This is a genomic window from Bacillota bacterium, from assembly GCA_036504675.1.
Taxonomy (GTDB): Bacteria; Bacillota; Sulfobacillia; order JAJYWN01; family JAJZPE01; genus DASXUT01.
Map to the genome: position 1 here is coordinate 1 of DASXUT010000154.1, position 52,366 is coordinate 52,366.

The 52,366-nt window shown below is 65.8% G+C and carries 49 protein-coding genes, 1 tRNA gene and 1 pseudogene; 6 read left to right on the forward strand and 45 right to left on the reverse strand.

What is annotated here, in order from left to right; genetic code table 11:
• Positions 1–294: 294 nt before the first annotated feature.
• From VGL40_11750 to VGL40_11790, 9 genes are all read right to left on the reverse strand, one after another.
• Positions 295–1,059 carry a creatininase family protein gene (locus tag VGL40_11750; GenBank protein HEY3315936.1) on the reverse strand — a complete coding sequence of 255 codons (765 nt, stop codon included), beginning with the start codon at positions 1,057–1,059 and terminating at the stop codon, positions 295–297.
• A 74-nt stretch (positions 1,060–1,133) separates the two neighbouring features.
• Positions 1,134–1,748 (reverse strand): DinB family protein, encoded by a 615-nt coding sequence (locus VGL40_11755; GenBank protein HEY3315937.1) that lies wholly within the window; start codon positions 1,746–1,748, stop codon positions 1,134–1,136.
• An 87-nt stretch (positions 1,749–1,835) separates the two neighbouring features.
• Positions 1,836–1,907, reverse strand: a tRNA-Asn gene (locus VGL40_11760).
• Between the two features lie 26 nt (positions 1,908–1,933).
• A complete protein-coding gene (locus VGL40_11765; protein HEY3315938.1) occupies positions 1,934–2,623 on the reverse strand; it encodes an ABC transporter ATP-binding protein in 690 nt (229 codons plus the stop codon).
• Between the two features lie 72 nt (positions 2,624–2,695).
• Positions 2,696–4,579 (reverse strand): FtsX-like permease family protein, encoded by a 1,884-nt coding sequence (locus VGL40_11770; GenBank protein HEY3315939.1) that lies wholly within the window; start codon positions 4,577–4,579, stop codon positions 2,696–2,698.
• 203 nt (positions 4,580–4,782) lie between these two features.
• On the reverse strand, positions 4,783–5,256 hold the full coding sequence (locus VGL40_11775; GenBank protein ID HEY3315940.1) for a hypothetical protein: 474 nt from the start codon (positions 5,254–5,256) through the stop codon (positions 4,783–4,785).
• A gap of 271 nt (positions 5,257–5,527) precedes the next feature.
• The gene (locus VGL40_11780; GenBank protein HEY3315941.1) at positions 5,528–6,238 is read right to left on the reverse strand and encodes a (Fe-S)-binding protein; all 711 of its coding nucleotides are present in this window, start codon (positions 6,236–6,238) and stop codon (positions 5,528–5,530) included.
• 1 nt (position 6,239) lies between these two features.
• Positions 6,240–6,950: a GTP-binding protein gene (locus tag VGL40_11785; GenBank protein HEY3315942.1), complete on the reverse strand. Its 711-nt coding sequence runs from the start codon at positions 6,948–6,950 to the stop codon at positions 6,240–6,242.
• 115 nt (positions 6,951–7,065) lie between these two features.
• Positions 7,066–7,830, reverse strand: coding sequence for an ATP-binding cassette domain-containing protein (locus tag VGL40_11790; protein HEY3315943.1), 765 nt, complete (start codon positions 7,828–7,830; stop codon positions 7,066–7,068).
• A 294-nt stretch (positions 7,831–8,124) separates the two neighbouring features.
• Between VGL40_11790 and asnB the strand changes: the two genes are divergently transcribed.
• The 3 genes from asnB to VGL40_11805 all read left to right on the forward strand — a co-directional run bounded on the left by asnB (position 8,125) and on the right by VGL40_11805 (position 13,152).
• Positions 8,125–10,875 (forward strand): asparagine synthase (glutamine-hydrolyzing), encoded by a 2,751-nt coding sequence (gene asnB / locus VGL40_11795; protein HEY3315944.1) that lies wholly within the window; start codon positions 8,125–8,127, stop codon positions 10,873–10,875.
• A gap of 256 nt (positions 10,876–11,131) precedes the next feature.
• Entirely contained in the window at positions 11,132–11,683 is a 552-nt protein-coding gene (locus tag VGL40_11800) for a sigma-70 family RNA polymerase sigma factor (protein HEY3315945.1), read from the forward strand.
• A complete protein-coding gene (locus tag VGL40_11805; GenBank protein HEY3315946.1) occupies positions 11,680–13,152 on the forward strand; it encodes a sigma-E factor regulatory protein RseB domain-containing protein in 1,473 nt (490 codons plus the stop codon). Before VGL40_11800 ends, VGL40_11805 begins: the two co-directional genes overlap by 4 nt.
• Positions 13,153–13,257: 105 nt before the next feature.
• On the opposite strand, the gene VGL40_11810 is transcribed toward VGL40_11805, so the two are convergent.
• Both VGL40_11810 and VGL40_11815 read right to left on the reverse strand, forming a co-directional pair.
• Complete coding sequence (locus VGL40_11810) at positions 13,258–13,701, reverse strand: hypothetical protein (GenBank protein ID HEY3315947.1); 444 nt, start codon at positions 13,699–13,701, stop codon at positions 13,258–13,260.
• A 176-nt stretch (positions 13,702–13,877) separates the two neighbouring features.
• Complete coding sequence (locus VGL40_11815; protein ID HEY3315948.1) at positions 13,878–14,138, reverse strand: hypothetical protein; 261 nt, start codon at positions 14,136–14,138, stop codon at positions 13,878–13,880.
• Positions 14,139–14,178: 40 nt separating this feature from the next.
• Between VGL40_11815 and VGL40_11820 the strand changes: the two genes are divergently transcribed.
• Positions 14,179–14,838 carry a transglycosylase SLT domain-containing protein gene (locus VGL40_11820; GenBank protein HEY3315949.1) on the forward strand — a complete coding sequence of 220 codons (660 nt, stop codon included), beginning with the start codon at positions 14,179–14,181 and terminating at the stop codon, positions 14,836–14,838.
• A 99-nt stretch (positions 14,839–14,937) separates the two neighbouring features.
• On the opposite strand, the gene VGL40_11825 is transcribed toward VGL40_11820, so the two are convergent.
• From VGL40_11825 to VGL40_11855, 7 genes are all read right to left on the reverse strand, one after another.
• The gene (locus VGL40_11825) at positions 14,938–16,635 is read right to left on the reverse strand and encodes a long-chain fatty acid--CoA ligase (protein HEY3315950.1); all 1,698 of its coding nucleotides are present in this window, start codon (positions 16,633–16,635) and stop codon (positions 14,938–14,940) included.
• Positions 16,636–16,979: 344 nt separating this feature from the next.
• Positions 16,980–17,717, reverse strand: coding sequence for a hypothetical protein (locus VGL40_11830; protein HEY3315951.1), 738 nt, complete (start codon positions 17,715–17,717; stop codon positions 16,980–16,982).
• Positions 17,710–18,174 (reverse strand): protein-export chaperone SecB, encoded by a 465-nt coding sequence (locus tag VGL40_11835; GenBank protein ID HEY3315952.1) that lies wholly within the window; start codon positions 18,172–18,174, stop codon positions 17,710–17,712. The genes VGL40_11830 and VGL40_11835 overlap by 8 nt, the downstream gene beginning before the upstream one ends.
• Complete coding sequence (locus tag VGL40_11840) at positions 18,164–18,748, reverse strand: hypothetical protein (protein ID HEY3315953.1); 585 nt, start codon at positions 18,746–18,748, stop codon at positions 18,164–18,166. The genes VGL40_11835 and VGL40_11840 overlap by 11 nt, the downstream gene beginning before the upstream one ends.
• 156 nt (positions 18,749–18,904) lie before the next feature.
• Entirely contained in the window at positions 18,905–20,044 is a 1,140-nt protein-coding gene (rpoD, locus tag VGL40_11845) for an RNA polymerase sigma factor RpoD (protein ID HEY3315954.1), read from the reverse strand.
• Positions 20,041–21,945 carry a DNA primase gene (dnaG, locus tag VGL40_11850; protein HEY3315955.1) on the reverse strand — a complete coding sequence of 635 codons (1,905 nt, stop codon included), beginning with the start codon at positions 21,943–21,945 and terminating at the stop codon, positions 20,041–20,043. The genes rpoD and dnaG overlap by 4 nt, the downstream gene beginning before the upstream one ends.
• Before the next feature lie 89 nt (positions 21,946–22,034).
• Positions 22,035–23,111: a deoxyguanosinetriphosphate triphosphohydrolase gene (locus tag VGL40_11855; GenBank protein HEY3315956.1), complete on the reverse strand. Its 1,077-nt coding sequence runs from the start codon at positions 23,109–23,111 to the stop codon at positions 22,035–22,037.
• Positions 23,112–23,373: 262 nt separating this feature from the next.
• Between VGL40_11855 and VGL40_11860 the strand changes: the two genes are divergently transcribed.
• Positions 23,374–25,632, forward strand: a complete 2,259-nt coding sequence (locus VGL40_11860) for a diguanylate cyclase (GenBank protein HEY3315957.1) — start codon at positions 23,374–23,376, stop codon at positions 25,630–25,632.
• 87 nt (positions 25,633–25,719) lie between these two features.
• On the opposite strand, the gene VGL40_11865 is transcribed toward VGL40_11860, so the two are convergent.
• The 22 genes from VGL40_11865 to VGL40_11970 form a co-directional block, all read right to left on the reverse strand.
• Positions 25,720–26,484, reverse strand: a complete 765-nt coding sequence (locus tag VGL40_11865) for an HAD family hydrolase (protein HEY3315958.1) — start codon at positions 26,482–26,484, stop codon at positions 25,720–25,722.
• Between the two features lie 5 nt (positions 26,485–26,489).
• A complete protein-coding gene (gene ppdK / locus VGL40_11870; GenBank protein ID HEY3315959.1) occupies positions 26,490–29,174 on the reverse strand; it encodes a pyruvate, phosphate dikinase in 2,685 nt (894 codons plus the stop codon).
• Positions 29,174–29,989, reverse strand: coding sequence for a pyruvate, water dikinase regulatory protein (locus VGL40_11875; GenBank protein ID HEY3315960.1), 816 nt, complete (start codon positions 29,987–29,989; stop codon positions 29,174–29,176). Before VGL40_11875 ends, ppdK begins: the two co-directional genes overlap by 1 nt.
• 71 nt (positions 29,990–30,060) lie before the next feature.
• On the reverse strand, positions 30,061–32,172 hold the full coding sequence (gene glyS / locus VGL40_11880; GenBank protein HEY3315961.1) for a glycine--tRNA ligase subunit beta: 2,112 nt from the start codon (positions 32,170–32,172) through the stop codon (positions 30,061–30,063).
• Positions 32,162–33,115: a glycine--tRNA ligase subunit alpha gene (gene glyQ, locus VGL40_11885; GenBank protein HEY3315962.1), complete on the reverse strand. Its 954-nt coding sequence runs from the start codon at positions 33,113–33,115 to the stop codon at positions 32,162–32,164. The genes glyS and glyQ overlap by 11 nt, the downstream gene beginning before the upstream one ends.
• 362 nt (positions 33,116–33,477) lie before the next feature.
• Complete coding sequence (locus VGL40_11890; protein ID HEY3315963.1) at positions 33,478–34,878, reverse strand: MurT ligase domain-containing protein; 1,401 nt, start codon at positions 34,876–34,878, stop codon at positions 33,478–33,480.
• Between the two features lie 219 nt (positions 34,879–35,097).
• Positions 35,098–35,865: a DNA repair protein RecO gene (recO, locus tag VGL40_11895; GenBank protein HEY3315964.1), complete on the reverse strand. Its 768-nt coding sequence runs from the start codon at positions 35,863–35,865 to the stop codon at positions 35,098–35,100.
• Positions 35,866–35,867: 2 nt separating this feature from the next.
• On the reverse strand, positions 35,868–36,602 hold the full coding sequence (gene deoC / locus VGL40_11900; GenBank protein HEY3315965.1) for a deoxyribose-phosphate aldolase: 735 nt from the start codon (positions 36,600–36,602) through the stop codon (positions 35,868–35,870).
• A gap of 55 nt (positions 36,603–36,657) precedes the next feature.
• Entirely contained in the window at positions 36,658–37,596 is a 939-nt protein-coding gene (gene era, locus VGL40_11905; protein HEY3315966.1) for a GTPase Era, read from the reverse strand.
• Between the two features lie 3 nt (positions 37,597–37,599).
• A complete protein-coding gene (locus tag VGL40_11910; protein HEY3315967.1) occupies positions 37,600–38,028 on the reverse strand; it encodes a cytidine deaminase in 429 nt (142 codons plus the stop codon).
• Positions 38,025–39,077, reverse strand: a complete 1,053-nt coding sequence (locus VGL40_11915; protein ID HEY3315968.1) for a DUF3048 domain-containing protein — start codon at positions 39,075–39,077, stop codon at positions 38,025–38,027. Before VGL40_11915 ends, VGL40_11910 begins: the two co-directional genes overlap by 4 nt.
• A gap of 43 nt (positions 39,078–39,120) precedes the next feature.
• Positions 39,121–39,729, reverse strand: coding sequence for a DUF502 domain-containing protein (locus VGL40_11920; protein HEY3315969.1), 609 nt, complete (start codon positions 39,727–39,729; stop codon positions 39,121–39,123).
• A 32-nt stretch (positions 39,730–39,761) separates the two neighbouring features.
• Positions 39,762–40,271, reverse strand: a complete 510-nt coding sequence (locus tag VGL40_11925; GenBank protein ID HEY3315970.1) for a diacylglycerol kinase family protein — start codon at positions 40,269–40,271, stop codon at positions 39,762–39,764.
• The gene (ybeY, locus tag VGL40_11930; protein HEY3315971.1) at positions 40,225–40,683 is read right to left on the reverse strand and encodes an rRNA maturation RNase YbeY; all 459 of its coding nucleotides are present in this window, start codon (positions 40,681–40,683) and stop codon (positions 40,225–40,227) included. Before ybeY ends, VGL40_11925 begins: the two co-directional genes overlap by 47 nt.
• Entirely contained in the window at positions 40,652–42,862 is a 2,211-nt protein-coding gene (locus VGL40_11935) for an HDIG domain-containing protein (GenBank protein ID HEY3315972.1), read from the reverse strand. The genes ybeY and VGL40_11935 overlap by 32 nt, the downstream gene beginning before the upstream one ends.
• A 36-nt stretch (positions 42,863–42,898) precedes the next feature.
• Positions 42,899–43,897: a PhoH family protein gene (locus VGL40_11940; protein ID HEY3315973.1), complete on the reverse strand. Its 999-nt coding sequence runs from the start codon at positions 43,895–43,897 to the stop codon at positions 42,899–42,901.
• 78 nt (positions 43,898–43,975) lie between these two features.
• Positions 43,976–45,211, reverse strand: a complete 1,236-nt coding sequence (gene yqfD / locus VGL40_11945) for a sporulation protein YqfD (protein HEY3315974.1) — start codon at positions 45,209–45,211, stop codon at positions 43,976–43,978.
• Positions 45,212–45,234: 23 nt separating this feature from the next.
• The gene (gene yqfC / locus VGL40_11950) at positions 45,235–45,573 is read right to left on the reverse strand and encodes a sporulation protein YqfC (GenBank protein ID HEY3315975.1); all 339 of its coding nucleotides are present in this window, start codon (positions 45,571–45,573) and stop codon (positions 45,235–45,237) included.
• A gap of 206 nt (positions 45,574–45,779) precedes the next feature.
• Entirely contained in the window at positions 45,780–46,229 is a 450-nt protein-coding gene (locus VGL40_11955; protein HEY3315976.1) for a GatB/YqeY domain-containing protein, read from the reverse strand.
• Positions 46,230–46,306: 77 nt separating this feature from the next.
• Positions 46,307–46,480 carry a 30S ribosomal protein S21 gene (gene rpsU, locus VGL40_11960; GenBank protein ID HEY3315977.1) on the reverse strand — a complete coding sequence of 58 codons (174 nt, stop codon included), beginning with the start codon at positions 46,478–46,480 and terminating at the stop codon, positions 46,307–46,309.
• Positions 46,481–46,642: 162 nt separating this feature from the next.
• Positions 46,643–46,987 (reverse strand): histidine triad nucleotide-binding protein, encoded by a 345-nt coding sequence (locus VGL40_11965; GenBank protein ID HEY3315978.1) that lies wholly within the window; start codon positions 46,985–46,987, stop codon positions 46,643–46,645.
• 171 nt (positions 46,988–47,158) lie between these two features.
• Entirely contained in the window at positions 47,159–48,268 is a 1,110-nt protein-coding gene (locus VGL40_11970) for a hypothetical protein (protein HEY3315979.1), read from the reverse strand.
• Between the two features lie 223 nt (positions 48,269–48,491).
• Between VGL40_11970 and VGL40_11975 the strand changes: the two genes are divergently transcribed.
• Positions 48,492–48,941, forward strand: coding sequence for an OsmC family protein (locus VGL40_11975; GenBank protein ID HEY3315980.1), 450 nt, complete (start codon positions 48,492–48,494; stop codon positions 48,939–48,941).
• Here VGL40_11975 and VGL40_11980 read toward each other — a convergent pair.
• The 5 genes and pseudogenes from VGL40_11980 to VGL40_12000 form a co-directional block, all read right to left on the reverse strand.
• Positions 48,878–49,078 (reverse strand): annotated as a pseudogene (locus tag VGL40_11980) (hypothetical protein). The gene VGL40_11975 and the pseudogene VGL40_11980 overlap by 64 nt on opposite strands.
• Positions 49,079–49,093: 15 nt before the next feature.
• Complete coding sequence (locus VGL40_11985; GenBank protein HEY3315981.1) at positions 49,094–50,224, reverse strand: D-alanine--D-alanine ligase family protein; 1,131 nt, start codon at positions 50,222–50,224, stop codon at positions 49,094–49,096.
• 334 nt (positions 50,225–50,558) lie between these two features.
• Positions 50,559–50,765: a methyl-accepting chemotaxis protein gene (locus VGL40_11990; GenBank protein HEY3315982.1), complete on the reverse strand. Its 207-nt coding sequence runs from the start codon at positions 50,763–50,765 to the stop codon at positions 50,559–50,561.
• Between the two features lie 27 nt (positions 50,766–50,792).
• On the reverse strand, positions 50,793–52,175 hold the full coding sequence (mtaB, locus tag VGL40_11995; protein ID HEY3315983.1) for a tRNA (N(6)-L-threonylcarbamoyladenosine(37)-C(2))-methylthiotransferase MtaB: 1,383 nt from the start codon (positions 52,173–52,175) through the stop codon (positions 50,793–50,795).
• Positions 52,175–52,366 (reverse strand): 16S rRNA (uracil(1498)-N(3))-methyltransferase (locus VGL40_12000; protein HEY3315984.1); only part of this gene is annotated, 192 nt, incomplete at its 5' end. The genes VGL40_12000 and mtaB, both read right to left, overlap by 1 nt.

Here is a 52,366-nt window from a genome sequence, read left to right on the forward strand (position 1 = left end):
TCTCCGCCTTGAGCCGCGCCTCTTCACTCCGCATCCGGCCGTAGCTCATCGCCTTGTGCTTGGAGGCGTTGGCCTTGATCTTGGTGCCGTCGATGGCCACATGGCCCAACGTCACCATCCCCGCTGCGGTGGTCATCAGCAGAGTCATGATTGGTTGGGGAAGCAGCGGGTATAGGGCCTATCGCGGCGGAGGTCCGTGGTCGGTTGATCGGGCGGAAATCATCAAGGGCAGGCTCAGAAGAGCCTGCCCTTATGCGTCCAGGGGTTGGGCTGAGAGGCCGGGGCATAGGTCCGCTACCGCTCCATGAAGTCCCTGAGGTAGTCCGTGATCCGATCCAAACCGGCCTCGACGAGCAGCTTCCCTATCTCGGGAGTGGCCTTGGTCGCGTCGCCGAGGGCCCCGTTCTCGGTTTCCTCGTCGAAGAACCGGGGTTCAGCGGCCCATGGCCACTTGTCGATCTTCTCCTGCACCGGCTGGACGATCTTGCCGGGTGTCAGGGCCTCCCGCCTTATCGCCCGCGGATAGAGGTGCAGCATCACGGACACCTCTCCGTCGCAGGAGTGCCCGTTGACCGGGGATTTGACGTGCTCTTTGTAGAGGTCGTCGACCGCGTCGTACGGTACGGTCGCCCAGGCCGCCGGGCAGCTCATCTCGTGCCTAATCTTCTGGGTCACGATGCTGAGGACGGGGCAATTCCCGCCGTGCCCGTTGGCGAAGAAGAAACGCCTGAGCCCGTGGGCATGCAGCGCTCTGACCATGTCCATCAGCACGGCGATGAGCGTCTCGGGCTGAAGGGTGATGGTCCCGGGGAAGTGCATGTGGTGGCCGGAGACGCCCATGGGGACCACGGGGGCAACGAGGGCGTTGGGGTACAACCGCTCGCCCAGCAGCCTCGAGAACTCCCTCGACCCGACCGTGTCCATCTCGAACGTCGCGTGCGGCCCATGTTGCTCGGTCGAACCCACCGGGATGATGGCCAGTTTTATCTGCGGGAGAGCGGCCTTGACTTCGGGCCAGGTCATGTCGTGCAGGTAGAGGCACGGTCTTTGATCGGTCAAGCCGGTCGCTCCCTTCGATTATCCAATTCGCGGATAGTGGGGGTCTTCGACAGCGGCCCCGGAACCGCCTCTCGCTATTCCGCCGGCGGGCTCGACTTCAGCAGATCGCGAACGACGTCCGCCCGGCTCAAGTGCATCACGCTGTGCTCGGCGCAAACCCAGTAGAGGAACCAAGACATCGACTTGCCGGTCCAGAACTTATCCATCCGCTCCATCCCCGGCATGATGGCTCCGGAATCCAGGACGCGCCTCGATTCGGGCAGTCCGTAGGTCTCTTCCCATCGCTCCGTGGCCATGGTCGTCGCCACTTCCCGCGTCCGTAAGCCGACGGCGTCGCGGTATTCCAGGAGGGCGGGAAGAACCACGTCGCGACTGAGCCGACGCATGTCGTCTTTGGACATGCCGGTGCCCACGTCCCGCCGGGGCACGCTCATCCGCTCGGCCCAACCGCCCTCGTCGAGCACCTGCGGGCGCCCGGCGATGATGACGTTGGCGGCGACGTCCTCGATGCGGGCGATGTGCCAGAGGGCCCAGACGATCGAGGTCATCCCCAGCGGCGTGGCACGCAGCTCTTCCTCGGTCGCGTCGCGGAGGACGCTCTCCAGGGCCGACCAGCCGCCCTCGGCCGTCGCCACGCGCTTCGAGTGGACCACGGCGTGCAAACGAAGGAAGAAGTCGACAGCGTTCATGATCGTCAGCCTCCCGGGGGACGGATTGGTGTCACCCACGTGACAAAACGCCCGGCGTTCGCAGGTACCGACCGCCGGGCTTATCCGCTCCTCGGGTAGGGCTCGAACCTACAACCCTCCGGTTAACAGCCGGATGCTCTACCATTGAGCTACCAAGGAATTCACAGAAGCCATTATAGCACGATTCAGCTGGCTATGCAGGCGAGCCGGCCGTCTCTCATCCTGAGCCGTGTGCTGGCCAATCCGGCCAATTCGGTATCGTGCGTAGCGATTATGAGGGTCACCCCCTGGCCGGCGACGAGGTCGAGGAGGAGCTTGACGACCTGCTCGCCCGAGGCTGAGTCGAGGTTCCCGGTGGGTTCGTCGGCCAGAATCAGCCGGGGCTCGGCGATGAGGGCCCTGGCGATGGCCACCCGTTGTTGCTCGCCCCCGGAGAGCTGGCTTGGCAGGTGGTGGGCCCGGCCCTCAAGCCCGACGGCAGCGAGTAGAGATGAAGCCCGTTCCCTCAACGGCCGGCGCTTGGCGTAGGGAGCCAGCGGGACCATCACGTGGTCGAGGGCGGTCAGGGTCGGGATGAGGTGGAACTGCTGAAAGACGAAGCCGATCAGCCGGCGGCGCAATTCGGCCAGGGACTTGGGTTTGAGCCCGGCCACATCGCGGCCATCCAGGGATAGCGAGCCGGCGTCGGGCTTCTCCAGGGTCCCGATGAGGTACAGGAGGGTCGACTTGCCGGACCCGGAGGGCCCCATCAGGCTGACGAAATCCCCCTGCCCGATGTCCAGGTCGACGGCATCGACGGCGAGCACCTGGCCCTCACCACTCGGGTAGGCTTTGCGCAATCCGCGGGCTGAGACAACCGCAGGTTGGACGGCCATCATGGACCACTCCCTTCTGAACGGGGCCGATGAGTCGCGCCGCGGGGCTGGGGCGTACTTGGGTCGGGGGCGTCATTCGTCCCGCAGGGCCGGGCCGGGCGCAAGCCTTGATGCTCGCCAAGCCGCGCCGAGGGCGGCCAGCGGAACGATGATCAGAGGCACGGCGGCCGACGGCCCGCCGGACGCCAGGGCCTTCGACAGGGTCAGGCGGCCCTGGGTCACGGCGAGGGTCGAGGCGGTTCCGAGGAGCAGCCCGCCAAAAGCGCCCATTACTCCAAGGATGATGCCCTCAGCCAAGACCAGCCGAAAGCGGTGAGGGGGGGTCCATCCGGTGGCCGCCAGCAGACCCAGCTGCGCCCGACGTCGGATGACGCCCAGGAGGGCCGAATCGGCCGCGGCGACCGCCGCGACCATCAGGGCGACGACGGCCATAGCCAGGTGATAGGTCTCGACGTGGAGCAGGATGTACCGGCCGAGGAGCGTCCCCCTGAGGTAGCCCCTGGTCGAGGTGAGAAGGGAGACCAACAGGATCAGGAACCCATCGGCCACGGCGGTGACGATGACGTTCACCGTGGTCGTCCCGGGGCGCCCGGCCAGCCCGCTCCAGGCCAAGCCCCAGAGGCCGAGGCTGCCTTTTGCGGCCCGCCCACGGCGACGGGCGGTAACACGGACATCGCCTCTTCTCAGGGCGAGGATAGGGGTCGCCCGACGGGCCACACCAAGGCCGGCCGCAATCCCGAAGAGAGCCACAAGGAGGCTGGCCGGCAGGACCATCGCCGCCTCGAGGAAGGACAAACGCAGGTGTCCGGCCCAGGCGACGCCTTGGGATAGTAGCACTCCCAGCAGCCCAGCCAGCAAGGCCGGTCCGAAGAATTGCATTAGGACGCGCCCTGCGACGCTCCCATCGGTCCACCCCAGGGCCTTCAGCAGCCCGAGTTCGCCCTGCTTCTGAAGGGTTGTCACCATGGCCGTGTTGCCAACGTAGAGGCCGGCCACCGCCAAGACGATCAGGAAGAAGACCAGGTTCTCCCACTGGATCCGCTGCCTGACCTCGACGTTGACCCCGGCCTTCGTCCACCACTCCTCAATGTAGCCAGCCGCGGGCACGCTGCCGAAGCCGGGTAGGAAGACGAGGGTCTTCTCGGCCGAGGCCCCGGCGGTGATGGTCACGTGAAGGCCCGTCCGCCGGACGATCTCAGCAGCCACTCGTTCTAGCTTCTGCTGGGCTTCGGGGGAGTACTGATCGATGCCGGCGACGCGCACGCGGACGGACGAGATGCTTGTGTCTCCGGCGATGAGGCGGGCCGCCTGCATCGTCGTCAGCATCAAGGGTGGCTCCTGGATGTAGCTATATGGGTCGCCGTTGGGGCGCAACGTCCTCGGTTTCGCCAGTGGACGGCCCGCAGCATCGTGGGTCATGGTGAGGAGGGGTGGAACGTAGTTGTCCGCCGGTACGGCCAGGCCTCCGGGACTCTCCGGGCCGAGTTTCTCGATATCGAAAGTCCCGGTGAGCTTAAAGAGGATGTTGGCTTCCGTGGGCTTGTCCGGTGGCTTCCTGAAGACAGGCTCGTGGACGGTGATGTTTATGCCTACCGGCACAGCGGCGAGAACCTTCTGGCCAAGCAGGTCCGGAGCCGGCTGATAGGCTACCGATCCGGGGGGTGCAAACAGGAGAGCCGTGTAACGCCCCGGGCCAAAGGCCGTGTTGAGACCTTGGTAGAACGCCTCCTGGTAGTCGCTGGGGTCTAGGGACAATGAGAGCACCTGGGATCCAGGCAAAGAGTCAAGGTACTTCACCCCGCCCTTTTGCCCGATGATCTCAGCCACCGCCGATGGGTTGGAGTAGTCTGCCCCCTTGAGGTTCAGGCGTTGAACGGTGGAGTCCGTTTCTATCTGGACGTACCCGTGCAGGTTGAGAGCGACGGGTATCTCAAAGGCCTGGCCCTTCTGCGTCACAAAGTACTTGGAGGCATCGACAATTCCCGGGACGAGCCGGAGTCAAGCCAGCCGGTTTGGAACGCGCGCTTTAGCCCCAGCAGGCCGTCCTCCATGTCGGGGTCGATCGCCGCCAGCAAACGCTCAAATGAGGGCCAAACATAATCCCACTTCGAAAAGGGCATTGATCTCGGAGCGAGGCTTCCACCGCTAAGGATTCCGACCTATTGGGACAGGTCGAGGTCCCGTTGCGGATCGCCGAGGCTACGGAACATGAGCGTATAGGAGGTATAGGAGCCCACATTGGACCAGATTGAACCGAGGGTTTCGCCGCTCTGAGTGACCCGGTACAGGCCGGGCTCGCTCACGACTGGGCTGTCTGTCGAGGGTAGGCGCGGCAACGACCCCCACACCCTCCCCAAAACCGCTATCGGCGCGGCAATCTCCACGCCGGGGATGTCCTTGATGGCTTCCCACTGGGTGAAGGTGATCCCGCCGCACCAACCGGTCAGGGCGTTGGGCCTGACCTTCCCCTGAGCCACCGGCATCTGCGCCTCGGTCGGCAGGATCAGGAGGTCATAGCTGGTCCGCCACTGTTGATCCAGGTCGGCCACGGCGGTGGCCGTCAGGCTCCTCGAGCTGGAAAGGAAGAGCCCGAAGGCCACACTGACCAGAAGCAGACCCAGGAACAGAAGCATTTGGCGGCTGTCCACCCGGAGGCGGGGCCATCGGCTCCGAGGCTCCATAACCAGCCCTCCCCGTTCGCGCCACACTCCGCTCCGACCGGCCAGACGCAAAAGGGAGACCGGCCATTCGGCTGTCTCCCCTGGTTCGTTTCAACTACATCACCCGGTCGTCAGACCGGTGCGGACTTGACCATTGCCATTGTCTTCCACAAGGCTGGCCCTTTTCCTTCTGGCCGGGGTGAAACGCCGTCAGCCAACCGTGACCGCCGACGCCCGCCATCCCCTACCCCGGCACCCCGGCCAGGATCCGGATGTCCTCCAGCCGGACCTGCAGCCCCGCCTCTTTCCGCAACATCATGTTGACGAGCCCGGTGTGGTTCAGGTGCATCATGCAGAAGCCGGGCAGGAAGGTGTGCCGGACGCCGAACATGGGCGCCCGTCGCTGCCTTGTCGCCATGCCGACGAAGCCCAGCATGTGGTAACCGCCGACATCCTTGACCGGGCGGCCGCGGGCGAAGGCCGGTCCGACGCACCAGGTCTCGAGGACGCCGGTGACCGGGTCGGCCTCGATGACCTTAAGCACATGCTGGACGGGGCAACCGGCCCCGAAGGGCCGCCCAAGGACGATGTCGCCTCGGGTGATCCCCCACTTCTCGACCAGGTCCCCGCGGAACGGCAGGACGACCTTCCGGGCCGACGGCTCCCCGGGCAGCGGTCCCAGGACAAAGTCCCAGGCGTTGCCGAGGACGTCGGTGGTGTCGGTGGCGCAGACGGTGGAGATGTCGGCCACGGGTGCCTGAGCCTCGTAGAAGGCGCAATCATCGACGGCCCGCTCGCCCGTGGCCAGCAGGCCGCGGAACTCCTCGCAGTTGCGGGCGCCGCAGAGGCCGCAGTCCTTTCCGGGCGGGGTCCAGTGGGCGTCGAGGGCGCGGTCCCTTTCGCGGACCCCGTCGCGATCCTTTTGGTCCTTTTCGCGGCCCTTTTCGACTTCCATCTCATTCGCCCCTGAAGAGGTACTCGGCGGCCGCGCCGTCGAGCCGGCGGACCACGCCGAAGTGGTGTTGCCAGCCGATCTCTTTCTTGCCGACGCAGAGGGTGCAGGTGCCGAGGGGCGGCACGCCTCGCAACAACAGGCCCTTGGGGTCAATGTCCGGCGACTGGGCGATGAGATCGTAGAGCTTTTGGAGGGACGTGCCCTGGAGGGCGTTGGTCTCGAAGATGCGGATGCTCGGGTGAACCTCGCGGATCTTCTGCAGAAAGACTTCCCGCTCGGCTTGGCCGACGAGATCGATCTTGGTGACCACGGCGATGTCGGCCAGGCTGACCATGGACCCCATCTTCAGCGGGCTCTGGATGCCGGAGATGGCCGACAGGATGATGATTCCGAGCCCCTGGTTCAGGTATGGCGTGCAGCGTAGGCAGAGCCCCGCGCTCTCGACCATGAGCAGGTCGGCCTGATTCCTCTGGGCCCATTCGATCGCATCACCCAGGACCATCACCCCGGCGTGGTCTGGACAGAGGTCGCCGGAGTAGATCTTGGAGGTCAGGATGCCGAACTCCGCCGCCAGCTCTTCATCTTCAAAGGCCTTGACCACGTCGATCTTGAGGAAAGCCAGGCGGCGCTGCTTGTGGAAGCGGGCGGTGACCTGCTTCAAGAGGGCCGTCTTGCCGGCCGACGGCGGCCCGGCGACGATCAGCAATTGCACGTCGACACCTTCCTTACTCGGGGATTGAGTTCAATCGGCCGGTGAGAACGGTCGGACCCCGGGGGCCGGGGGTCCGACCTGGCTCGCACCGGACCGGCTGGGTCGCTATTCAGTTCTAGATGACCTCGTTGCAGAGCGATAGGCCGGCGCGCAGTTTCTCGCGGGCGGCAATCAGCCGCCGGTCCAAGGATATCAGCGTCTCGGCGGCCGGTCGCTCGGCGTCGTCACGTTCAAGGATCTTGACCACACCTCCGTTGGCGAAGACGATTCGCTTATGGGTCAGGATGGCGATGACCGGGTCGTGGGTGACGAAGACGATCATCTTGTTGGCCCGACGGACCGTGTCGACGACCTCTTGCTTGAAGATCCCGGCGTTCTCGATCTCGTCGAGGAGGATGACCGGGGCCGCGCAGATGTGAAGGGCGTCGGCGATCATCAGGGACCGGGTCTGCCCGCCGGACAGGGTGGTGATCCGCATCATCGGCCCGATCTTCTCGCCGGTGAACTGGTTGGCCAGGTCGATCGTCTCATCGATGAGGCCATCCAATGGCAATCTGCGGGCCCGAGCGTGGGTCGCCAGGAAGTCCTTGACCGTGAGGTCGGTGAAGCACTTGGTGTTCTGGGTGATCATCGCCACGGGCTTGCGGGCCGGGTCCTGCCGCCAATCCTCGTCGGGGACCCCCCCGTCGATGAGGACCTGACGGCCGGTGGCCGTATCCTTCTGGGCCAGGAGCTCGATGTCGGTGATGAAGGCCGTCTTGCCGCTGCCGGTCGGCCCGACGATGGAGACGATCTCGCCAACTCGCAGGTCCAGACGCGAAAAATTTTCCCGGCGACCATCCTTGGTGGTCCCGGGAAGAATGCTGAGCTCCTGAAGCATTGGAATCACTCCCGTTATGTCATTTTTTAGTTCCAACTTATGAAGCCTTAGTCCCGGGGGTGCGAAAAACGGGACGGATGCCTAGGGATCGGGGCCCGCGGAACCTTCGAGTCGGCAGGGAACGTCGCCTCAACCTCGAACGTCAATATGACTGCAGATGCCTCGCCGGCCAAGGCGGTCGGAACGCGGCGGCAGCCTGGGTTAGTTCTGACGTTTGTTATGTAAAGGCCGATGTGATAAAGTAATTTGGTTGAGGCTCATCTTTTTCTTTGCATTGTTTCGGAGGTGTCAGCGATGTGTGGAATCTACGGCTTTCTTGGTCAGCCAAATAGTGGCCTATTGAACCGAATGGGCAAGGTCCTCGTCCACCGCGGGCCGGACGACGTCGGTTCGCTCGAGCTGCCCTGGATCAGCCTGGGTCATCGCCGGCTGTCCATCATCGACCTGGCCACCGGCCATCAGCCGCTGGCCAACGAGGATGAGACGGTTTGGTTGGTCTATAACGGCGAGGTCTACAATTACCGCGAATTGCGGGCCGAGCTGGTCGAGCGTGGTCATGTCTTCAAGACCAACAGCGACAGCGAGGTCATCGTCCACGCCTATGAAGAATACGGCCCCGACTGCTTCAAGGGCTTCAACGGCATGTGGGCGGTGGTCCTGGCCGACCTCCGCCGGAACCGGCTGATCCTGGCCCGCGACCACTTCGGGATCAAACCCCTGTACTACACCATCGCCGGCGGCCGGCTCCTCTTCGCCTCGGAGATCAAGGCCCTTCTTCAGGATCCCTCGGCGCCATCCCGACCGAACGACCAGATGGTCTACGAGTACCTTGTCCACGGTCTCCACGACCACAAGCCAGAGACCTTCTTCGAGGGCATCTATCACCTGATGCCGGCGACCTACGCCGAGATCGACGGGGCGGCCATGGCCGCTCTGTCGGACGGAGAGGGCCTGGCTGCGCGGGCCGTCACCTATTGGACGCCAGAGCTCAGCGAGGACGGCTCGGCCGACCCCGACGAGTTCCGCCGGCTCTTCGAGAAGACCGTGGAGCGCCGCTTGGTGGCCGAAGTGCCGGTCGGCTCGTGCCTGTCCGGCGGCCTCGACTCGACGTCCATCGTCAGCTTCATGAGCGGCCTTTTGAAGTCCCAGACGCCCGACGCGGCCTCGTTGCGCGGGCAGCTGAAGACGTTCTCCGCCGTCTTCGACAACGATCCCATTGATGAGCGGGACTACATCGCCGAAGCCGTCAAGGCCACCGGCGCCGACACCACCTACATCCGTCCGACCTCGGAGGACTTCGTCGAGGAGCTCCGCGACTTCATCTGGCATCAGGAGGAGCCCCTCATCAGCACCGGGCCTTACGCCCAGTGGTGCGTCATGCGCGAGGCACGGAAGCAGGTCACCGTCCTCCTCGACGGGCAGGGCGGCGACGAACTGCTCGCCGGATACGTCCCCTATCAGTACGTCTACCTGGCTCAGCTTTGGAAGGAAAGGAAGTACGGGAGATTCCTCCGCGAAGTCTGGGCGGCCAGGGATGTCCTCAAGCCGCTCCTCACCCGGCGGCTGCGCGATCGCCGGAAGGGCTTCCCCCTGCGCAGCCTGCTGCGCAAGGAGTTCACCGACCGGGTCGTCGACCCGGGCTACACCCGCTCGCGGAACAACCTGAAGCTCCGTCTGCTCCAGGACCTGACCACCTACAGCCTGCCGTGCCTGCTGCGCTACGAGGACAAGAACTCGATGGCCCACTCGCTCGAGTCCCGCGTGCCTTACCTGGACCAGGAACTCGTCGAGTGGATCCTCCGGCTGCCGTCCGACGTCATCATCCGCGACGGCTGGAGCCGCTGGATCCTGCGCACCGGGCTGAAGGGCGTGCTCCCCGAGAAGATCCGGCGACGCCGCTGGAAGGTCGGGTTCACGACCCCCGAGATCCGTTGGATCAAGGCCCGGCGGGCCGCCTTCACCAGCCTTCTTCGGTCGCCGTCCTTCGCCAACCGACCCTACTGGGACGGCGAAGCGGTGGCCCGCGCCTTCCTGGCCGCCAACCGGGGTAAGATCGACTTCTCCATGTTCTTCTGGCGGGTCATCAACGTCGAGTTGTGGCTGCGCGAATTTATCGACGCCCGGGCGGTCGACGAGCTCATCGCGGCCGAGCCTGGGGCCGGCGCCGCCCGGACCGCGCCCAATCAGGCCGCGCTCGATGAGGCCGCCGAAGCCGTGGCGGCGGTGGCGGCGACGGCCGAGACCAGCCCCACCCGGGGGCGCCTGGCCGACCTCGGCGACCGGCTGGCCGTCAGGCTGACCGGCACCGGCGAGGCCGCCCGGCTGGCCGAGACCTATCGCCCCAACGCCGGCAAGCACCTCTTCGCCGCCGTCGGCGGACGGGTCTACGCCCGCCTGCCGGTCAAGACCGGCATCGTTAAGTCCGGCGACGACCTGGTCGCCTTCTTCAAGGAGTCCGTCGGCCGTCACGTGCAGCCGGGCGACATCGTCGTGATCGCCGAGAAGCCCGTGGCCATCAGCCAGGGCCGGTCCTTCCCGATCGAGGAGATCGAAGTGACCTGGCTGGCCAAGGCCCTCTCCAAGGCGGTCACCAAGACGCCGCACGGCATCGGCCTGGGCATCCCCCAGACCATGCAGTTGGCTTTGAACGAGGCCGGCGCGCCCAGGATCCTTCTGGCCACGGCGGTCTCCGCCGTCGCCAGGGTCTTCGGCCGCCGCGGGATCTTCTACAAGATCGCCGGTCCGACGGTCGAGGCCATCGACGGCCCGACCCCCGGGACCCTGCCACCGTACAATCGCCAGGCCAAGCTCGGACCGAAGGACCCCATGGACGTCGCGGCGAAGCTGGCGGCGGCCATCGGCCCGCAGGTTGGGGTGGCCATCATCGACGCCAGCGACCTCACCGCCGACGTCCTCGGTCACGCGGCCGGGGTCGACCCGAGACTGGTCGAGACCTTGATGCGGGACAACCCGCTCGGCCAGGGCCACCAACAGACGCCCATCGCCATCCTGCGCGAGGTGGGGCGCCTGGCGGCCGTGGCCTGAACTCGGGGCCAAGCCAAGTCTTGAGGTCAGGCGATGATGAGCGACCCGGTGATGCGGGCGGCGGGCTGCGGCGGCAAGTAGAAAGGCACGGATGACTCGACTGTCGAAGGATTGGGCCCGGGCAGGCTATCGCCCGGGCCCTTTCGGTTATTCGCTCATTCCCCGGGCCCTCGCTTTTCACCGCCCCGCGCCGTGACCTTTGGCGTCGTCCGTCGTCTTACTGTATTGTCGAGGTGAACACAGCGCTGTGACTCAAATGACGCCCTCAACCAAGGAATCACGGTCACGAAAGGACCTTCCACGGGTTCGAGCGGTCTTCCAAGACGCCTACCGCCAAGCCTGGCGGGAGCTGTACCGGTACGTCTATCGCCGGGTCCAGAACCGCGAGGAAGCCGAGGACATCACCCAGGAGGCCTATTCTCGGGCCTTCGCCCGGGGGACGGGCGAACCTCCCTCCCGCTGGTACCTTCAGACCGTCGCCCTCAACGTCATCCGAGACCGTTGGCGGAGGCGGAGAACCTGCGGCCAGGAGGTCCCTCTCGAACAAGTCTGGCTCGAACGATTGGGCGGCGCCGGCGGCGACGACCCCGAGGGGGCCGTGGAACGGGCCTGGATGGAGGGTCTCCTGAACCGGCTCCCCAAAGAGCAACAAACCGTCATCCGCCTGAGGATCGTCGAGGGCTATTCCCGCGTCGAGACGGCCGGGCGGCTGGGAATCAGTGAAGACGCGGTCCGCGACCTGCAATACCGGGCCGTCCAGACCCTGCGGAGGCTCATCCGCGAACCCATCGAGGAGGAGACACGTTGAAGGCTTCTGCCGAAGAAGAATTGGATCGCCTGATCGAGGCGATGAATGAAGAGAAATCCCCGCCACTCGGCGGCGACCCGGACCTGGCCGAAATGGCCGCCGTGGTCAGAGCGGTGCGGTCGCTGCGGCCCCAGGCCGAACCGCGCCACGTCCCCGGCCGGCCCGGCCTGCGCCGGTTCCTGACCCGCCTGGGCATCGGCCTTGCCGCCGCCTGCCTCGCCGCCGCCCTGATCGCCGTGCCCTGGCCCGGCTCCCCGCGGGCCGACGTCGTCCAGGCCATGGAACGGGTCGTCTCCAAGCTTACCAGCTACCATGGAGCGCTCGAGATGCGGACGACCAACGCCGGGGGCCAGACGGTCTTCACCCGTCGGGTCGAGCTCTGGTCGGACGGGAGAAAGCAGGCCTTCCGCCTCGACGACGGGACCTTGACGGTCAATAACGGAGACGTGCATTGGCAGGCCCGCCCGGAGGATCGCCTAGTGGTCCTGCTGCCCCTGGTCGGCCCGGGCGCCGACGGCTCCTTCGATCTGAAGGACGAGGCCGGGCGGGCCCTGGAGTACCCGCACAAGTCGGTCGGGGTGGAGACGGTGGCCGGCCGCGAGGCTTCCCACATCGTCATCGAGCCGCCGGGGGGCCAGGCTTACGACCTTTGGATCGATGTTCAGACCAAGCTCCCCCTGCGCCTGCGGACGGCGATGCAGAACGCCATTCAGACCACCTACACCTTCGTCAGCTTCGAAACCGGTGAAATCGCCGATCCATCGGTCTTCGTGTACGACCGGACGGCCCTCGAGAAGCAAGGGTATCAGGTGGTGGACGGCGACCCCGGCCGCGTGGTGGCCACGCCGAGAGAAGCCGCGGCCGTGGCCGGTTTCAACCCGCTGCTCCCGGCCGAGGGCCCGGAGCGGATTGTCGCCTTCAAGGATCGGATCGTCCTCGATTATGGCCAGACGACGATCACCGAAAGCAAGGCCGCCGGGGCCTTCGATCTCGTCGCCAACAGCGCCACCGGCAAGGCCGCGGGCGGGCCGCTCGAGGTGTGGTTCGACCGGTTGCGCTGGCGACAGGATGGTCTGGAGATCGCCGTCAAGGGCCCGCGCCGGGCTGAACTGGCCGCTCAGGTGACGGCCGACCTGGCCCTCCCCGACGTCGGCGCCGACCCGGCCGAGCAGGCCGAGGTCAAGGTGCCGGTCGACCTGATGATGGTTAAGGCGCAGCAGCAGCAGGTGGACGGCGGGCACAGCCCGTGGTGGCTCGACCCGATGCAGGTGGCCGCGGCCTTCGTGGACCAGACCGCGCCGGCGGGTTCCGGCGGGCCCGGGCCGCGGACCTTCCGAGTCAATTCGAACAACGGCCTCGTCGCCGTGGTCGAGGTGGGCGAGGGTTCCGTCGAGCGGGTCTACCTCAAGCGCCTGGTCCGCCAAGATGAGACCGGCATCTGGTCGGTGGTCGGCTACGACAAGCGGTAGAAGAGGCGAGGCCCCCATCCCTGGGGGCCTCGACCTTCTCCCACTGAACCGACTTCTTGACTCGGACTATGCTCTTTCGAGGTCACCTCCAAGTCGACAATCGAACTAACTCAATTCGATGGCCGGATACCCCACCTTTGGCTGCAGGCGGACGGTGAACCGGTCAACATTGGTCGTCGCTTCGATGCCGGAAGGGCGGACGGTATATTCCCGGAAGCAGGGCACCTGTGGGATCTCGGCGACCGGACTCGCCGGTGGCCATTCCAGGACGACCCGGGTGGCCGACGAGATGGCGAAGGCCTCTCGGCTGCACTCCAGGCCAATCGGGTGCCAGATCCTGATCGTCTCTCCGGCATCCAGCCGGAGGGTCAGGCAACTGCCGCTGGCCGCCGCTCCGACGATGATCCGCCGGTCCTCGACGGGCTTTCCGAACCAGTCGCCAAAGACGCGGGGCGTTCCCGCCTTGATATTCTGCACGGACATCTGGATTTGGGCAGCGATAAGGCTTGCCTCGTTGATAGTCACAGCGCTGATGGTCGCCTCGCTCACGCCGGCTCCTTCCCCGAGACGCCCCCCGGTGCGGCGTCTGGGCTGGGGCTTGTCAATTGCTCCCATCCCAATAGTCGTCCAGGGCGGCTGAGGACTTGAGCGGAATCTGACGACGCGGTTCGCCAAGAGTCGACACGGCGGCGACGTCCGGGTCGGCAGGGCCGAACGCCTCCCGCCTACTTGTCGGCTTTGAAAGAGCTACGCAACCGACGATGTCGGCGGCTCCAGTGCCCATCGACCCTGTCATCATAGGTGCTGCCGACCTGCGGTAGGCAGTGACCGCCGGCCAGGACCTGGCCGGGCCGGGGGGCGAAGCCGACCGAGAAGCCGTCGGCGGTAACCAGGGACGAGGCCACCACCTGGGCCCAGGAGGCCTTGCCGAAAGAGACCCTCCCGGTGGCCACGGGACGGGCGCGCTCGGTGCCTGCGGAGAACAATCGCCAGCCGCCCTCCGTCCAAGGAGGGGGGGTGACGTTCGTGGACAAATCCCCGTCGGCAGCCGGCGCCCTGGCCCTGGTGCTGATCCTCAGCCTCGGCGGATCGCTGTTGGTTCAAGGTTCGATCAACGGGCGCCTCGCGGCCCAGGTCGAACGGCTCGAAGGAGAACTCTCCGCGACCAAAGAGGAACTTCGGGCGGTCGGCGCCCGTCTGACTTCGGCCCTTAGCTCCGGGCCACTGAACCAGGCCTTCGCCACCGCCGGGGCCCGGTACGAGGTCCCGGTGGACCTCCTCAAAGCCGTCTCCTACGCCGAGTCCAGGTGGTGGCACCGCAGTGGGTCATCCCCGAGCATCGATGGGCGATACGGCCTGATGGGCCTGCGGCGCGGGGCCACCCTGACCAGGGCCGCCAGGCTGCTCGGTCTCAGCGAGGAAACGCTGATGACCAACCCGGTAGAGAACATCTACGGGGCGGCCGCCGTGTTGCGCGATCTCGATGAGCGGACAGCCAACGGCGCCCGTCCTTCGGCCGACCTCGATGACTGGTACCAGACGATCAAAGCCTATGGGTGCTTCGGCAGCGACTATGTGCGGACGCTGTACGCCAACGAGGTCTTTCGGTTCGCGCGGCAGGGAGCGAGCCGGACGATCTCAGGGGAGGAAATCCGCATCCAACCAGCGGCCGGCGGCGGGAACTAGGCGACCGATTGGGGCCGCTCACCCGAAAAGCAAGGCCCGGACAACATCCGGGCCTTCTCGGCATCGGCCGACGCGGTGCAGGCTCTCAGGCTACCCCCCTCAGGCGATCCCTTCCCCTTCCTTGGCCAGCTTGACCTTCTCCTCTTCAACCAGGACGCGGCGGAGGACCTTGCCGACGATGGTCTTCGGCAGGGAGGTGCGGAACTCGACCTGGCGCGGGGCCTTGAAGGCGGCCATGTGGTCGCGGCAGAACTGGATGATCTCCTCCGGGGTGGCCGTTTCCCCTGGCTTCAGGATTACGTAGGCCTTGACCGTCTCGCCGCGGTAGGGGTCGGGGACGCCGGCCACGGCTGCCTCGAGGACCTTCGGGTGCTCGAAGAGGATCTCCTCGACATCCCGCGGGTAGATGTTGAAGCCGCCGGCGATGATCATGTCCTTCTTGCGGTCGACGACGTAGAAGTAGCCCTCTTCGTCCATCTTGGCGATGTCGCCGGTGTAGAGCCAGCCGTCGCGGAGGGTCTTGGCCGTCTCGTCGGACCGGTTCCAGTAGCCCTTCATCACCTGCGGGCCCTTGATGACTAGCTCGCCGACCTCGCCGGGAGGCAGGTCGCGTTGGCCGGTCTCGAGGTCGACGATCTTCGCGTCGGTGTCCGGGACGGGCAGGCCGATGGAGCCGATCCTGCCCTTGCCCCAGATGGGGTTGGCGTGGGTGACCGGGGTCGACTCCGACAGTCCGTAGCCCTCGACCAGCTTGCCCTGGGTGATCTCCTGGAACTTGTTCTGCGTCTCGGCCATCAGGGCGGCCGACCCGCTGATGCACGACTCGATCGACTTCAGGTTGTACTTCTTTATCTCGGGATAGTTGTTGCAGGCCACGTACATCGTGGGGGCGCCGCAGAAGATGGTCGCCTTGTGCCGCTGGATGTTCTCGAGGACGTCCTTGACCACGAACCGCGGCAGGAGGATCATCGACGAACCCAGGAAGGTGGCCATGTTCATGACCGAGGTCATCCCGTAGGAGTGGAACAAGGGCAGGGCCCCGACCATGACCTCCTCACCCCAGCGGGACTTATGGAACCACTCGCGGCACTGCATGACGTTGGCGACCAGGTTCTTGTGGGTCAGGACGGCCCCCTTGGCGGTGCCCGTGGTGCCCCCGGTGTACTGCAGGACGGCCGCGTCCCCGCCGAGATCGTGGGTGACCGCCGACGGCGCCGCGGCGTACTTGGCCACGAGGTCCTTGAAGGCAATCGCCCCGCTCCCCGGCTGGACGCCGACGACCAGCTTGTCGCGGCGGGCCTTGATCGGGTAGAGCGCGCTCAGCGGAAAGGGCATGTACTCGGCCATCCCGGCGATGATCAGTCGTTTCAAAGGCGTCTTCGCCCTGACCTTGTCCAGCCTCGGCCAGAGGTGATCGAGGATGACGATGGTCTCGGCGCCCGAGTCGTTCATCTGGAACTCCAGCTCGCGGTCAACATACATCGGGTTGGTCAGGACCACGGTGGCCCCCGCCCGCAGGGCCCCGTAGTAAGCGATGACCACCTGCGGGCAATTGGGCAGCATGATCGCCACCCGGTCACCCTTCTTGACCCCCATCGCGGTCATCGCCGTGGCGAATTTGTCGACCTGGTCCTTCAGCCAGCGGTAGGTGAACTTACGATTGAAGAAGATGATGGCGGTCCCGTCCGGTCTTTTGGACGCCGAATCGTAGACGAACTGGTAGACCGGTACTTGGGGGTAGTCGATGGAGGGCCGGACCTCTGGTTCATAGCTCTTGTGCCAGACTCTTGCTTCCACCCGAACCAACCTCCCCGATTTATCTTCCGGTTCATAATATTACGAATGTTGGGGCCGGAATCCTGCTGGTAATAGGAGCGGATTGCGGAGTTTGTCATAAAGACAGGAAAAGGCCCCGACCATGGCAGGCAAAAGCCCGGCAGGGGATGTCCCCGCCGGGCTACAGATTCTACTAAGCAGTGGTAACTCATTCACTTGAGCCTTGAACAGTTGTCATCTCTGGGGCCGGCGCCGCAGAAACCGGAGTCAAGATGTACGAGATGTGGACCGCGCTAACCTCTCTGGACTTGCCCCCCAAGAGTACCGTATCTCCGCCCACTTGAATTGACCCGTCAATTGACACATTATGCCAGTCTACGTACATCAAACCTCAATTCCGGTATGTCTTCACGCGCAAGCCAGCTTAGTTGGGCGTAAGATCTCCTTAGGCCGGAGAAAGGCCCCCCAGTCTCAAAGACACCTTTGCTTGCCAGTGTTATCCCACCTACTTCGGTATCGAAACCAATGGCCGTGATCTCTGCCTTCAACAGAGCCAGATAGTCGCAACAATCGGTGGAAAATAAGCTGGGCGAAACCTTTACCTCCAGGAGAACGCCGCTCTTAGGGCCTTCTTTGATGCCGCCGACATCGATTGTCGACTTTCCCTTGTGCTTGACGGTCTTACCATCAATCTTGACTAGAGGATTGTCCGCGAACTGGCAACCGTCGCCAGCAAACCTGCTGCTAAGCGGATCAATAACTAGTCTTTCTGCTAAGCGCCCTCTGAGCCTACCCAGGTAATCATCCTCAGATAAGTCGCGCTGCCCATGAGGAGAGTCATATAGCTGTTCAACTAGCCGAAGGAAATCTTGGAGATACTGCTTCTCGCTATTTGGCAGGACTGACCCGCGAAGCCTCTTCTTGTGTCCAGGCCATTCAGAGGCAAAATTGGCCATAGTCTTGATCTTGAAAACCACATCAAGCAAAGACTCCAGGAAATCTGGATGAATCTTTAGGAATGAGATTAACCTGGAAAGTGATGGCTGACTATCGACCTCCTGAACTGCCCTAAATTGTGCAACCAACTGAACCCGACTAGTCATCGCTCTTCCCCGTCGGATTTGATTCCCGCGAACGTTCAATGTTCTTAGAGGTCTGGAAAACATCGATGAGGGGTATTAGTAACGGTGAAAGCCCCATCCTCATGGTGATATTGGCCACCAATTCTCGAGTGAACGGAAAAAGTAGCGCGAGAGCCTGGTTTGCCACAAATTCCCGGAATCCCTGGGCATCACTCCCGGGCTCGGTACTACAGTGTCCGGCAATCGTTAGTCTAAGACCAACGGCTTGCCGATCGCCTTGTTTAGCAGCTATATCTAATGTCAGGCTACAATGCCCCTCGGTGTCGGAAACAACCTTCCCGTCTGCCTCAGCCTTAATGGATACATCTAGGTGGTCCAATGCTTCATCTGAATAAAGCTTACACTCTAGCTCTTTGAGCAACACCTTGGTGAGCTGAACCCGGTGAGGCACTATGTGTTGCTGTACCTCAGGCGACATTAGCCCACGTCCTTGTTTCCATAGCGTCAGCAGCCCTGGTGGATGGGTGTCCACCGTAGAAACAAAATGTGGGTTGATGTAAGGCAGGTTTAAGGTCGAACGATATCGACACATTAACTGCGGCAAGGTTTTGGATATGCTCCAACACGAGGTACTTCGAACGGAGAAGTCCAGTTTTCTTCAGCCCGGAATGCAACTGCTCAAGCGCCTCTATGAGCCAAAACCATCTATCATCAACGCTTGTTGCACCTTCCATCAAGTAACTCATATACTCAACCAGGCCAATGAGATCGACTAGCTCCTCCTCTCGGTCTACCACAATTTGATCCGTGCATTCCTCGATTATCGAGGTGCCAGTCGAATTGTACCAACTGGCAAACTCGGGGTGGACTGCAATAACCTCTGCCACAAAACCCGCGTGCTTCTTTACAAAATCATCGAGGACTTGTCGCCCGACGTCTCTCAAAGAAGACTCCTGCCCTGGGCCAAACTTTGATGGGGTTATCCACTTGAAAAGCTCAGTCGCATCCCCATACTGCTTAACCCAATTGATGAGAACTTTGGTAAAGGCCATTAGCTCACCCTCCGTCCCAGAGTATTCCCGGGACTCACGCATATGACACTCCATGGCCAGACACTGCTGCGCAAGATTAGGACAAGAGAAGACCGCCGGTCCTAGGAATCCTCTGATCTAACCGTTTGCCTCAAAAACCCCATACTCTATATCGTTTCAGTCCAGATAATCCTTCAGCTTCTTGCTCCGACTCGGGTGCCGCAGCTTCCGCAGGGCCTTGGCCTCGATCTGCCGGATGCGCTCGCGAGTGACGGCGAAGACGTGGCCGACCTCTTCGAGGGTTCGGGCCCGGCCGTCGTCCAGCCCGAAGCGCAGGCGAAGGACGTCGCGCTCGCGCGGGGTCAGGGTCGCCAGGACCTCTTCGAGCTGCTCCTTGAGGAGCATGAAGCTGGCCGCCTCGGCCGGCGCGGGAGCGTCCTCGTCCTCGATGAAGTCACCGAGGTGGCTGTCCTCTTCCTCGCCGATGGGCGTCTCCAGAGAGACCGGCTCCTGGGCGATCTTGAGGATCTCGCGGACGCGGTCGACGGAAATCTCCATCTCGGCGGCGATCTCTTCGGGAGACGGCTCGCGGCCGAGCTTCTGAAGCAACTGGCGCTGGACCCGGATCAGCTTGTTGATGGTCTCGACCATGTGGACCGGGATGCGGATCGTCCTGGCCTGGTCGGCGATGGCCCGGGTGATCGCCTGGCGAATCCACCAGGTCGCGTAGGTGCTGAACTTGTAGCCCTTCCGGTAGTCGAACTTCTCGACCGCCTTGAGCAGGCCGAGGTTGCCCTCCTGGATGAGGTCCAAAAAGAGCATGCCGCGGCCGACGTACTTCTTGGCGATGGCCACGACCAGGCGGAGGTTGGCTTCGGTCAGGTGGCGTTTGGCCTCTTCGTCCCCGGCCTCGATCCCCTTGGCCAGGTCGACCTCGTCCTGGGCGGTGAGAAGGGGCACCCGCCCAATCTCTTTGAGGTACATCCGGACGGGGTCGTCGATGGCGACCCCTTCGGGCACGGACAGGTCGACCTCTTCGGCCGCGTGAGATCCCGTCTCGGAGTCGGCTTCGGCCGGAGGTTCGGTGGCTTCGTCACGCTCGAGGGGTCCGACCGGAGTGGCCTCAGCCTCGGGAACCTCGCCGACGACTTCGATGCCGTCTTCTTCTAGCATTTTGTAGATGTCGTCGATCTGGTCGGGGGAGAGCTCCTCGTCCTGAAGGGCGTCCATGACCTCATTGTAGGTCAAGACGCCGCGCTTCTTGCCTTTGATGATTAGCTCGCGCACCCCCGCGCTCTTCGGTTCCTGGCTCTTCATCCGGTTTCCCCTTTCGATACATGCCGTTGGCCCGGCGGGGCAGCCGTGCCTCCGGCCGAACGTAGTTGCTGAAGTTCATGATATTCCCGGAGCATCGCTTCGGGAATCTCTTGGCCGTCACGCTCCAGGCGTTCCATCTCCACCCGGATGAGTTCGGCCCTGGCCTTGACGGAGGCCTCCCTGATTGTCTTTAGGTAGCCCGGGACCATCTTATCTGGCTCGCCCGGCGGCATCTCGCCCATCACGATCTCGGCGGCCACCCGGGCGTCATCTTCGTTCTCGAAGTGGGCCGGCAGGGCGGCGAGGAAGGCTTCGGACCCCGGGGGCTCGGAAGCCGCCTCCTCGCCGAGGACCATCTCGGCGACGACCCGCTCGGCGGCCCCGGAGAAGTCGTCCGGCCCGAGCCCCCCGACGATCTGCCGCCTCAGCTCCGGCTGGTCGATGAGCAGCCGGAGGAGTCCCCTCTCGGCCAGCAGCCTGGCCGTAGGACGGCCGGCGCGGGCCAGGTCTTGCCCATTATTATTCCTGCTCAACGCTGGAATATGCTGGCTGATCGGTCGGCCGCCGTCGGTGGACTGCGTTCCCGACTTCGTCTGCCTGGCCCGAAAGGCCTTGCGGACCTCGGTCCGAAGGGCCTCGACACCAAGGCCTAGCTTGGTCGCAAACTCCTGAATGTATGCCTCACGCTCGACCGCGTTTTCCAGCCCGGCCAGCACCGTGGCCATGGTCGAGGCGATCTTGACCTTTCCCTCGACGGTCGCCGGGTCACCGTCCCGCCTGGCCAGCTCAAACCGGTACTCCACCAGGGGCAGGGCCTTCTGAGTGGCCGTCCGGAAGGCGTCGGCACCCCGCAGGCGGATGAACTCGTCCGGATCCTTGCCCTCCGCGAGGGCGGCGACCCTGACTCGGCAACCCGCCTCGCCGAGGATCTCCAGACCGCGCATTGTGGCGGTCTGTCCGGCGGTGTCGGCGTCGTAGGCGATCACCGTCTCCGGCGCCATCCGGGCCAGGATGGCTCCCTGGTCACGGGTCAGCGCCGTCCCCAGGCTGGCCACCACGTTCTGGACGCCGGCCTGGTGGCAGGTGATGGCGTCCATGTACCCTTCGACCAGGATGACCTGACCGCTGTCGCGGATGGCCGGCCTGGCCAGGTTCAGGGCGTAGAGGTTGTGCCCCTTGGCGAAGACGACCGTATCCGAAGAGTTGAGGTACTTCGGAAGACTGTCGTCGAGGACCCGCCCGCCGAAGGCGATGACTCGTCCGCGGGCGTCGAAGATCGGGAAGACCACCCGGTTCCGCAACCGGTCATAGTAGGAATCGCGGTCGACGCTGTGGATGACCAGGCCGGCCCCTTCCATGGTCTTCGGCGGAAAGCCCTTGCGAGTTAAGGCCTTGAGCAACAAATCCCAAGCTTCGGGGGCATATCCGAGGCGGAAGCGCTCGACCGTTTCGGCGGTCAGGCCGCGATCGACGAGGTACTGGCGGGCGCCGGCCCCCTGCCGGGACTTCATAAGGGCCAGGTGGTAGAAGTCCGCCGCCAGCTCCAGGGCATGATAATGGGCCTCGCGTTCCTGGCGCCTTCGGGCTTCCTCGGGTGAAAGCTCCGGCTCTGGGAGCGGGAGACCCACTCGTTCCGCCAGCCCGGCCACGGCCTCTGGAAAGGTGAGGTTGTCCCGCTTCATCAGGAAATGAAAAACGTTGCCCCCGGCATGGCAGCCAAAGCAGTAGAACATCTGCTTGTCCGGGGCAACCGAAAAGGACGGCGTCTTTTCGTGGTGGAACGGGCAGAGTCCGACGAAGTTCTTGCCGGTCTTGCGCAACGCGACGCTCTCGCCGATGACGTCGACTATGTCGCTGCGCGAGCGAATCTCCTCGATGAACTCGTCGGTGAGTCCTTTCACCGCCCATCCCTGCCCCATGGCCTGTAGCAGCTACCTGCGCTCAGGCTTTAATACGCTTTCGCTACGACTCCGGTTTTTCCTCCTCGGCGTCATCCGGCCCTTTCTGGGGCCTGGACCTCGCCCTCCGAGGGAGCCGGCGGGAAGTGCTTGTCGAACTGGGCCATGGCATAGCGATCGGTCATCCCGGCGACATAATCACAGGCTCGCCGCCAGTCCGGGGCGGCCAAGCTGGGGGGATCGCCACCGGCAATCTGCCCGGGGTTCTTCCGGTAGAACCCGTAGAGGGCCTGGACCAGCTTCCTCGCGTTGTCCTCTTCAGCCTTGGCCCCGGAACCGACGTAGACTCGCTCGAAGAGGAAGCTCCGAAGGTCGTCCATGGCCCCCCTGACCGGCCGGCTCAGGGCCAGCTCGGGGCGGTCATAGCTGGCCTCGATGACCGCCGTGACCAGGGTGTTGATGCGCCTGGCCCGGGTCGCCCCGAGGACGGCCACCGGGCCGGCCGGGACGTCTTCTGGGGCGATGATCCCCCCACGAATGGCATCATCGATATCGTGGTTGATGTAGGCGATCCGGTCGGACATCCTGACCAACTGGCCCTCGAGGGTGGCCGGAAGGTCTCCGTCGGCCCAGAGGTCGCCGGTGTGCTTGGCGATGCCGTCGCGGACCTCCCAGGTCAGGTTGAGGCCGACTCCCTCGGGATGGCCGGGCTCGAGCCGCTCGAGGAGGGAGACCACCCGGAGGCTCTGCTCATTGTGGCGGAAGCCACTATGGCCCTCGGCTTCGAGGGCGTCATTCAGGACGGCCTCTCCGGTGTGCCCGAAAGGGGTGTGACCGAGGTCGTGGCCCAGGGCGATGGCCTCGGTCAGATCCTCGTTGAGGCGCAGAGCGCGGGCCATCGTCCGGGCGATCTGGGCCACCTCGAGGGTGTGGGTCAGGCGCGTCCGGTAGTGGTCACCGGCCACGGCGATGAAGACCTGGGTCTTGTCCTTGAGGCGACGGAAGGCCTTGGAGTGGATGATCCGATCGCGGTCCCGCTGAAACGCGGTCCGGATCGGGCACGGCTCCTCGGCGACCTGCCGACCGAGGGAGCGGCTGCTCCTGGTGGCATGTCGGGAGAGGGTGCGGTCTTCCAGGTCCTCGGTGAACAGCCGCGGTCGTACGGACACACGGCCGCCGTCTTCCGGTCTGTCGCCCATCTTTGCCCTCCAGAGTGGCTAAGCGCGCCTGTGTTGTATACGAGCCTCGGCCGGACATTCCTTCCGGGTGACGAAAATTTTCGTCGACGGGCGGCCGGCTCAAGTCTCTTCGGTCAACGCGCTAACCAAACGTGGTCACAAGGACGATGATTCCTATTAGATATGGTGCCGAAAGGGGTCCCACGAAACCGCGGAGTGGCGCGGGGGCCGTTCTTCGAGAAGGGTGTTGACCGTGAACAAGACCGACAACCCCATCGAACCCACGCGGTTCATCCTGACCGCCGCCTCCATCGAGCTCCTCATGGGGCTCAGCGTCTATGCCTTGCCGGTCGACCTGCTCGGCCCCCTCTCGCCGGACCTGCGGGGTTTCGTGACCGCCCCGATGAGCACGGCGGGCATCCTCTTGCTGCTCCTCGTGCGCTATCGCCTGCCGCGTTGGGGGCGCTGGGCGGTGCTGGGCTTTGCCACCTTCACCCTGGGCTTCGGGGCCGCCCGGTTGGCCATGGAAGGCCTGTGGATGCTCGCCTTCCTCGAGGCCTCCCTGGTCTGCACCTTGCTGGCGGTGGCCGCTCTGCCCCACGGAATCGGGGGCGTCGTCCCGGACTTCACCTATCTCTTCCTTGCGCTGACTGAGCTCTTGAGCGGAGCGGCGATGCTCATCCGCCCCGAGGTCTTCCTTTACCCGACTTTCCCCCCCGTCCGCGCCTCGACGACCTGGGTCGGGGCGGCCGTGCTGGCCGGCGGGGTACTCTTGACCCTGCGCCGCGACGGGACCAAGTCGCGGATGTGGCTGATCAGGCCCCTCCGCCACCTATTCTATCTGAGGCCCTGGCTGGCGGCGGTCCTGCCGATCCTGATGTTCTATGACCAGCTCTGGCTGAAGGACATCCAGGGCCTGCTGGCCTGGGTGATTTTCCTGGCGGCGATCCCGTGGCCCAAAGGCGTCCTCATGCTCGGACCGGTCGAGGAGGAGGACCGCGCCACGCCGGGGGGCGAAGCGGCCGATTCCATCTCGAACCTGGAGCGCACCCTGGAGATCTGGACCTGGCTATTGGCCCTGGCGTTGGTTTTCTGGAGCGCCCTGCAGGGCTCACACCGGGCGGGGCCGACCGGCGCCGAGGAGGTCTTCACCCTGGCCCTGGTGGCCTGGAACATCGTGGCCTTCTGGGTCCTGCGCGGGCGGGTCACCCCCGGGAAGCGCCTGGCTTGGCAACTGCTCTTCCTGGCGACCGCCGTCGGCGTCTTCCAACTGACGGCCCGCGATCGAACCGTGGCCTACATCTTCGCCGGGCTGCTCATCGTCATCCCCAGTCTGTGGACCAGGGCCTTCGGCACGAAGTCCGGGTGGAGACTGCTCGGTTCGGCGTTGGCGATGATCGCCCTGGGTGGTCTGAAAAGCTGGGCCATCGATGGCCTGGCCCTCGGAGCGGCGATGGGTGAGACCCTGATCGAGCTGTTCGTCCTGGCTCTCGCCGGCGGGATGGCCGTCCGCAGCGCCGGCGAGCAGCGTCATCTGGCCGCCAGCCTCGACGCCCGGGCCCAGGAGCTTTCCGGGGCTCAGGAAACCCTCCGCCAGAGCGAAGAGAAGTTCCGGATGGCCTTCACCCACGCGGCCATCGGGAAGGCCCTCATAAGCCCGACCGGCGGGCGTTTCCTGGCCGTCAACCAAGCCCTGAGTGAGATGCTCGGCTATTCGGAAGTGGAACTCCTGGAGATGACGGACGAGGCCCTCCTCCATCCGGAAGAGCGTCAATCAGGCCATGGTCTACTGGCCCGCCTGCGTCAGGGACCCGTTGACTCCGTCGACCTCGAACGCCGTTACCTCAACAGCCGGGGGGAGACGGTCTGGACCCAGGTGACGGCCTCACCGATCCGCGGGGCCGATGGCGCGCCGCAGTGCCTGGTGGTCGAGATCCAAGACATCACCGCCCGGAAGCAGGTCGAAAGTCAACTGGTCCACCAGGCCAATCACGACTCGCTGACCAACCTCCATAACCGCCGCCGGTTTCGCGAGGACCTCGAGCGTCAGCTGCGGCTGGTCGAGCGGTACGGGTACCGGGGGGCCGTCATCTACCTCGACCTCGATGGCTTCAAGGAGGTCAATGACGCCTTCGGGCACCAGGCGGGCGACATCGTCCTTGTAAGTCTGGCCGAAGCCCTCGAGGCCCACCTCCGAAAGACCGACACCGTGGCCCGCATCGGCGGGGACGAGTTCGCCGTCCTCCTCCCCGCCGCCGGTCCGGCCAGGGCGGGGGTGGTCGCCGAACACATCCTCGGCACCGTGTCCGGGCACGTGACGTTGATCGGGTCCCGGCCGGTACGGGTGACGGCCAGCCTTGGGGTGGCGATGTACCCCGATGACGGGAGGTCGCCGGACGAGCTTCTCAGCCGGGCCGACATCGCCCTGTTCGAGGCCAAGCGAAGCCGCAACTGCTACGTCTTCTACCGTCCGGAGATGGCCGAGGCGGCGGCCGGACCTGGGGTCGGCTGACCGGGGGCTGACCGGCGGGCTGACCGGCCACCTCTGACCGATCGGCAAGAAGGCCCGGGACCAAGCGGTCCCGGGCCCTGCGGTTCGTCAGCCGGCCGGCCGGATCTCGGCCACTGAACCAATGACCACGTCGGCCAGCGGCTCGAGCTTCTCGCGCGGGTTGGTCCCGGTCAGGACCCCCACCTTGAGGCGCACCCCGGCGTTCCGGCCGAGGGCCATGTCGTCGGGGGTGTCTCCGACCATCGCCACGTGCTCGGGCTGAACCCCGAGTTGCTCGCAGACGTGGAGGACGAGGTCCGGGTGGGGCTTGCCGCGCTTGACCAGGTCGCTCCCGCCCAGGTAGTGCAGGAACGGGCGGAGGCCGGTCATGGTCAGCATGACCTCGCTGCGGGTGACCATATCGGTGGTGGCCACGGCCAGCCGGAGGCCGGCCTTTCTCAGGTCGCTCAGGGCCGCGGCCGCTCCGGGCAGGGCCTGGCTGACCTCACCAATCCTGGCCAGGAGCCGTTCCTCGGCCCGGGCGAAGGCCTTTTCGATGACCGACCGCGCCTCGCTCCATCCGAGCCCGGCGTATCGGTACAGGGCCCCGGCGGCGATGATCGTCTCCTCGGCCCGCGAGGCCATGGCCAGGGGCCCGGCCGGATCGATCCAACAGCGCCCGCGGTCGTATCCATCCACCGCATCGAGGTGCGCGGCCAGGTCCGGGGTCAGCCGGATGATCTCGCCCAGGGCCTTACGGCGCTCCTCGGCCATGGCCATCCACCATGGAAAACAATCGACGAGGGTACCGTCCTTGTCGAAGATGATCGCCTCGACCTCGGCCACCACCGGGCCGAAACGGACAGGGAGCATGGTCGTCACTTATCCTTTTCGACGGCGATCTTTTGGGCCACGTTGGCCTGAGCGGCGGCCAGCCGGGCGATGGGCACCCGAAAGGGCGAGCAGGACACGTAGTCCAGGCCCACCCGATGGCAGAAGCCGATCGACTGCGGGTCCCCGCCGTGCTCGCCGCAGATCCCGATCTGCAGGCCGGGCCGCGTCCCCCGGCCGAGCCGGACGGCCATCTCGACGAGCTTGCCGACGCCGCCCTCGTCCAGGGTGGCGAAGGGGTTACCGGGCAGGATGCCCTTTTGCGTGTAGATCGGTAGGAACTTGGCCTCGGCGTCATCACGGGAAAAGCCGAAGGTCATCTGGGTCAGGTCGTTGGTGCCAAAGGAGAAGAACTCGGCCTCGGTGGCGATCTCGTCGGCGGTCAGGGCGGCCCGCGGGACCTCGATCATCGTCCCGATCATGATCTGCTTGAGGGTCACCCCGGTGGCCTTCTGGACCTCGTCAAGGACCCGCTCGGTCATGCCGCGGAGGAGCTGGAGCTCCTTGATGTGGCCGACGAGGGGAATCATCACCTCGGGCCGGGCGTCAACGCCCTCCTTGACCAGTTGGGCGGCGGCCTGGAAGATGGCCCGGCACTGCATCTCGTAGATCTCGGGATGGACGACGCCAAGACGGCAGCCGCGGAAGCCCATCATCGGGTTGAACTCGGCCAGGGCCCGGACTTTCTTGAGCAGCTCCTCTTTCTCGGCGATCTCGGCGTCGTGGCCGGTCTCACCCTTGGAGGCCAACGCCCGCAGGCGGGCGATGTCGACGGCCAACTCCTCGCCGTCGGGAAGGAACTCGTGGAGCGGCGGGTCGAGGAGACGGATGGTCACCGGGAACCCTTCCATCGCCTTGAGGATCCCGTAGAAGTCGCCTTGCTGCATCGGCAGGAGCTTGTCAAGGGCCGCCCGGCGGTCTTTTTCGTTCAGGGCCACGATCATCTCCTGGACCACGGGGATGCGCTCGTGGGCCATGAACATGTGCTCAGTCCGGCACAGGCCGATCCCCTTGGCTCCGAAGTCGCGGGCCTTCTTGGCGTCGCCCGGCGTATCGGCGTTGGCCCACACGCCGAGTTTTTTGAGCTCGTCGCACCAACCCAGGATCTCCTCGAACTCGCCGGAGAGCTCCGGGTCGACCAGGGGCACTTCGCCCAGGATGACCTGGCCGGTGGCCCCGTCGATGGAGACGAGGTCGCCCTCGTGGATGGCCGCCCCGTCGACGAGGACCTCCTTCCGCTCAACGCTGATCTTCAAGGCGTCGCACCCGACCACGCAGGGTTTGCCCATGTGGCGGGCGACGATGGCGGCGTGGCAGGTCATCCCGCCGCGGCTGGTCAAGATGCCCTGGGCGGCGATGATCCCGTGGATGTCGTCGGGGGTGGTCTCCGGGCGAACCAGGAGGACCTTCTGCCCCTTCTCCCCGCGAGCCTGGGCCTCGTCGGCATCGAAGACGACCTGGCCGGAGGCGGCCCCCGGCGAGGCCGGCAGGCCCTGGGCGATCACCTTCAGCTTGGCCTTGGGGTCGATTCCACGGTGGAGGAGCTTGGTCAACTGGTCGGGCTCGATCCGCATGATCGCCTCACGCTTGCCGATCTTGCCCTCGTGGACGAGGTCGGCGGCGATCTTGACCGCCGCCGCGGCCGTTCGCTTGCCGGTCCGGGTCTGCAGGAGATAGAGCACGCCGTGCTCGACGGTGAACTCGATGTCCTGCATGTCGGCATAGTGCTGCTCGAGCAGTCCACAGACCCCGACCAATTGCTTGTAGACGGCCGGAAGGTCCTTGTCAAGCTCGGCGATGGGCTTCGGGGTGCGGATGCCGGCGACCACGTCCTCGCCCTGGGCGTTGGTCAAGTATTCGCCATAGAGGCCCTTGTCACCGGTGGCCGGGTTGCGGGTGAAGATGACCCCGGTGCCCGAATCGAAACCCATGTTCCCGAAGACCATCGTCTGGACGTTGACGGCCGTCCCGAGGTCGGCGGGAATGTTGTTCTGCTTGCGGTAGACGATGGCCCGCTGGTTGTGCCAGGAGGCGAAGACGGCGACGACGGCCATCTCCAGCTGGACCACGGGGTCCTGCGGGAAGTCCCGCCCGGCCTCCCGCTTAACGACTTCCTTGTACTCGTGGACGATGCTCCTCAGGCTGTCCGGCGAGATCTCGTGGTCGAAGCGGACCCGCTGGTCCTCCTTGTGGCCCTCGAGGAGGCGCTCGAAGTCGTGGATGTCGACCTTGAGGACGACGTTCGAGAACATCTGGATGAACCGCCGATAGCAGTCGTAGGCGAAGCGCTCGTCGTTCGTGGCCCTGGCCACGGCGAGCACGGTCTGATCATTGAGACCCAGGTTGAGGATGGTGTCCATCATCCCGGGCATGGAGAACTTGGCGCCCGACCGGACCGACACCAACAGCGGGGTGTGGGTATCGCCCAGCTTCTTCCCGGTCTTCTTCTCCAGGCGGTCGAGTTCCGCCAGGGCCGCCGGCCACAGGCCTTCGGGAAGCTTCTCGCCCTCGGCGTAGAAGGCCTTGCAGGCCTCGGTGCTGATGGTGAACCCGGGCGGGACGGGCAACCCGATGTGGGTCATCTCGGCCAGGTTGGCCCCCTTGCCGCCGAGCAGATCGCGTTGACAGGCCCGTCCCTCGGCAAATGGAAAGACGTACTGTACCCCGCTCATCAGTCTCTCGTCTCCCTCCCTTTGATCATCCGAAGAATGGCGCCGGCCGTCTCCTCGACGGCCTTGCCGGTGACATCGATGCGGCGGCAACCGAGGTGTTTCATGATTCCCCCGGCGTACTCGAGTTCCTCGATGATCCTTTCCCGGCTGGCATAACCGGCCTCGCCGGGCAGACCGAGGACTTCGAGCCGCTCCCCACGGATATCATTGAGCTTTTCGGGGTCGATGGTCAGGCCGATGACCTTTCCCCGCGGCAGCTTGAACAGCTCGGGCGGCGGCGGGACCTCGGGGACCAGGGGCACGTTGGCCGCTTTGACCCGCTTGTTGGCCAGGTATATGCTGACGGGCGTCTTCGAGGTCCGGGAGACGCCGACCAGGACGACGTCAGCCCGATCCAGGCCGCGCGGGTCGAGTCCGTCGTCGTGGTCGACGGCGAACTCGACCGCCTCGATGCGGCGGTAGTAGTCCTCATCGACCCGCCGGAAGAGGCCCGTCTCCATCCGGGGGGCGCCGCCGGCGACCCGGGCCAGGGCGGCCAGGGTCGGGCCGAACAGGTCGACCTGCGGGATGTCCCGGGCGGCCGCCTCGACCGCCATGGCTTCCCGGAGTTCCGGCAGAAGCAGGGTGTGGACGATGGCGCAGGAGCCCCGGGTGTGAGCCCGCTCGATGACTTCGAGGAGGTGGTCGCGGTCGCTGATGTACGGCGCCCGAACGACTTCGAACTCCTCCTCGAACTGGCTCATGGCCCCTCTGGCGACCAGCTCGGCGGTTTCACCAATGGAATCGGAGACGACGAAGACGGCCGGCCGGTCCACCTGATCACCCCCACTATTTACGCTGCGGGCCTGGGATTTCCTTTAGCACCGGGGATCCTTGCTGTTGCCATTCAGGCCTTGGCCGGGACGAGCTTGGACAGATCGGCCATCCGGGTGGCCAGATTGGAGACGGAACGGAGGAGGTTCAGCCGGTTGTCCCTGACCAGTTCGTCCTCGACCATGACCATCACGGCATCGAAGAAGGCGTCGACCGCCGGGCGCAGTCGGGACAGGCTTCTCAGAAAATCGGCGTAGCGCTCCTCTCTCTCCATGGCCAGGGCCTCGGCGGCGACGTCCTCATAGTCGGCGAGGAGGCGCCTCTCGGCCTCGTGCTGGAAGAGGCCGGGGTCGATGGGCTTGACCGCCGGGGCCTTCCCGGCCAGGTTGGCCGCGCGGGTGAAGGCCGTGACGACGTCGGCGAAGGTCCCTTCGTCGCGGACCTCGGACAGGGCGCGGGCCCGGGCGAGGGCCGCGGTCAGATCGTCGAAGCCGGCCGAGAGGGTCGCCTCGATGACGTCATAGCGCAACCCGGTTTCATCCATCGAGGCCTGCAGCCGCTGACGAAGGAAGTCGAGCAGGGCCGAGCGTCCTTCGGGGGCGGTGACGATCCCCTTCAGGTGGTCGAAGGCCCGGTCGACGAGGCCGCTGAGGGACAGGCGGAGGCCCGCTCCGAGGATGATCGCCACCACGCCCTGGGCCGCCCGGCGCAGTCCGTAGGGGTCCTGCGAGCCGGTGGGGACGATCCCGGTGCCGAAGGCGGCTGAGAGGGTGTCGACCTTGTCGGCCAGGGCCAGGAGGCGCCCGGCCGGCGTGGCCGGGATGTCGTCCCCGGCGAAAGCCGGTCGGTACTGCTCACCGATGGCCGCGGCGACGGCTTCGGGCTCACCGGCCTTGTCGGCGTAGACCCGGCCCATGCGCCCCTGCAGTTCCGGGAACTCCTTGACGACGCTGGTGACGAGATCGGCCTTGGCCAGGTGGGCCGCATGCCTCGCCGTCTCGGCCAGTCCGGCGTCGTCCCCGGCGATGTCCACCACCAGGGCTTCTAGGCGGTGAGTCTTGTCGCCCATGGTCCCCAATCGCTCTTGGAAGGAGACGCCGTCGAGTTCGGCCACCCGGTCCCGGAGGGGCCGGGCAAGGTCCTCTTCGAAGAAGAACTTGCCGTCGGCCAGGCGAGCCCGCAGGACTCTCTCGTTGCCGGCCCGGACGACGTCGATGGCGCAGTCGTCGCCGTTGCGAACGGTGATGAACAAGGGCATCAGGTGGCCCTTGGCGTCCACCACCGGGAAGTAGCGCTGGTGGTGCTTCATCGTGGTGATCAGGATGTCGGCCGGGACGGCCAGGTATTCTTGGTTGAAGCGGCCGAGGAGGGCGGTCGGGTACTCGACCAGGTAGGTCACCTCGTCGAGGAGGGACGGGTCTTCGAGAACCCGCCCGCCGGCCTTTTCCGCCAGTGCCCGGATCTGGGCCAGGATCTGGGTCCGGCGCTCGGCCGGATCGACGACGATCTGAGCCCGGCGGACGACCGGCAGGTACTCGGCGGCATGGCCCACCCGATGCGGCTTGGGACTGAGGAAACGGTGCCCCAGGGTCTCCCGTCCGGAGGAAACCCCGTCGAGGCTGAAGGGGATGAGCCGGTCTTGGTAGAGGGCGAGGAGCCACTTAATCGGCCGGACGAAGCGCAGGTCGTGATCGCCCCAGCGCATCAGCTTGGGCCATTCGAGCTTGGTGATGAAGGCCGGAAAGACCCCCCCGAGGACCTCCTCGGCGGTGCGGCCGAGCTCGGTCTTTAGGGCGAAGACATATTCGCCGCCGGCCACGGTCCGGACGGTCAGGTCGGCCGGGGTGACCCCCTGCGAGCGAGCGAAGCCCTCGGCCGCCTTGGTCGGCCGCCCTTCCGGGTCGTAGGCGGCCTTCCTGGCCGGCCCCTTGACCTCGATGATCCGGTCGTCCTGCCGGGAGGCCACGCCCGAGGCGATCAGGACGAGGCGGCGCGGGGTCCCATAGGCCAGGACGTCGCTTGCGCCCAAACGCGCTTCCTTGAGCAGGGCCCGGCCGCGGGCAGCCAGTTGCTCGAGGGCCGCCGGCATGAAGCGGGCCGGGATCTCTTCGGTGCCGATCTCCAGGACCAGGTCGACCGGACCGCCGAGGGCCTGACGCCCACCGGTATCTTTCTTAGCTGGCATGGGATTCGCCTCCCCTGGGGGACTGGCCGGCCTCGGACCCGTCGACGGCCCCGGACGCCGACCCGGCGCCGCCGAACTTGCCGGTCAGCGGGAAGCCCATCTCTTCGCGGACCTTCAGCCAGGCCTGGGCACACCCCCGGGCGATCGCCCGGATGCGACCGAGGTAGCGGGTGCGCTCGGTGACGCTGATGGCCCCCCTGGCCTCGAGGACGTTGAACGCGTGCGAGCACTTGAGGACGAAGTCGTAGGCCGGCAGGATCAGGCCGTGCTCGAGAACCCGCTTGGCCTCCCGCTCATAGAGGTCGAAGGCGGTGATCAGAGCGCCCACGTCGGCCACTTCGAAGCTGTAGGCCGAGTGCTCATACTCAGCCCTCTTGAAGACGTCGCCGTAAGTCACATCGCCGACCCAGATGATGTCGAAGAGGTTATCCTTGTCCTGCAGGTAGCCGGTGAGCCGTTCCAGCCCGTAGGTTATCTCCGCCGAAACCGGCCGGGCTTCGAACCCACCGACCTGTTGGAAGTAGGTGAACTGGGTGATCTCCATCCCGTCGAGCCAGACCTCCCAGCCCGTGCCGGCCGCCCCGAGGGTCGGGGCTTCCCAGTTGTCCTCGACGAAGCGGATATCGTGCCGCTTGGCATCGATCCCCAGAGCGGCCAGGCTGGCCAGGTAGACCTCTTGGATATCGTCGATGGAGGGTTTGATGATGACCTGGAACTGGTGGTGCTGGTAGAAACGGTTGGGGTTCTCGCCGTAACGGGCGTCGGCCGGACGACGGGAGGGCTCGACATATGCCACCCGCCACGGTTCCGGGCCGAGGGCTCGGAAGAAACTCATCGGGTTCATCGTCCCGGCGCCCTTCTCGACGTCGTATGGCTGCCCCAAGAGACAGCCTCGGTCCTGCCAGAACTGGCTGAGGGTCAGGATGACCTCCTGGAAGGTCAGGGGTTTGTGGGCTCTTGGCATTTCTCTTCCTCCCGACTGGTTGGACCCGCCGCAGACGAAATCCCGTCCTCCGGGCGGCGTAAGACGCTGCCCAGGGACGGGATTAATGTTCCCGCGGTTCCACCCTGGTTGGCCGGCCGGCCGTGGCATCCGCCACGGGCCGATCGGTCCGCTCGCTTCGGCGGAGCTCGTCGAGCGCCTCCCCGATGCCCCGCGCCGGTTCGCACCATCCACCGGCTCTCTTGGGCGGGACGCCCCGGGTACCCCTCTCGGTCATTGCTCCCCTAAACGCTTATTAATCTACCAGATTCCGGGGGGGTTGTCAAAAAAGGCGGCGGAGCGAGGGTGGGTCGCCCGGGGCCTCACGGAATCCAGTAGCTTGTCAGGCGGCCCATGGGCTGCAGCACCTTGCGGATCATCAGCATCCCGGTGTAGTTGCAGAGGGCGAAGACGAAGGCGCCCGGTGGGACGGCGGCCAGCCCCAGTTCGAGAGCCCGCCGGTAATCCGGCTCTCGCCGGATGCGATGGTCCTGGGCGGACGCGTATTTGAGCCTCAGGGCCAGGTCATCGGCCCAGGTACCGGAGACCACGGTCCGCTCGAAGCCGGTCGGCCCCTCGAAGAGGTTCTCGAAGCCGACGTCCCAGATCCAGCCGACGTCGATGCCGCGGACGAGGGGGTCGTTCATGGCCACGATGAGGGCCTTGGGTTGCGGGTGCATGACGATGGCCTTGATCATCTCATTGCAGCCGACGGGGTTCTTGACCATACCGATGAAGACCTTGCGGCCGCGGACCTTGACCACCTCGCCCCGGCCAAAGGCCGGCCGGCAACGCTCCAACCCCAAGCGGGCGACGTTTTCGTCGATGCCGAGGCAGGTCGCCGCGGTCAGGGCGGCCAGGGCGTTGTAGGCGTTGAACAGCCCGGGGAAGGCCAGGGAGACCTCGAGTGGGCCGGCGCCGTGCTCCACGGTGAGCAGCGACCCCTCAGCCCCGCGGGGCTTGATCTTCCGCAGGATGACCGAGGCCGTGGGCCGCCCGTAGCCGCAGCCGGGGCACTGGTAGATGCCGGCATGGGCGAAGTACTCGACCTTGTAGGTCAGGAGGGCACCGCAACGCGGGCAATGCCGGCCCTCAATCAGGTGGCCCTCGGTGTGCCTGTCGCCGAAGCCGTTCTCGGCCCCGAAGAAGCGGACGATCCGGCCCGATTGCGAATCGAGACTGGCCACCAGGGGGTCGTCGGCGTTGAGGACGCAGAAGCCGCCCGGGATCGAGGCCAGCCCGCGCCCGACCTTGGTGACGACGTTCTCGATCTGCCCGTAGCGGTCGACCTGGTCGCGGGAGAAGTTGGTGACCACCAGACCGACGCACTTGAGGTCGTTGGCCACCAGGGGCAGCCATCCCTCATCGACTTCGAAGACGGCGTAGTCGGCCTCGATCCGGCCCAGGCAGTCGGCGGCGTTGACGAAGGCGGCGGCCACGCCATACCGGAGGTTAGCCCCGGACGGGTTGTGGATCACCCGGTAGCCCGCCGTCCTCATGATCGAAGTCAGCATCCTGGCGGTCGTCGTCTTGCCGTTGGTCCCGGTGACCAGGATGCTGCCGCGCTTGACCCTGGCACCGAGGGTCCTCAGGATGGCCGGGTCGATGGTCAGGGCGACCTTCCCGGGCAGGTTGGAACCGCCGCGACCGGCCGCCCGACTCGCGTAGAACGACAGCTTAGCGGAAGCCAAGGCTATCCGCCCGCGGAGACCATAGTGGCTCAAACGGCCGTCTCCCTCCCCAGACATGATCGCCTCGGCCGAAGGGCTAGGGCAAAGGCCGCTATAGTCTATGGGAGGGGCCTGGCAGATGCCAATAGTTGACAGAAGCATGGGACATAAGGGAGTCCGAAGAGGCAGATACACCCCGGGAGTGATTCCCCGGGGTGAAGACGAGCCGGCAACCCGTCGATGGCGGGCCTTGGCGAGAGGGCCAGGTCGGCCTCAGACCGAGCCCGGGTCCCGCACCTCGCGCAGGAAAGCCAGGGTCTTGAGGGGCTTGTCCAGCCGGTGCTGGATGTGCTCGGCCAACATCTGCTCGAGGGCCCTGGCGACGGTCGGAGCCAGCTTGAGGGCGACCGCCTTGCGCAGGTCGGCGGTCAGCAGGAAGCGGGCCGATTCGACGGCCCCGGCCGGGACGGTCAGGGCCGACTCGTCGACGGCCGCGCATTCGGGGCAGAGGACGCCGCCGGCGGCCGGCGAGAAGGCCCGCCGGCCCGCGTCGCCCCCACCGAGTGCCCGCCCGCATCCGGCGCAGCGCTCGAACTCCGGCCGGAAGCCGGTCAGGGACAGCAGCCTCAACTCGAAGAGTCTGGCCGTGACCTCCGGTTCGGCCCCCGCTTGGAGCATGTGGAGGGTCGCCAGGAGGAGGAGGAAGAGGTCCGGGTTGCGGTCACGTTCCCGGGTGAACTCATCGGTCAGCTCGGCCAGGTAGGCCCCGTAGGCCGCCTTGACGAGGTCCTCGCGGATGCCGGTGAAGGGCTCGCGGATCTCGCATTGGCTGAGCCGGTCCAGGCCCCGCCCGCGGAAACAAAGAACAAACCCGTGGATGAAGGGCTGGGTGGCGGCGGCCAGCGGGCTCCGGGCCCGCCGGGCCCCGGCCGCGGACACCTGGACCTTGCCTTCCTCACGGGTGTAGAGGGTCAGCGCTTTGTCCGCCTCGCCGAGGTTGCGCGAGCGGAGGATGATCCCTTCGGTCTTGTAGAGGGACACCGTCAGGAGGGGCCCCGCCGGGCGTCGAACTCCTTGATGATGGCCGCCCCGGCGCTGGCCCCGAGGCGAGTGGCCCCGGCCCCGATCATCGCCAGGGCGTCGTTCAGGGTGCGGATGCCGCCGGCGGCCTTGACCCCGAGGTCGGGGCCGACGGTCTGCCGCATCAGCCGGACGTCTTCGAGGGTGGCCCCGCCGGTCCCGAAGCCGGTCGAGGTCTTGACAAAGTCGGCCCCCGCCCGGACGGCGGCCTGGCAGGCCCGGGCCTTCTCCTCATCGGTCAGGTAACAGGCCTCGATGATCACCTTGACCAGCGGATGCCCGCCTTCCTTCGGGGCGGGACGGGCGGGTCCGGCCGGGCGCTTGGCGAAAGCCTCCCGGCCGGCCTCGACCACGGCCCGGATGTCCCGCTCGACCAGGTCGTCCCGGCCGCCCTTGAGGGCGCCGACGTTGAGGACCATGTCGACCTCGCCGGCCCCGGTCAGGACGGCCTCACCCGCCTCGGCCGCCTTGGTGGCGGTGGTCGTCGCGCCGAGCGGAAAGCCGATCACCGTGCAGACTTCCACCTCGGAGCCCTCCAGGTTGGCCACGGCCAGGGCGACGTGTCCCGGGTTGATGCAGACCGAGGCGAAGCCGTATTCCTTGGCTTCCTCGCAAAGGTTGATGATGTCACGGGCGGTCGCCTGGGCCTTCAACAGGGTGTGGTCGATCATCCGGGCCAGGCTCTTGCGGGTCAACATGCCGGTTCTCCCCCCTGGTTCAAAGGTGGTCGCGCCGGCCGAGGCCGGCGCCCGGTCACTTCTGATCGTAGTACCCCAACATCCGCAAGACCTCCGGGCTGTTCCGCCAATCGCGGTTGACCTTGACCCACAGGTCCAGGTAGACCGGCGACCCCAGGAGGCTCTCCACCTCCTGCCGGGCCTGCTGGCCGATCTCCTTCAGCATCCGCCCGCCTTCGCCGATGATGATCCCCTTCTGGGAATCCCGCTCGACGAAGATGATGGCCTTGATGTAGACCATGTTGTTCGGGCGGGACGACATCTCCTCCACGGCCAGGGCCACCGAATGGGGGACTTCCTCGCGGGTGAGTCGGAGAATCTGTTCCCGCACCAGTTCGGCGACGATGGCCCGCTCCGGCTGGTCGGTGACGACATCTTCGGGGTAGTACCTGGGGCCCTCCTCGAGGTGGTCGATGATCGCCCGCAGGAGGACGTCCAGGTTCGTGCCTTCAGTGGCCGAGATCGGGACGACCGACTTGTACGAGCCCAGTCCGGCGTAACGGTCGGTGGCCCCGGCCAGCTCGCCCTGGTGGAGCAGGTCGATCTTGTTGACCGCCAGGAGGGCCGGGGTCTTGGCCTCGATGATCTTGCGGGCGATGAGGACGTCGCCGGGCCCCAGGGGGGCTTGCGCCTCGACGACGTGGACGATCAGGTCGACCTCGGCCAGGGTTCGCTGGGCCAGGTTGACCATGTACTCGCCGAGCTTGTGCCGCGGCTTGTGGATGCCCGGAGTGTCCAGGAAGATGACCTGATACTCCGGGCCGCTGATGATCCCGAGGATCTTGTTCCGGGTCGTCTGCGGCTTGTCGGAGACGATGGCCAGCTTCTGGCCGGCCATGTGGTTGAGGAGGGTCGACTTGCCGACGTTGGGGCGGCCGATGAGGGCGACGAAGCCCGAGCGGAATCCCTCCGGCTGGTCGGGGATCAGCGGCGTGGGCCGGCTATCTTCGCCCAATGGTCATTTCCCCTCCCTCTCCAAGGAGAACGAGAAGGGCAGGAGTTCACCGAGGGTGATCACGGCTGCCTCCCCCGTGTCGGCGTTGCCCGTGACCACCCGGAGGTCCGGCCGAGCAAACTCGGCCATCACCTGCCGGCAAACCCCGCAGGGGAAGGGGAGCTTGGCCCCACCGCCGGCGACGGCGACGGCGGAGAAGGCACGGTCACCCTCGGAGACGGCCTTGAAGACGGCCGTCCGCTCGGCGCAGTTGGTCGGGCCGTAGGCCGAGTTCTCGACGTTGCAGCCGCCGTAGACCCGCCCCTCCGGGGTGCGGACGGCCGCCCCGACGAGATAGCCGGAATACGGGGCATAGGCGCGGAGGCGATACTCGGCGGCCGTTTCGAAGAGCCGGCGGTCGGCTTCGTTAAGCTGGTCGATCCGGGTCTTCACTTGAACTCCACCTTCGTTTCGGGGGGGATGACTTCGATCCAGGTCGAGCCGGGCACGAGGACGAGCGGGTTGCCCTGCGCATCGGTGAAGACGGTCGGGGCTTCCCGGGCGGTCTTCTTCCACTTGGCCTCGATGGCCACCCCCTTGACGAAGACCTGGGCCCGGCCCTCGCCGACCAGATAGACGTTGATCCTCAGCTTGGGGTCTTTGGGGATGGCCTCGGACTTGACGTACTGGATGATCACGTTGGGCGTGGTCAGCTGCTTCTGGGTCGGCTTATCCACCAGCGGCTGTCCCTTGATGAACCTGGAGTAGAGGCCGGTGGCCGGGTCGTACTTCCAGGAGACGACGTATCCCTCGTAGCCGGCCGGGTAGGGAATGGTCATTTCGGTCGCCGGCGAGCCGGTCGGGGCCAGGGCGGCGTCGCGCTTGAACAGCTCGCGCGGCGCTCCTTCGATGGTCGTCCGGTATTGCTTCTCGGCGGCCGCCGCCATGATCCGCTCGTAGCTGGTATACAGGTTGTTCGGGCTCTTCCGGTCGCCGGCCCGCCACGAGAAGCGGGTTGGGACGTTGAACTCGAGGTTGACGTCGTTGATGTGGAACTTCGGGATCTCCAGCTCGGCCTGCGGGCTCTGGCCGCAGTGGACGTAGATCGCGTCGAGCTCCATGACCAGGTCGAGGAAGTAGTCGCGGGCGCTGCGGACCGGTCCGATTTCGGCCGGTGCCTGGTCGAGGAAGACGGCGAAGTAGCGGGTGATGCCGCCTTCCGCCAGGACCTCGTAGACCAGGCCGGCCTGATCCAGGCCGGACTCCGGGCGGGCGTCGGGGTGATTGTCGACCATCACCGCCACCAAGCGACGCTTGGTCGACTCCTCGGTGGTTTCGAGGCCGGTCAGCGGGGAGTAGAACTTCTTGGGGGGCTCGGGCGTTGGCGCTTCGGGCGTCTTGCGGGCCGCCCAGAAACGACAGGCGGCCACCCCGCCGAGGGAGGCTGAGACGGCGAAGACGGCGATGAGGAACCAGACGAAGCGCTTCGGCGAGTGAGCCATGAGGTGGGGACTCCTTCCCTGTCTCGGGCCGCGGGCTTGGGGGTCAGCCGCGGGCGTTGCCCTTTTCGGGGTTGATCACCCCGCCGGAGATGACCATCTTCATCCCGTCCTCGACACTAAGGCTGGTTTGGACGACCTGCGTCTCCGGGACCAGCATGAGGAAACCGGAGGTCGGGTTGGGGGTGGTGGCGACGAAAACGTTGACCATCTTCTCGCCGCTCTTCTCGTTGACCGACCGAGGCGACTCACCGGTGACGAAAGCCAGGGTGTAGATCCCTTTGCGTGGCCATTCGATCATGACCACCCGTTTGAAGGCCGACTGATTGGGCTTGGCGAAGGCGTCGACGATCTGCTTGATGGTCCCATAGACGGTCCTCACCAGAGGGGTGCGTTGGACCATCAGCTCGATGCCCTTGAGGAGTTGGCGCCCGATCCAGATGTTGGTAAGGAAGCCGGCCAGGATGACGACGGCAATGGTCAGAACGAACCCGAGTCCGGGGATGGGGAAGCCGAACAGACGGATGTTCTGGACCAGGCCTTCGGTGAGGCCGTTGAGGAAGTTGAAGACCACCCGAAGGACATAGATGGTCCCGTAAACCGGCAACAGGACGATGATCCCGGTGATGAGCCAAGCGCGGATTCTCTTCCACATGTTTTTCGGTCTCCCCTCCCGGGGGTGATCCTTCAGCCGTCGCTCCGGACCGGGCGGAACAAGAGGTAGGCCAGGACGATGAAGCCGGCGGCCAGCTCGCCCGCGAAAAATGGCCTTTGGGCCAGCCGACCAAGGACGAGTCGCGGGTCGGGGTTCCTGGCCACGACCACCAAAGCCAAGACGATCAGGGCGAAGAGCGAAGTGATGAGAACCGCCCCGGCCGCGGCATCCTTGGCCAGCCTGGCCAGGGGGCTGGGACCGCCGCCGGCATGGTCCACGGCGGCCTCGACGGCGGTGTTGATGAGTTCGGTCGAGATGACGAGGGTGATCGCCAGAAACACCCAGAGCCAATCGGAGACGAGGAAATCCAGAAAAGAACCGGCGGCCAAGACGAGATAGGCCGCCAGCCAATGCAGCTTCAGGTTGCGCTCACGCCGGGTGGCCGAGGCCACCCCGGCGAGAGCCCAGGCGAAGGAACGGAAGAAGGATCGGCCTTCAGCGGGCCAATCCGAGCCGCCGGAGAACGGCTTCCTGGCGTTCATCCATCTCGCGCTCCTGCTCGTCGGTGTGATGGTCGTGCCCGAGGAGATGGAGCAGGCCGTGCAGGGTGAGGAAAGCCACCTCGCGCTCGAAGGTGTGGCCGTATGTCTCGGCCTGATCGCGGGCGCGCTCGAGGGAGACGACGATGTCCCCGAGGAGGAGGGGGCGGTCCTCGTCCGCCCCCTCAAGCATGGCGAAGGAGAGGACATCGGTGGCGCAGTCGATCTGCCGGTACTCCTTGTTCAACTGGTGAATGTGTTCGTCGTCGACCAGGGCCACGCTGACCTCAACCTGGTCGCGGCGGGCGGGCGACAGCTCCTCAGTCAGGCCGGCCTCGACGGTCGACCTGACCAGACCCTCCAACCGCTCGTCGACCGGCACCTTATCCTGAAGATTGCTTATCAGAACCTCCATTGTCTGGACCCTCCCCGCTGCCTTCGGCCCCATTCGCGCCTTCCTTCCCGCTATCCTTCCCGCTTTCCCGGCCGTTCTTGCCGTTCTTATGGCCCGGGCGCAGGTCGGCCAGGACGTTATCGGGATACTCGATCCGCGGGTGGAAGATGCCGGAAAGGACCCGGACAAATGAGCCGGCGATGGTGTCGAGGTCGCGGAAGGTCAGGCCGGACGAGTTCAGTTGGCCGTCGTCGAGGCGGTCCTTGAGGATCTTCCGGACAAGGGTCTCGATGCGGGCCGGGGTCGGTTTGGCCAGCGAGCGAACCGCCGCCTCGACCGAGTCGGCCAGCATGACGACGGCCCCTTCGCGGGTTTGCGGGCGTGGGCCCTCATAGCGGAAGTCCTCTTCGACGACTTCCTCGGCCCGGCCGTTCTCGGCCGCCCGGGAGAAGAAATAGGACACCAGCGAGTTCCCGTGGTGCTGCCGGATGATGTCGATGATCGGCGGGGGCAGGTGATACCTCTGGGCCAGCTCGACGCCGTCCTTGACGTGGGAGGTGATGATCAGGGTCGAGAGGGTCGGCGAAATCTTGTCATGCGGGTTCTCCAACCCGAACTGGTTGTCGATGAAGAAGTATGGGCGCTTGGTCTTGCCGACATCGTGGTAGTAGGCGCCGACCCTGGCCAGCAGCGGATCCCCACCGGTGGCCTCGGTGGCCGCCTCGGCCAGGTTGGCCACCATGATGCTGTGGTGGTAGGTCCCCGGGGCCTCGACCAGCAGCTTCTGGAGGAGGGGCTGCCCGGGATTGGACAGCTCGAGGAGCTTGACCGCGGTGATGACGCCGAAGAAGCTCTCGAAGAAGGGCAGCGAGCCGATGGTCAGGATCGAGGCGATCAGCCCGTTGACCATCCCCCAGAGGTAGGTACGCCAGGTCTCGATCTCATAGAGGGAGTGGGCGCCCATCAACGACAGGGCCAGGATCCCCGACAGGTTGGCCAGGCCGACCAGAAAGCCGGCCCGCATCACGTCGGAGCGCTGACCGACCCGGGCCACTGAGAAGACGCCGGTCAGACCGCCGAGGGCGGCGACGACGGCGTAGCGCAAGTCGTTGGCGTTGACCAGCCCGGTGATCACGGCGAGGACGATGGCGAAGACCACGGCCACCTGCCGGTCGACCAGGATGGCGACGAGCATCGTCCCGAAGGCCACCGGGGCGAGGTAGCCCGAGACGGTGTTGACCGCCCCGGCGAGAAAGGCCGTGACGACGATGATGATCCCGAGCATCATCATCGCCGACTCGTCTTCCCAGGCCTTGCGGGCCATGGCGTAGAGGTAGAGGCCGATGGCGGCCATCAGGATGGCGGCCATCATCGCCGAACCGACGTAGTAACTCAGGTCGAAGCCCTGCCGGAGGACGCCGAGGTCCTGGAGGATGACCAGGTCCTCCTGAGTGACGATGGTGCCATCATGGACGACCCGCTCCCCGCGGAGGATCCTGACCGGCTCGACCGAATCCATCGCTTCCTGCCGCCGCAGCCGGGTCTCGTTCTCATTGAGGGCCATGTTCGGCCGGAGCACCATCTTGGCCAGTTCGGAAACGAAGAGCCGATCGGTCGCGGGCAGCTGTAGGGCGGCGACCTCGTTGTCGGCCTGTCGTTTGGCGGTATCCAGGGTGTCTTCCTTGATCCCCACCTGCATCACCCGGCCGAGGACGTCGCTGGTCCACTTCTCCAGGTTGGCCAGGTTGGCCGGCGAGGTCTTGAGCGCCTGGCTCAGCGTGGCGTCGTCGACGTTGGCGTTGATCTCCGCCCGGAGCTTGTCCAGGCGTTGCTGGGCGGTGAGGGCGGTGTCCGCCCTGAGTTCCCCGATCCTGGCGAACAGCCGGACCACGTCGTTCTTGGCCGCCGCGGCGACCGCCGGGTTGAGCTCATAAACGTCGGGGACGGTGTCCGCCTTCTGCTGCCGCTGCTTGTCCGTCTCCGGCCGGTTGACGATCGCCCTGGGGGCGTCGATGTCTCGCGGCGCCGGTTGCCCGACCTGCAGGGAAACCTTCTCCGGCCGAGCGTGGCCGGCGATGATCACGGTCAGGAGGATAAAGAAGATAACCGCCCAAACGATGCGCCGCTGGGCGGGGTCCGGTAACAGTCGATCGTTCAGGACACGTCGCCATTTCTTGCCGAGGTCATCGAAGGAAGCCAACCGCTTCAGCTCGTTTCTCCCTTAGTTCGACCGGAATCAGGCCCGATCCGGCTCCCCGCTCCGGACGGGCTCGTCCTTGCGCAGTCTATCGAAGACTTCATAGGCTTTGATGATCTTCTGAACCAGCTCATGGCGGACGACGTCGCGGTCGCTGAGGTAGACGAAGGCGATGCCATCGACCCCTTTGAGGACCACCCGGACTTCCTCGAGCCCGGAGAACTTCCCGCGCGGCAGGTCGACCTGAGTGATGTCGCCGGTGACCACGGCCCGGGAGCCGAAGCCAAGCCGGGTCAGGAACATCTTCATCTGCTCCGGGGTCGTATTCTGGGCCTCGTCGAGGATGATGAAGGAGTCGTCCAGCGTCCGGCCGCGCATGTAGGCCAGCGGGGCGACTTCAATCATCCCGCGCTCCATGTACTTCTGAAAGGTGTCCAAGCCGAGGATGTCATAGAGGGCGTCATAGAGGGGCCGCAGGTAAGGGTCGACCTTCTCCTGCAGGTCTCCGGGGAGGAAGCCGAGCTTCTCGCCGGCCTCCACGGCCGGACGGGTGAGGATGATCCGGTTGACTTCTTTGTTCTTGAAGGCCTGGATGGCCGCGGCCATGGCCAGGTAGGTCTTGCCCGTGCCGGCCGGCCCGATCCCGAAGGCCAGGCCGTTGTGGCGGATGGCCTCGATATACTCCTTCTGGCCCAGGGTCTTGGGCTTGATCGGCTTGCCTCGCGTGGTCATGCAGACCACGTCGGAGAAAACATCGCCCAGGTCGGCGTCGTTCCCCTCCTGGGCAAGGCGGATGGCGTACCTGACCTCCCGACCGGAGACGTTCACCCCGGAGCGGAGCAGGTCAAGGAGTTGTCGCAAAAGGGTCGAGACCTTTTCAACGTCCTCGGTCGCCCCGGTGACGACGATTTCGTTCCCCCGGCTGACGATCTTCGCCGGGAAGCCTTCCTCGACCATCTTCAGGTTCTGGTCGAACCGGCCGAACAGGTTCTGGGCCTCGTCGTTACTGAGGATGGGGATCCTGGTCTCGGTCTCTATGTTCTCCAAGACTGGTTTTAGCGACCTCCTAGGCCAGCGATGGCTTGGGCCCCGAAAGGCCGTCTCGCTGGTTACCGGTCAGGGGACGATGGCCTCCGCCCGTCCGATTTCCTCGAGGGTCTCGATGGTCACGCCGACGGAGACCTTGCCTTCGCCGGCCGCGATCACCGGCCGGACGTCGATGATCCTGACTCCCGGTGGGATTCTGGTCATCGCCTGGACGGTAGCGCTCTCCTTGGCCTCCTGTTCGGCAACCTCGGGCGCGACGGTCTCTTCGCCCGTCGTGACCTCGTGAAAGGTTATCCAAGTCAGTTCGACAGGGATCTGGATATTCCTCCAGATGGGCACGGAGCGGTGGGTTTCGGTCCGATCGTAGTCCTGGAAGGGCACGTCGTTCTGGCCTTTGACTATTATTTCCTGCTGGCCGATTTTGATGAGGACCCGGGTCCGGGCGCGGCCGGTCCGGAGGCGGATTACCCTGGTCAGGAAGGCCTCCGCCTGCCCGTGGTACCAGACCCTGGCCCGGATGATCCCGGCGGCATGGACCAACCGGGTCAGAGGGGGGAGCCCCCCCGGTAGCTTGTGCGGCTCGACCAGGCCTAGTTGCTCTTCGGCGGACAGGCCGATGAGGCCGGAGATGAGGATCTGGCCGGCGGTCACGGTCTGCCCCCGGCCGACCAGCGGGACCCCCTTGAGGGCCAGCACTTCCTCGACCAACCCGTCCTTGTTGGCGACGACATGGGCGGGGGGCGTCGCCGGGGCCTCGGCCGGCGGGAGGGCCTTCTCGGCGACGGCCAGGACGGCGCGGGTGCCGTGGATCTCCAGGGCCGCCCAGGAGATCTCGCGGACCTCCAGGACGAGCCCGGTCTCGACGACATGGAAGTCGACCGATCGCTTGAGGACCCCAGGCTTGAGCCCGAGTCTGGCCGCGGCCTGGGTGACCACGTCCAGCGGCAGGGTCTCCAGGCCGGTCACCTCGACGCTCCAGACGAAGGACGACAGGGCGAAGAGACCGACGAGAAACAAAAAAACGCCCACCACCAGGCCCTGGCGATTAAGGACGCGGCGGGCCGAGAAAGGAAGGCCGTGCCGGTCCTCGATGTGGACCAGGACCCGCCCCTTGCGGGCTAGGTGGTGCAGGTCCGCGAAGTTACGGGCCGGAACCTTCATCCACAGGACGTGACGCCCGGCGACGACCTGCCACACTGGAATTCCGGCCTGGACGGCCAGGTTGACCAGCCGCTCCGGACTCTGACCCTCGACCCGGATCGTCAGGTAGCCGATGAGATAGGCAATGACCCTGAAGACGACCATCGCCGACCTCCCCGCCGCCCTGACTAGACCCGGTACTCCAGACCGGTGATCCGGCCGAGGACGATCATCTCCTCGGTCCCGACGCTGCCGATGACCAGGCCTTCGCCGGTCAGGACGAGCTGGCCGGTCTCCAGGCCGACCCTGACCCGGCCGGGGGAATACTCGACCAGGCCCCGGTGGTTCTCCACGACCGCCTGGAGGTTGCCCACCAGGACCACCCGGGGGAGGTCGAGGATGACGTCGCTGGGGAGTTCCAGCAGGTTGGCGAGTTTTTGGCGGAGACGGCGGCTGCGGACGCGGTAGCGGGTCATCCGTTCCTCGATGGCCCGATTCGGCCACGGCCGCCGGCGGTCCTCGGACATCTTCCTACCCCCGCGTGGCGGTTCTCTAGAGCCTATGCCGGGCTGGGCGGCCGCATGACCGGACCGGCCGTCAGCCGTCGCGGGGCCCCCGTCTGTCGTCACGGGTCGTCTCGACAGACGACAAGAAAAAGGCTCATCTCGGTTTTCGACCCCGGATGAGCCCGCTGGTTCATCGCTTCAAGGGGCGCCCTCGCCGCCCCGGCACCTCACCCGAGGGTCTCGCGGACGATCTGGTTGACCAGCTTGCCGTCGGCCCGGCCCTTGACCTTCGGCATCAGGGCGCCCATGACCTTGCCGATGTCCTTGGCCTCCTTCGCCGCGACCTGGGCGATGATCTCCACGACCAGGCTCCTGATCTCGTCGGGGGTCATCTGCTGAGGCATGTACCCGAGGACGATGGCGATCTCTCGTTCGAGGGCGGCCACGGTCTCCGGGCGCTCGGCCTTCTGGTACTCGACGATGGCGTCGCGCCGCTGCTTGACTTCGCGGGCGAGGACCTCGAGGACCTCCTCGTCGGAGAGTTCGTGGCCGCGGTCGATCTCGGCGTTCTTGATCGCCGCCCGGGCCAGTCGGATGACCGACAGTCTTTCCTTGCCTTCCTCGCGGGCCTTCATCGCCGACTTCATGTCCTCGTTGAGCCTTTCTTTCAAGGTCACCGTCGACGCCTCCCTTGCAGGATGCTGAGTTGCCATAATAAAAGCTGGGCCCTCATCGGACCCAGCCGTTACTTGCATTACTTATACCGGCGCTTCCGCGCCGCTTCGGACTTCTTCTTCCGCTTGACGCTAGGCTTCTCGTAGTGCTCGCGCCGGCGCGCCTCAGAGATGACGCCGGCCTTCTGGCATTGGCGCTTGAAACGACGGAGGGCACTCTCCAAAGATTCGTTTTTGCCGAGCTTGACTTCCATGAATATCCCTCCCCTCGTCCAAGTAAGGGTGGGCCCGATCGGCCGCACAGGAAAACTTAACCGGCCCGCGGTGGCTCTTCTCTTCGCAGGCACGCAGAAAGATTATACTATGACCGTTTTTGTTATGTCAATCAATAATCGGGGTGGCAAAAGACTGCTTGTCTAGCCCGGCGGCCAGGCCAAGGCCCGCCCGCCGAGGATATGAAAATGCAGGTGATGGATGGTCTGCCCGGCGTCGGGGCCGTAATTGACGACGACCCGATAGCCGCCGGGAACCAACTTCTCCTTCTTCGCCACCGCGTTGATGACGTCGAAGATGTGCCCGAGGAGATCGGCGTCGTGCTCGGCCAGGTCCCGGACGGAAGCGATGTGTTCCTTGGGGATGACCAGGAAATGTACGGGGGCTCCGGGATTGATGTCCTTGAAGGCCCTGACGTGGTCGTCCTCGTACAGGGTGTCGCTGGGGATCTGGCCGGCGGCGAGCTTGCAGAAAAGGCAGTCTTCCATGTTGTCACCCGTTCTTGGCGGACTTGGCCCCGGTCTTCAAGCTAGAGTATCGGAAGGTGCCGCTCCAATTATTCGATTCTCGGCGGAAAATCCCTTTCTTGGCAAGGAGCTACAAGTGACCGTCATCGCCCACCACCGTCACCGCCCGCGGCGATGCGACCTCCTCGGGGCTCAGGAGCGGGGGCTCACGAGCGGCGGGCAGCCGCGGTCGTGGTGGATGCAGTCGTGGCAGCCGGCGCAGTACCTGATGTCGTTCTCCAGGCCGGCGGCGGCCTTGCGGACCCAGAGCGGGTCGGCCAGCAGGGCGCGGCCGATGGCGACCAGGTCGGCCACCCCGTCTTCGATGATCTGCCGAGCCGTCTCCGGACGGAGCACCCGCCCGACGGCGGTCACCGGCGTCTCCAGTTCGTTGATCCGCAGGACCTGCTTGACTCCCTTGGCGAGGAGCGCCGTCGAACTCAGGGTCGCCCCGGTCGGCTCGGGCGGGGCCGTGCCCCCGGGAAAGCCCGCCGAGACGTGGATGAAGTCCGCTCCGCGTTCGGCGAGGGAGCGGGCGATGACGGCGCCGGCGGAGGCCCGGTTGCCGCCGGCGACATACTCGTCGGCGCTGATCCTCACCCCCACCGGCAGGCCCGAGCCGGCGGCCCGTTTGACGGCGGCCAGGACCTCCAGGGGGAAGCGCATCCGCCCGACGAAGTCGCCGCCGTAGTCGTCTTCCCGGTAGTTGGCGAAGGGGGAGAGGAATTGGTTGATGAGGAAGCCATGGGCGGCGTGGATCTCGATGGCGTCGGCGCCGGCGGCGGCCGCCCGCCCGGCGGCCGAGGCGAAGGCCTCGACCAGGGCCCGGATTTCGGGGATGTCCAGCTCCCTGGGCCTCGAGAGGGGCAGGGTCGGCGAGGGGATCGGTGACGGGGCCACCAGGCCCATCCCCGACCGGGCGAGGAATCCCGATTGCCGCCCGGCGTGGTTCAATTGGATCGAGACCTTGGCCCCCGCGTTGTGGATCCGCTCGACCAGGTAATGGATGCCGTCCTGGAGATCATCGGACCACAGGCCGAGCTCGTTGGGGCTGAGCCGACCGTCGCGGGCCACCGCCGTGGCTTCCAGGGTGATCAGGCCCGGACCCCCGTCGGCGTGCTCCCCGTAGTAGCCGATCACCCTGAGGGTGACCTCACCCTCCTCGGAGGCGTAGTCGCTGACCATCGGGGCCATGACGATGCGGTTCTTGAGCCTCAGGCCACACCATTGGAGGGGTTCGAAGAGGGACGACGCTAAGACCACCTCGGCGGCCACCTCGCAGGATCCTCAGCCGTCGTTCACCGGTCGGCGGAGGCTTGATCGGCTATGGTCTTGAGCCGCTCGAAGGCGGCGAGCTTGTCGGCGAAGGGGATGGCGCTGCGGCCGCGCGGGCAGGGGACCGCCTTGTCTTTCTGCGGTTGACACCTTTGGCCCTGCCTCCCGGCGGGAAAGAATAGGACGAGACCTGGAAGAGAGGGGGATCATCGTGGACCAACTGAAGCTCGACGTCCGGGCCCGCTGGCAAGGCAAGGCCAAGACCGCAGTGCATATCCGGGACTTCCCGCCCCTGTACATGGACGAGCCGCCGGCGATGGGCGGAGGCAACGCCGGGCCCAGCCCGATGGAGTACGTCCTGGCGGCCCTCTGCGGCTGCACGGCGATCATCCTGAGGATGGTCGCCGGGGAAATCGGGGTGGCCATCGAGTCACTGGAACTAGCCGCCGAGGGGACCATCGACCCCCGCGGCCTTAAGGGCGATCCGAAGGTCATCGAGCACTTCCAGAAGATCGCCGAGACGGTCAGATTGACCACCGACGCCTCCCCCGAGCTTCTCGAACGGCTCAAGGAGGAGTGGGTCGACCGCTGCCCGGCCTATAACCTGGTGAAGGACGCCGGCATCGACCTGACCGTGGACTGGGAGATCCACCGGCCGTGACGGGCCGCGGACCCGTCGGGGGGCTCGTCCGCCTCGACGCCACATGAAGCGGCCCGGCAACGATAGGAGAAGACTTCGACCACGGCCCCGGCCGCCCGCCTCAGGGCGCGTCCGAAGCCGGGGTCGGTCGCGTCGTTGGGGGCGAATGCCGGTCATTCCGACCGGTAGACGGTCTCGTTGCGGTTCTTGTCGGCATGCCGCTCGATGGCCAGAGCGATCAAGCGGTTGATCAGCTCCCCGTACGGTAGGCCGCTGGCCTCCCAAAGCTTCGGGTACATGCTGATCTTGGTGAAGCCGGGAATGGTGTTGAGCTCATTAAGGTAGATCCGGTCGGTGCCTCTTTCAACGAAGAAGTCGACCCGAGCCATCCCGGCACAATCGATGGCTTTGAAAGCCTCGACGGCAAGTCGCCTGACCTCGGCGGCCGTCTCCGGCCGCAGGTCGGCCGGGATCCGCAACTGCGAACGTTCATCCACGTACTTGGCGGCGTAGTCGTAAAACTCGTTGCAGGGAACGATCTCGCCCGGCACGGAGGCCTCCGGGTGGTCGTTTCCGAGGACGCTGCACTCGATCTCCCGGGCGTCGACGGCGTCCTCGACCAGGATCCTCCGGTCGTAGCGGACCGCCAGGTCCATGCCGGCTCGAAGTTCATCGCGGTCGTGGGCTTTGCTGATCCCCACGCTCGAGCCGAGGTTGGCCGGCTTGATGAAGACCGGGAAGCCGAACTTGACCTCGATCTCCCGGGCCACGGCGTCACGCCGCTCCTCCCAGTCGCGCCGGAGGATCAAGAGGTAGTCGACCACCGGCAGACCACGCTGTTGCCAGACGGCCTTGGCCATGGCCTTGTCCATGCCCACCGAGGAGGCCAGGACACCGGCCCCGACGTACGGGATGTTGGCCATCTCCAGAAGGCCCTGGACCGTCCCGTCCTCACCGTAAGTCCCGTGGAGGACCGGGAAGACGACGTCGATGGCCTCCGGCCGACCGGGCCCGGGGCCGGCCGCCCCGGAGTCCGCTGCTTCCGGCAACTTGATCAGGCCGGGCGAACCCGGGTCGGGGAGGATCGCCAGGGGCGTCCCGGGGGATCCCTCAATGCCCGATTTCAGGGCCTTCATCGAGTCACCGGAAAGGAGCCACTGCCCGGAATGGGCGATCCCGATCGGAACGACCTCGTATTTGTCCTTGTCGATGGCGCCGATGACGTTGGAGGCCGACATCAGAGAGACCTCATGCTCCCCCGAGCGGCCTCCAAAGATGACGCCGACCCTTAACTTCCTGGTCAAAGCCCTACCTCCCGTTTAACCGGCAAAAAGCAGTACTAGGCTATTCAACGAAAAATTGGCTTATCCCTGTCCAGCCGGGCTGGACAGGGCTGGCAAATTCAGGTCCGACGGGGCCGAGCCCGGAAAAAGAAGACGCCCCTTGGGTCGAGGGCGTTCTGTGAAGGGCATCCTCGCCGGGGCGTCAAGCCACATCCTTATCCAGGGCAGGACGAGTCAGATTGAGCGTTGGAAGGGGTCCCGGGTGCCTCAGAGTTTGAAGCGGCCGACCAACGCCTGCATCCCCATGGCCATCTCGGCCAGGGAACGGCGACGGTCTCGTCGACGGTCGAGAAGATCAGATCGAGCGCCTCTCCGGCCTTGCCGGCCAGCTCCACGCCACGTTCGACGTCTCCCGTGCCGAACACATGGCCTTGACCGCACGCGCGGTCCCCTGCTGCATGCCGCCGACCAGGTCGCCGATCTCGCGGGTCGCCCGTGAAGAGCGCTCGGCGAGCTTGCGGACTTCCTCGGCGACTACGGCGAAGCCCTTCCCAGCAATCAAGGAGGTTCGACCGTCGTGTTCCAAGTCCTAGGCCTGGTCCACGGGGCCCCCGGTGGCTCGTCCGGCGGCTTCCCCCGGCCCGGTCAGGCCGGTGAGTTCGACCCGGACCAGACGACCGCGCCACTCGGGAGGACCGTCGAAGGCCACCCTGACGTAATTATCGGCCAGACCTTCGAGCACCGCGGGAAGCGGGTCGGCCCGCCGGCCCTCGCCCCCGTCCTCTTCGACCAGTACTTCGGCCACCGAGCCGAGCTGGGAAGAGACGAAGGCGCGCCCCATCTCTTCACCCAGGGCGATTAGGCGGGCGCTCCGGGCGGCCTTGACCGCCGAGCCGACCTGACCGGGTAGGCCGGCCGCGGGGGTCCCTCGCCGGCGGGAGTACTTGAAAACATGGAGGCGCGAGAAACCCATCGACCGGGCGAAGCCGTAGCTCTCCGCGAAGTCCTCCTCGGACTCGCCGGGGAAGCCGACCATGATGTCGGTACTGACGGCCAGCCCGGGCACACGGCCCCGAGCCCCGTCGATGACCCGGCGGTAGTCGTCCGGCGAGTACTGCCGGTTCATCGCCCGGAGGGTCCGAGCGCAGCCGCTCTGCAGGGGGACGTGGAGGTGGCGGCAGAGGAGGCCGTCGCCAATCAAGTCGACCAGCCCCGGGGTTATCTCCATCGGCTCGATGGAACTCAGCCTGACCCTGGCCAGACCGGGCAGACCGGCCAGACGGCCGACCACCCCGGCCAGATCGACGTCGCCCAGGTCACGGCCGTAGGCGCCGAGGTGGATACCGGTCAGGACGACCTCCTTGAACCCGGCCGCGGCCAGACGCCCCACCTCGGCCACGACGTCCTCGGGGCGACGGCTGCGGATCGGGCCGCGGGCATATGGGATGATGCAATACGAGCAGTACTGCTCGCAGCCTTCCTGGATCTTGACGGTGGCCCGCGTGCGCCCGTGGAAGCCCTCGATGGGAATCTCTTCGTAGCGCCAGGGCCTGACCCCGTCCTCGGCCCCGGCCGGAGCCGGCGGCGCCGCCCCCGCCGCCTCCCCGGCCCGAGCCTGCTCGACCAGGTCGACCAGGCGGTCACGGTCGCGGGTGCCGACGACCACGTCGACCCCCGGGATGTCGATCACCTCGCCCGGCTCGGTCTCGGGGTAACAGCCGACCACGGCGACAATGGCCGCCGGATGGTCCCGGGCGACCCGGTGGATCAGTTGACGGGACTTGGCCGCCGCCCGGCCGGTGACCACGCAGGTGTTGACGACGTAGACGTCGGCCTCCTCGGGCGACGGCACGGCGTCATAGCCGGCCCGGGTGAACAGGCTGAGGAGGGCTTCGCTGTCATACTGGTTGACCTTGCAGCCGAGGGTGGTGATGGCCACCCGCGGCCGCCGCCCGTCTCTGGGCTCGCTCATCACTCGACCTCGTCCATACCGGGCAGCCCGCCGGACGGCCGGCCGCTCGGCCGGCGCCCCAGGTCGCCCAACTCGTAGAGGACCATGGTCAGGGCGGCCACGGCCGCCGTGTCGGTGCGGAGGATGCGCGGTCCCAGGCTCACCGGCTTGATTCCACAGCGGTCGGCGGCGGCCACCTCGGCCGCGGTCAG

Coding starts and splice junctions, on each gene's coding strand:
- VGL40_11755 (HEY3315937.1), bottom strand. CDS start 1,748: ATGAACGCTGTCGACTTCTTCCTTCGTTTGCACGCCGTGGTCCACTCG.
- VGL40_11765 (HEY3315938.1), bottom strand. CDS start 2,623: ATGGCCGTCCAACCTGCGGTTGTCTCAGCCCGCGGATTGCGCAAAGCC.
- VGL40_11775 (HEY3315940.1), bottom strand. CDS start 5,256: ATGCTTCTGTTCCTGGGTCTGCTTCTGGTCAGTGTGGCCTTCGGGCTC.
- VGL40_11780 (HEY3315941.1), bottom strand. CDS start 6,238: ATGGAAGTCGAAAAGGGCCGCGAAAAGGACCAAAAGGATCGCGACGGG.
- VGL40_11790 (HEY3315943.1), bottom strand. CDS start 7,830: ATGCTTCAGGAGCTCAGCATTCTTCCCGGGACCACCAAGGATGGTCGC.
- asnB (HEY3315944.1), top strand. CDS start 8,125: ATGTGTGGAATCTACGGCTTTCTTGGTCAGCCAAATAGTGGCCTATTG.
- VGL40_11800 (HEY3315945.1), top strand. CDS start 11,132: ATGACGCCCTCAACCAAGGAATCACGGTCACGAAAGGACCTTCCACGG.
- VGL40_11830 (HEY3315951.1), bottom strand. CDS start 17,717: ATGACTAGTCGGGTTCAGTTGGTTGCACAATTTAGGGCAGTTCAGGAG.
- VGL40_11835 (HEY3315952.1), bottom strand. CDS start 18,174: ATGTCGCCTGAGGTACAGCAACACATAGTGCCTCACCGGGTTCAGCTC.
- VGL40_11840 (HEY3315953.1), bottom strand. CDS start 18,748: ATGGCCTTTACCAAAGTTCTCATCAATTGGGTTAAGCAGTATGGGGAT.
- rpoD (HEY3315954.1), bottom strand. CDS start 20,044: ATGAAGAGCCAGGAACCGAAGAGCGCGGGGGTGCGCGAGCTAATCATC.
- VGL40_11865 (HEY3315958.1), bottom strand. CDS start 26,484: ATGCTCCCTGTCCGTTTCGGCCCGGTGGTGGCCGAGGTCGAGGCGATC.
- ppdK (HEY3315959.1), bottom strand. CDS start 29,174: ATGAGCGGGGTACAGTACGTCTTTCCATTTGCCGAGGGACGGGCCTGT.
- glyS (HEY3315961.1), bottom strand. CDS start 32,172: ATGCCAGCTAAGAAAGATACCGGTGGGCGTCAGGCCCTCGGCGGTCCG.
- deoC (HEY3315965.1), bottom strand. CDS start 36,602: ATGTTGACCCGCAAGAGCCTGGCCCGGATGATCGACCACACCCTGTTG.
- VGL40_11915 (HEY3315968.1), bottom strand. CDS start 39,077: ATGGCTCACTCGCCGAAGCGCTTCGTCTGGTTCCTCATCGCCGTCTTC.
- VGL40_11920 (HEY3315969.1), bottom strand. CDS start 39,729: ATGTGGAAGAGAATCCGCGCTTGGCTCATCACCGGGATCATCGTCCTG.
- VGL40_11925 (HEY3315970.1), bottom strand. CDS start 40,271: ATGAACGCCAGGAAGCCGTTCTCCGGCGGCTCGGATTGGCCCGCTGAA.
- ybeY (HEY3315971.1), bottom strand. CDS start 40,683: ATGGAGGTTCTGATAAGCAATCTTCAGGATAAGGTGCCGGTCGACGAG.
- yqfD (HEY3315974.1), bottom strand. CDS start 45,211: ATGGTCGTCTTCAGGGTCATTGCCTATCTCATCGGCTACCTGACGATC.
- yqfC (HEY3315975.1), bottom strand. CDS start 45,573: ATGTCCGAGGACCGCCGGCGGCCGTGGCCGAATCGGGCCATCGAGGAA.
- rpsU (HEY3315977.1), bottom strand. CDS start 46,480: ATGGAAGTCAAGCTCGGCAAAAACGAATCTTTGGAGAGTGCCCTCCGT.
- VGL40_11965 (HEY3315978.1), bottom strand. CDS start 46,987: ATGGAAGACTGCCTTTTCTGCAAGCTCGCCGCCGGCCAGATCCCCAGC.
- mtaB (HEY3315983.1), bottom strand. CDS start 52,175: ATGAGCGAGCCCAGAGACGGGCGGCGGCCGCGGGTGGCCATCACCACC.